Source organism: Rhizobium sp. 32-5/1 (genome assembly GCF_029537235.1).
Taxonomy (GTDB): domain Bacteria; phylum Pseudomonadota; class Alphaproteobacteria; order Rhizobiales; family Rhizobiaceae; genus Pararhizobium.
Genome location: NZ_CP120638.1, coordinates 1,376,290 through 1,432,808 on the forward strand (window position 1 = coordinate 1,376,290; position 56,519 = coordinate 1,432,808).

Annotated in this window: 55 protein-coding genes and 5 pseudogenes (2 of these 60 only partly in view); 10 read left to right on the top strand and 50 right to left on the bottom strand. The window is 58.3% G+C overall.

The annotated features are described in order from the left end of the window. From flbT to P6U16_RS07150, 8 genes are all read right to left on the bottom strand, one after another. Positions 1 to 333: the 5' portion of a flagellar biosynthesis repressor FlbT gene (flbT, locus tag P6U16_RS07115; protein WP_277703170.1), read on the bottom strand. The gene continues 117 nt to the left of window position 1, outside the view; the window shows 333 of its 450 coding nt (coding positions 1-333); it begins with the start codon at positions 331 to 333; the stop codon falls past the left edge of the window. After that, positions 330 to 677: a flagellar biosynthesis regulator FlaF gene (flaF, locus tag P6U16_RS07120; protein WP_071833780.1), complete on the bottom strand. Its 348-nt coding sequence runs from the start codon at positions 675 to 677 to the stop codon at positions 330 to 332. The genes flbT and flaF overlap by 4 nt, the downstream gene beginning before the upstream one ends. Before the next feature lie 37 nt (positions 678 to 714). Beyond that, on the bottom strand, positions 715 to 1,761 hold the full coding sequence (locus tag P6U16_RS07125) for a flagellar hook-associated family protein (RefSeq protein ID WP_277703171.1): 1,047 nt from the start codon (positions 1,759 to 1,761) through the stop codon (positions 715 to 717). Positions 1,762 to 1,763: 2 nt separating this feature from the next. Further along, complete coding sequence (gene flgK, locus P6U16_RS07130; protein WP_277703172.1) at positions 1,764 to 3,182, bottom strand: flagellar hook-associated protein FlgK; 1,419 nt, start codon at positions 3,180 to 3,182, stop codon at positions 1,764 to 1,766. 24 nt (positions 3,183 to 3,206) lie between these two features. Then, entirely contained in the window at positions 3,207 to 4,415 is a 1,209-nt protein-coding gene (locus tag P6U16_RS07135) for a flagellar hook protein FlgE (RefSeq protein WP_277703173.1), read from the bottom strand. 123 nt (positions 4,416 to 4,538) lie between these two features. Beyond that, entirely contained in the window at positions 4,539 to 5,210 is a 672-nt protein-coding gene (locus P6U16_RS07140) for a response regulator transcription factor (protein WP_277703174.1), read from the bottom strand. A 280-nt stretch (positions 5,211 to 5,490) separates the two neighbouring features. Beyond that, a complete protein-coding gene (locus P6U16_RS07145; protein WP_277703175.1) occupies positions 5,491 to 6,045 on the bottom strand; it encodes a lytic transglycosylase domain-containing protein in 555 nt (184 codons plus the stop codon). Further along, positions 5,993 to 7,240 (bottom strand): flagellar hook-length control protein FliK, encoded by a 1,248-nt coding sequence (locus P6U16_RS07150; RefSeq protein WP_277703176.1) that lies wholly within the window; start codon positions 7,238 to 7,240, stop codon positions 5,993 to 5,995. The genes P6U16_RS07145 and P6U16_RS07150 overlap by 53 nt, the downstream gene beginning before the upstream one ends. Before the next feature lie 165 nt (positions 7,241 to 7,405). Between P6U16_RS07150 and P6U16_RS07155 the strand changes: the two genes are divergently transcribed. Beyond that, the gene (locus P6U16_RS07155) at positions 7,406 to 7,639 is read left to right on the top strand and encodes a hypothetical protein (RefSeq protein ID WP_277703177.1); all 234 of its coding nucleotides are present in this window, start codon (positions 7,406 to 7,408) and stop codon (positions 7,637 to 7,639) included. A gap of 41 nt (positions 7,640 to 7,680) precedes the next feature. Here the strand turns inward: P6U16_RS07155 and motC are convergent, their stop codons facing one another. The 21 genes from motC to P6U16_RS07260 form a co-directional block, all read right to left on the bottom strand. Then, positions 7,681 to 8,925, bottom strand: a complete 1,245-nt coding sequence (motC, locus tag P6U16_RS07160) for a chemotaxis protein MotC (RefSeq protein WP_277703178.1) — start codon at positions 8,923 to 8,925, stop codon at positions 7,681 to 7,683. A 58-nt stretch (positions 8,926 to 8,983) separates the two neighbouring features. Continuing rightward, positions 8,984 to 10,171, bottom strand: coding sequence for a flagellar motor protein MotB (locus P6U16_RS07165; RefSeq protein ID WP_277703179.1), 1,188 nt, complete (start codon positions 10,169 to 10,171; stop codon positions 8,984 to 8,986). Next, positions 10,168 to 10,818, bottom strand: a complete 651-nt coding sequence (locus tag P6U16_RS07170) for a hypothetical protein (RefSeq protein WP_277703180.1) — start codon at positions 10,816 to 10,818, stop codon at positions 10,168 to 10,170. The genes P6U16_RS07165 and P6U16_RS07170 overlap by 4 nt, the downstream gene beginning before the upstream one ends. 585 nt (positions 10,819 to 11,403) lie before the next feature. Then, complete coding sequence (locus P6U16_RS07175; RefSeq protein ID WP_277703181.1) at positions 11,404 to 12,378, bottom strand: flagellin; 975 nt, start codon at positions 12,376 to 12,378, stop codon at positions 11,404 to 11,406. Positions 12,379 to 12,716: 338 nt separating this feature from the next. Then, entirely contained in the window at positions 12,717 to 13,691 is a 975-nt protein-coding gene (locus P6U16_RS07180; protein ID WP_277703182.1) for a flagellin, read from the bottom strand. Positions 13,692 to 13,961: 270 nt separating this feature from the next. Beyond that, positions 13,962 to 14,936, bottom strand: a complete 975-nt coding sequence (locus P6U16_RS07185; protein WP_277703183.1) for a flagellin — start codon at positions 14,934 to 14,936, stop codon at positions 13,962 to 13,964. 266 nt (positions 14,937 to 15,202) lie between these two features. Beyond that, the gene (locus P6U16_RS07190; protein WP_277701950.1) at positions 15,203 to 16,177 is read right to left on the bottom strand and encodes a flagellin; all 975 of its coding nucleotides are present in this window, start codon (positions 16,175 to 16,177) and stop codon (positions 15,203 to 15,205) included. Positions 16,178 to 16,503: 326 nt separating this feature from the next. Further along, positions 16,504 to 17,241, bottom strand: coding sequence for a flagellar type III secretion system pore protein FliP (gene fliP, locus P6U16_RS07195; protein ID WP_277703184.1), 738 nt, complete (start codon positions 17,239 to 17,241; stop codon positions 16,504 to 16,506). A gap of 7 nt (positions 17,242 to 17,248) precedes the next feature. Further along, positions 17,249 to 17,758, bottom strand: a complete 510-nt coding sequence (locus P6U16_RS07200; protein WP_277703185.1) for a flagellar basal body-associated FliL family protein — start codon at positions 17,756 to 17,758, stop codon at positions 17,249 to 17,251. Between the two features lie 54 nt (positions 17,759 to 17,812). Next, the gene (flgH, locus tag P6U16_RS07205) at positions 17,813 to 18,523 is read right to left on the bottom strand and encodes a flagellar basal body L-ring protein FlgH (RefSeq protein WP_277703186.1); all 711 of its coding nucleotides are present in this window, start codon (positions 18,521 to 18,523) and stop codon (positions 17,813 to 17,815) included. Continuing rightward, positions 18,520 to 18,999, bottom strand: coding sequence for a MotE family protein (locus P6U16_RS07210; protein ID WP_277703780.1), 480 nt, complete (start codon positions 18,997 to 18,999; stop codon positions 18,520 to 18,522). Before P6U16_RS07210 ends, flgH begins: the two co-directional genes overlap by 4 nt. A gap of 47 nt (positions 19,000 to 19,046) precedes the next feature. Continuing rightward, the gene (locus P6U16_RS07215; protein WP_277703187.1) at positions 19,047 to 20,162 is read right to left on the bottom strand and encodes a flagellar basal body P-ring protein FlgI; all 1,116 of its coding nucleotides are present in this window, start codon (positions 20,160 to 20,162) and stop codon (positions 19,047 to 19,049) included. Further along, positions 20,159 to 20,683: a flagellar basal body P-ring formation chaperone FlgA gene (flgA, locus tag P6U16_RS07220; protein ID WP_277703188.1), complete on the bottom strand. Its 525-nt coding sequence runs from the start codon at positions 20,681 to 20,683 to the stop codon at positions 20,159 to 20,161. Before flgA ends, P6U16_RS07215 begins: the two co-directional genes overlap by 4 nt. Before the next feature lie 8 nt (positions 20,684 to 20,691). Beyond that, positions 20,692 to 21,480: a flagellar basal-body rod protein FlgG gene (flgG, locus tag P6U16_RS07225; protein WP_277703189.1), complete on the bottom strand. Its 789-nt coding sequence runs from the start codon at positions 21,478 to 21,480 to the stop codon at positions 20,692 to 20,694. Between the two features lie 12 nt (positions 21,481 to 21,492). Further along, on the bottom strand, positions 21,493 to 21,837 hold the full coding sequence (locus P6U16_RS07230; protein WP_277703190.1) for a flagellar hook-basal body complex protein FliE: 345 nt from the start codon (positions 21,835 to 21,837) through the stop codon (positions 21,493 to 21,495). Further along, the gene (flgC, locus tag P6U16_RS07235; RefSeq protein WP_277703191.1) at positions 21,837 to 22,256 is read right to left on the bottom strand and encodes a flagellar basal body rod protein FlgC; all 420 of its coding nucleotides are present in this window, start codon (positions 22,254 to 22,256) and stop codon (positions 21,837 to 21,839) included. Before flgC ends, P6U16_RS07230 begins: the two co-directional genes overlap by 1 nt. Before the next feature lie 5 nt (positions 22,257 to 22,261). Continuing rightward, positions 22,262 to 22,642, bottom strand: coding sequence for a flagellar basal body rod protein FlgB (flgB, locus tag P6U16_RS07240; protein ID WP_277703781.1), 381 nt, complete (start codon positions 22,640 to 22,642; stop codon positions 22,262 to 22,264). A gap of 203 nt (positions 22,643 to 22,845) precedes the next feature. Beyond that, positions 22,846 to 23,400 (bottom strand): flagellar protein, encoded by a 555-nt coding sequence (locus P6U16_RS07245; protein ID WP_277703192.1) that lies wholly within the window; start codon positions 23,398 to 23,400, stop codon positions 22,846 to 22,848. After that, a complete protein-coding gene (fliI, locus tag P6U16_RS07250; protein WP_277703193.1) occupies positions 23,397 to 24,800 on the bottom strand; it encodes a flagellar protein export ATPase FliI in 1,404 nt (467 codons plus the stop codon). The genes P6U16_RS07245 and fliI overlap by 4 nt, the downstream gene beginning before the upstream one ends. 24 nt (positions 24,801 to 24,824) lie before the next feature. Then, positions 24,825 to 25,550 (bottom strand): flagellar basal-body rod protein FlgF, encoded by a 726-nt coding sequence (gene flgF / locus P6U16_RS07255; protein ID WP_277703194.1) that lies wholly within the window; start codon positions 25,548 to 25,550, stop codon positions 24,825 to 24,827. 1 nt (position 25,551) lies between these two features. Beyond that, positions 25,552 to 26,331, bottom strand: a complete 780-nt coding sequence (locus tag P6U16_RS07260) for a DUF1217 domain-containing protein (protein WP_277703195.1) — start codon at positions 26,329 to 26,331, stop codon at positions 25,552 to 25,554. Between the two features lie 184 nt (positions 26,332 to 26,515). Between P6U16_RS07260 and motA the strand changes: the two genes are divergently transcribed. From motA to P6U16_RS07290, 6 genes and pseudogenes are all read left to right on the top strand, one after another. Further along, positions 26,516 to 27,394 carry a flagellar motor stator protein MotA gene (motA, locus tag P6U16_RS07265; protein ID WP_277703196.1) on the top strand — a complete coding sequence of 293 codons (879 nt, stop codon included), beginning with the start codon at positions 26,516 to 26,518 and terminating at the stop codon, positions 27,392 to 27,394. 3 nt (positions 27,395 to 27,397) lie between these two features. After that, complete coding sequence (locus P6U16_RS07270; RefSeq protein WP_277703197.1) at positions 27,398 to 28,348, top strand: FliM/FliN family flagellar motor switch protein; 951 nt, start codon at positions 27,398 to 27,400, stop codon at positions 28,346 to 28,348. A gap of 197 nt (positions 28,349 to 28,545) precedes the next feature. Continuing rightward, entirely contained in the window at positions 28,546 to 29,031 is a 486-nt protein-coding gene (gene fliN, locus P6U16_RS07275; RefSeq protein ID WP_277703198.1) for a flagellar motor switch protein FliN, read from the top strand. Between the two features lie 30 nt (positions 29,032 to 29,061). Then, on the top strand, positions 29,062 to 30,093 hold the full coding sequence (gene fliG / locus P6U16_RS07280; protein WP_277703199.1) for a flagellar motor switch protein FliG: 1,032 nt from the start codon (positions 29,062 to 29,064) through the stop codon (positions 30,091 to 30,093). 203 nt (positions 30,094 to 30,296) lie between these two features. Then, positions 30,297 to 31,377, top strand: a pseudogene (gene flhB / locus P6U16_RS07285) (flagellar biosynthesis protein FlhB). A 4-nt stretch (positions 31,378 to 31,381) separates the two neighbouring features. Next, the gene (locus P6U16_RS07290) at positions 31,382 to 31,822 is read left to right on the top strand and encodes a hypothetical protein (protein ID WP_277703200.1); all 441 of its coding nucleotides are present in this window, start codon (positions 31,382 to 31,384) and stop codon (positions 31,820 to 31,822) included. A 63-nt stretch (positions 31,823 to 31,885) separates the two neighbouring features. Here P6U16_RS07290 and P6U16_RS07295 read toward each other — a convergent pair. From P6U16_RS07295 to P6U16_RS07355, 13 genes and pseudogenes are all read right to left on the bottom strand, one after another. Continuing rightward, a pseudogene (locus tag P6U16_RS07295) lies at positions 31,886 to 32,611 on the bottom strand (helix-turn-helix transcriptional regulator); the annotation flags it as partial. Between the two features lie 11 nt (positions 32,612 to 32,622). Further along, positions 32,623 to 33,306, bottom strand: a complete 684-nt coding sequence (locus P6U16_RS07300) for a helix-turn-helix transcriptional regulator (protein ID WP_277703782.1) — start codon at positions 33,304 to 33,306, stop codon at positions 32,623 to 32,625. 927 nt (positions 33,307 to 34,233) lie between these two features. Next, positions 34,234 to 35,926: pseudogene (gene fliF, locus P6U16_RS07305) on the bottom strand (flagellar basal-body MS-ring/collar protein FliF). 304 nt (positions 35,927 to 36,230) lie between these two features. Further along, the gene (locus tag P6U16_RS07310; protein ID WP_277703201.1) at positions 36,231 to 36,623 is read right to left on the bottom strand and encodes a hypothetical protein; all 393 of its coding nucleotides are present in this window, start codon (positions 36,621 to 36,623) and stop codon (positions 36,231 to 36,233) included. A gap of 119 nt (positions 36,624 to 36,742) precedes the next feature. Further along, positions 36,743 to 37,297: a chemoreceptor glutamine deamidase CheD gene (gene cheD, locus P6U16_RS07315; RefSeq protein ID WP_277703202.1), complete on the bottom strand. Its 555-nt coding sequence runs from the start codon at positions 37,295 to 37,297 to the stop codon at positions 36,743 to 36,745. Further along, positions 37,294 to 37,682: pseudogene (locus P6U16_RS07320) on the bottom strand (response regulator). Before P6U16_RS07320 ends, cheD begins: the two are co-directional and overlap by 4 nt. Next, positions 37,683 to 38,741 (bottom strand): chemotaxis response regulator protein-glutamate methylesterase, encoded by a 1,059-nt coding sequence (locus P6U16_RS07325; protein ID WP_277703203.1) that lies wholly within the window; start codon positions 38,739 to 38,741, stop codon positions 37,683 to 37,685. Continuing rightward, positions 38,738 to 39,643, bottom strand: coding sequence for a protein-glutamate O-methyltransferase CheR (gene cheR / locus P6U16_RS07330; RefSeq protein WP_277703204.1), 906 nt, complete (start codon positions 39,641 to 39,643; stop codon positions 38,738 to 38,740). Before cheR ends, P6U16_RS07325 begins: the two co-directional genes overlap by 4 nt. Further along, positions 39,640 to 40,107: a chemotaxis protein CheW gene (locus tag P6U16_RS07335; RefSeq protein ID WP_277703205.1), complete on the bottom strand. Its 468-nt coding sequence runs from the start codon at positions 40,105 to 40,107 to the stop codon at positions 39,640 to 39,642. The genes cheR and P6U16_RS07335 overlap by 4 nt, the downstream gene beginning before the upstream one ends. Before the next feature lie 6 nt (positions 40,108 to 40,113). Beyond that, a complete protein-coding gene (locus P6U16_RS07340; protein WP_277703206.1) occupies positions 40,114 to 42,411 on the bottom strand; it encodes a chemotaxis protein CheA in 2,298 nt (765 codons plus the stop codon). 17 nt (positions 42,412 to 42,428) lie between these two features. Continuing rightward, positions 42,429 to 42,746: a response regulator gene (locus tag P6U16_RS07345; protein ID WP_277703783.1), complete on the bottom strand. Its 318-nt coding sequence runs from the start codon at positions 42,744 to 42,746 to the stop codon at positions 42,429 to 42,431. Positions 42,747 to 42,794: 48 nt separating this feature from the next. Next, entirely contained in the window at positions 42,795 to 43,088 is a 294-nt protein-coding gene (locus tag P6U16_RS07350) for an STAS domain-containing protein (RefSeq protein WP_277703207.1), read from the bottom strand. Positions 43,089 to 43,222: 134 nt separating this feature from the next. Then, positions 43,223 to 44,845 (bottom strand): globin-coupled sensor protein, encoded by a 1,623-nt coding sequence (locus tag P6U16_RS07355; RefSeq protein WP_277703208.1) that lies wholly within the window; start codon positions 44,843 to 44,845, stop codon positions 43,223 to 43,225. A 546-nt stretch (positions 44,846 to 45,391) separates the two neighbouring features. Here P6U16_RS07355 and P6U16_RS07360 point away from each other — a divergent pair. Beyond that, positions 45,392 to 45,571 (top strand): hypothetical protein, encoded by a 180-nt coding sequence (locus tag P6U16_RS07360; protein WP_277703209.1) that lies wholly within the window; start codon positions 45,392 to 45,394, stop codon positions 45,569 to 45,571. A gap of 95 nt (positions 45,572 to 45,666) precedes the next feature. On the opposite strand, the gene P6U16_RS07365 is transcribed toward P6U16_RS07360, so the two are convergent. The 7 genes from P6U16_RS07365 to P6U16_RS07395 form a co-directional block, all read right to left on the bottom strand. After that, entirely contained in the window at positions 45,667 to 47,028 is a 1,362-nt protein-coding gene (locus P6U16_RS07365) for an FGGY-family carbohydrate kinase (protein WP_277703210.1), read from the bottom strand. Between the two features lie 4 nt (positions 47,029 to 47,032). Next, positions 47,033 to 47,347, bottom strand: a complete 315-nt coding sequence (rhaM, locus tag P6U16_RS07370; protein ID WP_277703211.1) for an L-rhamnose mutarotase — start codon at positions 47,345 to 47,347, stop codon at positions 47,033 to 47,035. Positions 47,348 to 47,357: 10 nt separating this feature from the next. Then, positions 47,358 to 48,362, bottom strand: a complete 1,005-nt coding sequence (locus P6U16_RS07375; protein WP_277703212.1) for an ABC transporter permease — start codon at positions 48,360 to 48,362, stop codon at positions 47,358 to 47,360. Next, a complete protein-coding gene (locus P6U16_RS07380; RefSeq protein WP_277703213.1) occupies positions 48,362 to 49,342 on the bottom strand; it encodes an ABC transporter permease in 981 nt (326 codons plus the stop codon). The genes P6U16_RS07375 and P6U16_RS07380 overlap by 1 nt, the downstream gene beginning before the upstream one ends. Then, the gene (locus P6U16_RS07385) at positions 49,339 to 50,835 is read right to left on the bottom strand and encodes a sugar ABC transporter ATP-binding protein (protein ID WP_277703214.1); all 1,497 of its coding nucleotides are present in this window, start codon (positions 50,833 to 50,835) and stop codon (positions 49,339 to 49,341) included. Before P6U16_RS07385 ends, P6U16_RS07380 begins: the two co-directional genes overlap by 4 nt. A 225-nt stretch (positions 50,836 to 51,060) precedes the next feature. Beyond that, on the bottom strand, positions 51,061 to 52,050 hold the full coding sequence (rhaS, locus tag P6U16_RS07390) for a rhamnose ABC transporter substrate-binding protein (protein ID WP_277703215.1): 990 nt from the start codon (positions 52,048 to 52,050) through the stop codon (positions 51,061 to 51,063). Positions 52,051 to 52,186: 136 nt separating this feature from the next. Beyond that, on the bottom strand, positions 52,187 to 52,999 hold the full coding sequence (locus tag P6U16_RS07395; protein ID WP_277703216.1) for a DeoR/GlpR family DNA-binding transcription regulator: 813 nt from the start codon (positions 52,997 to 52,999) through the stop codon (positions 52,187 to 52,189). A 212-nt stretch (positions 53,000 to 53,211) separates the two neighbouring features. On the opposite strand from P6U16_RS07395, the gene P6U16_RS07400 reads away from it, so the two are divergent. After that, complete coding sequence (locus P6U16_RS07400; protein ID WP_277703217.1) at positions 53,212 to 55,311, top strand: bifunctional rhamnulose-1-phosphate aldolase/short-chain dehydrogenase; 2,100 nt, start codon at positions 53,212 to 53,214, stop codon at positions 55,309 to 55,311. A gap of 6 nt (positions 55,312 to 55,317) precedes the next feature. Here the strand turns inward: P6U16_RS07400 and P6U16_RS07405 are convergent, their stop codons facing one another. After that, positions 55,318 to 55,476, bottom strand: coding sequence for a YqaE/Pmp3 family membrane protein (locus tag P6U16_RS07405; protein WP_275788781.1), 159 nt, complete (start codon positions 55,474 to 55,476; stop codon positions 55,318 to 55,320). An 80-nt stretch (positions 55,477 to 55,556) separates the two neighbouring features. On the opposite strand from P6U16_RS07405, the pseudogene rhaI reads away from it, so the two are divergent. Further along, positions 55,557 to 56,519, top strand: a pseudogene (gene rhaI, locus P6U16_RS07410) (L-rhamnose catabolism isomerase); it runs 334 nt beyond the window's last position.

The following is a 56,519-nucleotide window of genomic DNA, read 5'->3' on the forward strand; positions in this document are numbered from 1 at the left end:
GAATGCCCGTCCTTGGGTGACCATACCGTCGACGCGCTTCAGTTCCGACAGAACCTCGTCATTCTTGAAGCAGGTCAGAAGCATGACAATCGACTTGCGGAACATGATGGTCGACTGTTCGGCCCCTTCCGGGTTGATCAGGATCATCTGTGCAATGAAATAAAGCTGCTTCAATGGGGTCGTTGCGTCCTCAGGCTGGAGGACATGATTTTCCAACAGAAATGTCACGTCATTCAAGAATTCGACAGCGACCTTACGGTCCACGCGAAGCACCGCGCCATTGACAAAGATCCGTTCGCCAGACTTCAGCGAAATACGCAGTGTGCTCTTCATTTGAGTCCATCCCTGATGATGGTTGTGATGTCAATGATGCCCTGGAAGTTGGACGAGTCCCGTTTCCTAATCTTCTCGGTCTCGTTCAGTATCCAGATGGCGATGGAAATCAGATTGGCGCGCAATTCGTCGTTGAGCTGATTGTCCGGCGCACGAAGATCCTCGATAAATCGGATCCAGACCCGCCGGGTATAATAGATCGCCTCGATAGCCTCGCGCGAATAGCCTTTCTGCTGCTTTGCGGCCGCCAGTAGCGCAATTGAGCGATCCAGGACTTGACGCTCGCGATCCTTGGAGTCGGCAACACCGTCCTCCATGATCTCGGCATATGAAAACTGATACATTCAGACATCCTTCATGTTTGTCCTGATCCTCATTGCATCAGAGGAAATTGATCAAACTCAACTGCTGAAGCCGCGAGGTCAGCGTGTACGAAGTTTCGATCTGGGTCAGCAAAGTGTTCATGCGGGTCGACGCTTCGTAGACGTCAATACCCTCGATATCGTTGATATGCGTCTTCACCAGCTTCATCTGCGCTTCAAGCGAGGTATTTGCCTTTTTGACCCGCGATTCCGAGATGCCGAGCGAACTGCTCGTTTCGATGAGGCCGGTAATGCTCTGCTGCACGTAGTTCTGAGAAGCCGAGTTAACCGTGTCACGCACCGTACTCGATACGTTGGCGCCCAGCAGCTCGGTGGCGATCACTGCGGCGAGCGCAAATTTCCGCACGCCCGCGGTGTTCGTATTCGACGTGCTCGCGATGACTTCGTTCGCACTGATCCGGCTCATCACGTTCTGGTCGGAAGCATTCGACCAGTCGCTATCCCACTGCGCGCCAGTGTACATCGGCTCCAGGGTGTTTTCAATGAAATCAGTCATCTGCGCCGGCGTGAAGTCGTTCATTGTGGCGATGCCGTTGCCGAGCATGAATGTCGATAGCGCCGCATCGAACGATACCTTGGCCGGCGAACCTGCCTCGTAGTCGGCGAGCGGCTTCACGTCGGTATTGATACCCGACAGCAGAAACTCGCCGTTGAACTGGACATTTGCTGCAGCCACGAAAGAATTCAGCGCACCGTTGATATCGGTCTTTGCGATAGACAATCGTGTCGCATCGTCATTACCGAGTGTCGCGATCAACGTCGTGTTGATCTGCTCGGCCGCCTTGCGCATAGTTTCCAGTGACATCTGCGAAGCGGACAGCCGCTGCGTCACGATCGCATTGGTATCCTTCAGGTTTTCAAGCCTATCCAACTCGTTTTTCAAGTTTACAGCGCGAGACGAAGCCGCACCAAGGGCGAGCCCCGAATCTGCGTATTTCCCTGTCGTTACCTCCTGCTGCAGCTTGATCACTTCAAGCTGTCCTTGCTGGATGGTAACCCGCATGGCATTCTGGACTGCCAGATTTGAAACGAAAGACGTCTTCATGATTATCTCACCGTATTCAGGAGTGTCGTCAGCATCTCATCAACGGTGCTGAGCAGCTTCGCGGAAGCCTTGTAAGACTGTTCGAGGTCGAGCATGAGCGCGAGTTCCTCGTCGAGGCTGACGCCCGTGTCGTTGCTCAAAGCCTGCTGCGTTTGTGACAGCATGGCCATCTTGTTATCGTTCGATGTCGACGCCGCCTTGCGTAATTGCTCCAACCAGCCGATAGACGATGAAGCGTAGGTCATGATCGAAGCGCTTCCGCCGAGATCCGCGTTGACATCGAAGGACTGGGTCGCATTCATGGCGACGATGTAGCTGTCGAGCAGTGTGGTGTAGGCCGCATTTCCCGAGGTATTCGAAACGAGACCGTTGAAGCCGCCGTCGCGTAGGACGGTTGGATCTGCATCGGCGATTGGGTTTACCACGAGACTAGCGGCGATGCCCGGTTCGATGGTGCCGGCTGCAGGGATCGTGCCGCCCGACCAGGTGAAAAGGCCGGGGCCCCCGTTTTCCTGGAACATTGTGACAAGCATGCGCGCGACTTCATCAAGTTGCGACTGCATTTTCGGCGCAACGTCGTCTCGCAGCTGAACAAGGCTGGCAAGCGTACCCTCGCCCGTGGTGTTTCCACCCGTGCCGGCCTTCAGAGGAACGCCATCGACGTAGACTGGATTTCCCGTCACAGTCGCATCGAAGGTCGCGGTCGGCGTGAAGGTTACTTTTCGGGCCAACGTTTCGAACAGGACGGTACCGTCTGCAGAGTAGATGACCGTATCCATGTTGGATCGCGTGACAGTGGAAATCCCTACGATCTCCGCCATCTGCTTCAAGAGGCTGTCACGCTCGTCCAGCGCGTCGCTGGCATCCTTGCCGGTGGCCAGATTGCCGACAATTTCATTGTTGATCTTTTCGAACTTGGTCAAGTAACCGTTGAGCGTGCCGACCTGTTCGAGAATCTCCCGGTCTGCATCCGCCCGGATATCCTGCACGGCAGCAGCACTGGTGCTGACCGAATAAGCAAGATCTTTTGCATCGGCAACAGTCGAAGACGCAATGGTGATATTTCCCGGCGACGCCGCGTAGGTCTGTAGACTTGAGCGGAATTTCGCCAGGTAGTTGGAAGGAGACGAGGCATAGTCGTTGCCTCCGAACACCGACTGCATGTGCGTCAAACCGTCCAGCAGGCGGTTCTGACCCGATGCCGCCGATAGGCTGCTGATCGTCTGCTTGAACAGCGCCTCGTTCTGCGCCCGCTGTATCTTGATGTAGTAGCCGCCCTCCGCATCAACGCCCATCATGGCAAGGCGGCGAACATAGTCCGCATTGCCCGAATTCGCGATGTTCTTCGACACGATGGCGGTCTGTTGCCCCGTGTTGCTGAAAATCTGCTGGGCCGTATTAATTGCGGCGGAGAGCGACATGACGCAGTCCCGTCCCTTTTATGATTAACGCTTCAGGTTCACGAGGACGTCCAGCAGATCTGCACCTGTCTGGAAGACTTTCGAGTTTGCCGTGTAGCTACGCTGGGATTCGATCATCGCCGTCAGTTCTTCGGCGATATCGACGTTCGAGCTTTCAAGTGCACCGGAAATAATGTTGCCGAAATCGCCGGAACCGGCAAAGCCGGTGACGATGACGCCGGAATCGGTGCCCTGGGAATAAACGTTGCCAGACTGGGGAACGAGATTGTCCGGGCTCTGGACGTTGGCAAGCGCGATGCGGTAGCGCGGCTCGAGCTTGTTGTTTTCGTACTTGACGTAGACGATGCCGTCGTCGTCGATCTGGAAGCCGGCCACCTTGCTCGGCGCGTTGCCGTCAATGGTGCCACCGTCCGGATTGAACTTGTAGCCGAGCTGCGTGGTCTTCGAGAGATCGATGTCAATAGCACCGAGCGTGGCGCCCGTTCCGGCAAGCCCGGTCATGACGGTCGTCGTCAGCGTCGCCGGTGACGTTGTCAGCACCCCAGAAGCGTTGAAAGCAAGTGCCATGGTATCAAGTGTCGTCGATGTCGTCCGGTCCACGACCTCGACCGACCAGGCGTTGGCCGCAGTCTTCTCGTAGTTGAAATCCAGAATGCGGGTGTTACCTTGGCTGTCGTAGACGATCAGTGAGGTTGTCGAGATATCGCCGACCGCTGCACCGGAATCCAGATTGGCACCCATCGTGCCCTCGGTAGAACCTTTGGCGACAAGACCGGCCGAAGCCAAATTGACCTTACTCAGACCATCAAAGCCGTTGACGACAACCGTTGGGTCGGCGCCGTTGCCATATTCGTAGCCGAGCAGGCTGTAGCCGGCCGAATTGACGAGGTTGCCGTCACCGTCCTGGGTGAATGCACCGGCGCGGGTGAGGAATTCCTGGCCATTGGCACCTTCGACGATGAAGAAACCGCCGCCGTCGAGCGCGAGGTCCGAGGCCGAGGTCGTATAGACCTTGGCGCCTTCGGCGGAGATGCTGTAGCGGATCTTGGTTTCGACGCCGCCGGAATTGTAGGATCCGTTTGTGGTCGGCAGGATCATCGAGGAAAATTCCGACGATGCGCGCTTGTAACCGGTGGTATTGGCGTTGGCGATGTTTTCAGCCACCGCGCCCAAACGGTTTGCCTGGGCATTCATGCCGGAACCGCCCGTTCTCATCATTCCGTAAAGACTCATGATCGATCCTCGTTTTCGTCGTTATGGCCAGATTAGAAGTTGGGCCTTGCGTGAACCTGTACTTGCCTTTTTCCTGTCACCGATCGGGCCGCCGCCGCACCCCGACCGACAACCACGCGTCAATCAGCTCCAGTCGATGCAGTAGCCAAGGAAGCGCTTGGAATCGATCGGATCGAAGCCGAGCCGCTTGCGCAGTTTCTTGCGCAGTTTGCTGATATGGCTTTCGACAACGTTCTCTTCGACGTCCTCGTCGAAGATGCCGTAGATCGCGTTGAAGATCTGGCTCTTGGATACGCGACGACCGCGGTTGGAGACCAAATATTCCAGAATGCGACGCTCACGGCGCGGCAGAGCAAAAACCTCGCCATGCACTTCCGGATCGCGCCCATCGGAGAACACCCGGATCGGGCCAATGTCGATGAAATTGGTCAGGGTCTTCAGGCGACGGCGAATGGCCGCAGCGCGCGCGAGAATTTCCCGTGGGTGCACAGGTTTGCGAACCACATCATCGACACCACAGTCGAAGAAGGCCAGCGTCGTTTCCAGGGAGGGTGAATCGCTGATCGCAATGACCGGCGCCATGGTGCGATCCCGGATAGCGCGGGGCAGGCTCATCGCCGTATCGCCCTGGCCGATCAGGAAGGCTTCGACAGCATCGATATCGCTATCGGCAGCTGTGGAAACCCACTCGCCAAACTCACGTGGGTCGAACCCCGTGGAGGGCACGCCCTCACGTCCAAACAGAGAAGTATATCCGTCTTTTACAAGCTCACGCTCATCAACCACTACGATCATTCGTCCGCCTCCGAATCAGTATGGTGCCTCGATGTAATAGAGGTACGAATCGAGGGAATCTTGAACAACTATGGAAAGTCAGTGGCGGAAATTAATAGTTGCTTAAGAATTTGGTGGCGATTTGATCTATATCTAGTGGCTTAACGCCAAACCATCACTAAAAATAATGTGGAAAAGTTAATGGTCCACAAGGAATTGCTTTTCATGCCTTTTTTCGCCGCAGCCAGGACACAATGCTGCATGGCAACATGTGCAGCGTGATTTTCCCTTATAAATTGTATTATTGACAGAATTCAGACGCGTTTGGAGTCCACTTACCATAGCCGGTTGCCACCAGATTTGTGATCACTCGGCACACATATCTCTTCTGGGCCGGATCATTGTTCGGTCCGGCATGGTAACGTGCCACGGCCATGGTCCAGGTTTCATGCCTGGCATGGAGATTTTGCAGAAACCGCGCCGCATATTCGACGTTTTTTCGCGGGTCCAGCATCTCTTCCGGCGAGGCAAAATTCTCGCCATGGAAGTGATAGTTGATCTGCATGCAACCCAAATCGATCAGCTTGGCACCATGGGATCGGGCGCTGGCAAACCGGTCGAGGACATCCGCTGCGCTATTGCCAAAATAGGCCTTGCCCTCGATGTTCATTGCAAACGGTTGCAACGACCCTTTCCGACCCGTTTCGGTTAGTCCTACCGAATAAAGAATGCCAGCGGGGACCTGGTACTTTGCAGCTGCAGCGATGATTTCATCTTCGCAAACGCCAGTGCTCGCCTGCGCCTCACATATAGGTGTGATCAGTCCGGCCAGACTCAGAAGCAGCAGAGACCTCATCCGTAGTGCCATGACCCGTCCACCTTTCGCCAGACCGCTGCTGACTGCTATCGTTGTTGCGGCTGCGGCCCTGGGCTGCACCGTCACCGGAGGCGTCCCTGCCCAGTTGTCCCGCCTGCGCCTGGGGCTGCTGCGAACCGGAATTGCCCGAGGAGGTATCCGAAGGCGCGTTGAATGTGATGTTGATCTGATCCACGGCAAAGCCCTGCGCGCGCAATGCCTTGACCATGGCATTCTGGTCGTCGCTCAGCTGTCGGAAGGCCTCACCGCTTTCCACCTTCAGATCGACATGCAGTTCGTCGTCCTTCAGCCGCAGGGTCGCCGTCACCATACCAAGGTCGATCGGGTGCATCTGGATCTTCAGCGTATTTACGACCTTACTGGCCGCGGAAGCTGCCTCAGGACTGGAAAGCCCTGAACTCGGCTGCATGGCCCTGGCCCATTCCGTGCTGCCTGTCACGGCGGCGGCAACGGCCTGAGAATTGGTATTGGCCGCAATGCCGAGATAGCGGCGAGAATCGAGAATGGTGACCGTCTCAGCCTTGGCATTGGATGCCGCGTCCGCTTTCGTTCCGCTCGCATCGATCCTTGCCGATGGCTTGTCACCATCCGTGTTGATGCTCATCGATACGGACTGGCCCTTGCCGTCTGCGCGTGCAAAGCGGAAGGTCCGATCAGCACCACCAGATGCAGTCGCGTTGGCCACGGCATTGGCATCAGCAGCGAGAGTCTCCTTACGCTGCGTATCGGCTCCACTGGCCTGCCTGTTGTCATTCCGTGCCCTCCCCGCCCTGTCTGCCAAAGCCTGGAATTCTGATATCAATTCCGTCGACGTCGTCCGCACTTCCGCAGAGGTGACTGGCAGCTCCTTGGGTGATCCCAGCAATGCCAGCAACTGGCTGACGCCACCGGTTTCGATGTTGTCCGATTCCGTTGCGGATTTATCATCGTCGTCAAGACTCGTCGGCTGCGACTTGGCCTCGACGCTGGCAGCCTTCGCTAGGTCGGCGGGCTTTGCGGGAGACAACCTGCCATCCTTTGCAAGCTCCAGAATTTTCTCCACTGAGGGCGGCGATTTGACGTCGGGTGTATCATTGGCACGCTCGGCGTGAGCCGGCGTTTTCTCGTCGGGAAGGATATCGGCCGAGACGACATCGATATCCAGCTTGACGTTGATGATGGGACGATCGCTCACGGGGAGGCTGCGCTCGGGCAAACTGGTTGGAGTCGCCATTTGAGGCCGTGCCGTTTTGGACGTCTCTTCTTTCAGTGCAAGGTTTTGAATAGGCAATGATGCAAAGACTTTTCCGGTTTTGGCCGCAACGCTCTGCCTGGAAACCTCTACGTCCTTGGTGGGCAATTGTCCGTCATCGGCAGATTCGATCCGGAGCGGCTTGCCGATGTCGATTTTGCCGGTGTCTTTGCGGCCCGGCTCTATGGCCGATCCAAGGCTGGCAAGATCATTCTTCAAGCTCATCGGTACAGCCGGCGGTTTCTTCTTTCCGGCATCTGTGATCGCGTTCTCGAAAGCGGCGTTATTCACGCCCGCACCAAGAGAGGCGAATGCTCCCGATTTGCCTCCGGCCTTCGTTGACCGCGCCGGGCTCGCGCCCATCAGGCTGTCATCCACCAAACTCATTTTACCTCTCCCTTCAGGAGCATATCGATCTCGTCGATCTTCGAACGGCCGGCCGTCAGGAAATTATCGTGTTCCGGATTACCTTGGTTTTCCGGAGCATTTGCTTCCTGCTCCTCCCCGCCACCTTCCGTTGGCTTGTCAGCCATTTGGGCAACAGGTTCGGCAAACGGGCTTTCGCCACTGCCGCTCCGCTCATTGCTCTCTTCAGGTATCACACTAGAAACAGTCGCTTGTGTCAGGCTTTCGCTCTCCGGCGGCCTTAGCACCTCCTGCGCCACGGCCTTCGCTGCCTGGAGCAGAGCGCGGTCACGGGGCGACAAATCCTGCTCTGGAATAACGGACATCTGCTTGATGGCATCGAGGATATCGGCCGAGGGCACATCGACCAAACCGGCATACAGGCTCGCAAGTGCCTTTGGCTTGCTCTCGGCGATGTCCGAAAGGGCGGCGGCGCGCGCTGCTGCCAGTCGTGCCAATGGCTGCAGGCCGGCAATCGCTGCTCTGCGCGCAATACGCAGATAGACCTCGCGCTGGCGCGCCCGATCCATGAATTCGAGTATCTCGGTTATCTTGCCTTCCGTCTGCTCATTGAAATTGGCGACGGCCAATTCAACGAAGATATCGGCGAACTGGCTGGCATAGGGCGACGTCATGAAACGGCGAGCATAGGACAGCGAATATGAAAAGCCCTTCTCCGGCATGCCCCCGCGCATCGAAAGCGAGATCGACCGCCGCAATGCAGCCTCCTCGATAATCGTGCCTGGCGCCATCAATCGTGCCCAATCGAAATAACCGATCGCGGCTTTGGGATCTTGCAGCGACGAAGCGTTGCCGAGGATGAGATAGAGGTAGGGGGCGATCCGCGAATTGCGGTATTCTGGGATAGCCTTGGCCAGATTGCTGACAATCAGCGCACCCTTGCCGTTCAGATATTGGCGCAAGGCATCAGTGATGCGGCTGTCAAAATTGCCTTCGATGTCGCGACTGGTCAGGAAATCGAGCGTTTCCGGGTTGCCGCCGCTCATGGCGTAGATCAGCGCTGCATCAATGTTGCGCGGATCCTCAAACTGGGCGATGCCTGCCGTGCGCAGGCGCTTGTCGATCGCCCCCAACATATAGCGCTGCATCTCGATGGCCGAATGATCACCAAGCACGACGGAATCCTGGATGAACTGCAGCGAACGCAGAATCTTGTATGGCGGAAGATCGTCGAGTTCTTCAGCATGCAGGATCGTTGCCATCGGCGCTCCGAGCGCGGATGCGCAGAGAAAAGAATGCGGAGCGTTTTGATCATGCGGCTCAGCCCTGATCGTTCTGCAGGAGGATTTCGATGCGGCGATTGGCGGCAGCGTAGGGATCTGCCGGAACCTGAAGCCGTTTGTCGGCGAACCCGCTGATCTGGCTGACACGATCCTCCTTCAGCCCTCCGCGCACCAACATGAAATAGGCGCTCTGGGCACGTTCAGCCGAAAGTCGCCAATTGTCGTAGGCGCCGTTCTTGAACGGACGTCCGTCGGTATGGCCACGAATGGCAACCGCTCCCCTTCGCGCTGCAAGCAGCTTTCCGATCTTCTCCATCGCAACGACGAGATCACGTTGCGGGATGGCGGAACCGACACCGAACATCGGCGTGTCAGCCTGCTCGCTGATCGTTACCAGCAGCCCGCCTTCCGTCGGCGTCACCAAAAGACCCTCAGCCAACTTTCCGGCTGCGCCGCCGATCTCTTTTTCAATTTGCGCCTTCAAGGCTTCCGCCTGCTTTTCGGCCTCTGTTTTCCCGGCCTCGTCCTTTGCCGCGGCCACTTCAGCAGCCTGTTTTTCCGCATCAGTTTTGCCGTCCATAGTCTCAGCAGACGCCACGTCCTTCGATGCGTCCATCTCGCTTGCCGCAACCTCCGGCTTTTCGGCGCCCGCTACCTCGACCTGTTTGGTCCAGAAGTCGGGGTCGAAAGGATCACGATAGGCCTCGCCGCCATCCGCGCCGGTGGCCGGGCCGGACAGGGAAGCCCCCTCGCCTTTCACGCTTATATTTGCCTGGCGTCCAACATCTTTCGCGATTTCCGACAGAACAGAGTAGGGATTTTCAAAGAAGTCTGCGTCGGAATATTTGGTTTCTTCGCCCGACGTCGCCGTCTGGTCGTCACCGGATTTGGCCGAACCGCCGGTCTTGGCGCGCTCGCCGTCGGTCTTCGATTTCTGCTGTGTCTGTTCGCCCTCAGCGTCCTTGGCTGGTTCCTTCAATCCCTTTTCCGAGGGTTTTTCGTCGGCGAGCTGAACAGGGTTGAAATAGGAGGCGACGGCGGCCTTCGTCTCTTCATTGGCGGCGTTGATCAGCCACATGACGAGAAAGAATGCCATCATCGCCGTCATGAAGTCGGCATATGCAATTTTCCAGGCGCCGCCATGATGCCCCTCATGATGGGCGGCATGGCGCTTGATGATAATGATTTCATTCTTGCCGTGGTGTTGGCTTTCGGCTTCGCTCATGCAAGCACCTTCCGCACCGTATCGGCCCATGCGGCCATTCGCGTCACCAGAATGGCGTCACCGAACTCGACCGACAGATCGATATCGGCTGTTTCATGGTGGCGGAAAACCAAGGCCTCGTCGTTGAGATGAATTTTGAGTGCCTCGAACAGGGACTGCGGCCCGCACACCGTGATCGTGCAAGCTTCGCCAGCCGTGAGCGTTAAAGCAATCATGCGGGCCATGTCTTCGATCGACTTGCGCTGCAGGGCCTCATCCATGACAGGCGCAAGCACGCGCGCCGTCTGGTCTCCCAGCATCAGTGCCAGTTGTTCAGACATGTCGGAAAACCTGTCGAAGATCATCGCGGCGATCTCGTTATCGCAACGAACGCGCATGGACTCGAGTTCGGCCGCGTGCTGCGCCTTCAATTCGGCGATCTCATTCTTGTGCTCGAACTGCAATTCGGCTTCCGCCTCTTCCCTTCCCTGCTCGAAGGCCTCGCGGCGTTCGGCCTCAACGTCTACGCTGGGCGGTCGCGGTATCGCAAACCCGCTTCGCTCAGGAAATTCCGTATCGATCTGGGGGAAGTATTTGGGCGGCATTAACGACACAGGCGCCTTGGGCGCACTGAAATCCTTCAGATACCGTGACAAAGAGGCGCTCATCGTGTGCTCCCTGCGCGGACAAGCAGGAATGCAGTGCGCGACGGTGTTGCCGCGCCCCTTGCGAAAGATATCTGGTTTCTGGCCCAAAATTCATGAGAGCGTTGCACGTTCAAAGTCCCCTTTGGGACCAGATGCCTCGAAATACCGCATCTAATCTCCCAACATTTTTGATCCGTATCGATGCCGCTGGCAGAACTAGCCGGCGACAGCGGATGCCATCGATACAAGCGACGACGCAATGATCATTTTGCACCGGCAGCAGGAATAGAGAGAGCTGCAAGGGGAGACTAACCGGTCAAACTTGTGCGAAAATGTAGGTGTTGGACCGCGCCAGGGTAATTAGCGCGGTCCAACCGTTTCCACCAAACCGATGACCGGCGGCGTGGCAGAAAGCCGTTTTCCCGTTTTTGCCTCCGTTTACCGCCGAGTGCGGCGCGTTCCTGATCGTCCGGCGAAACAGGCGGTAGGTTGGTGCGGGAGACATCGTGCAGGCCTAAGCGCCGGCACAGGACACATTGTCGGTAACTCCTTCTTGCATCGAGGTCCGGACACTCACCCGGATGCCTCGATGCCGTTCTCAGGCGATTACGGCTGGAACAGGCGGAGAATGTTTTCGGAGTTGGTGTTGGCGATCGAGAGCGCCTGGATACCAAGCTGCTGCTGCGTCTGCAGGGCCTTGAGGCGGGTTGATTCCTCGTTCATGTCGGCATCCACCAGACGGCCGACGCCCTTGTCGATGACGTCCATCAGGTTGGCGACGAAATTCTCCTGCATGTCGATGCGGCTCTGGATGGCGCCGAGCGTCGCCGCCGAGTCCGTCATCCTGCTGAGCATCGCGTCGGCAGCACTGATCATGCCGTCGAGGATATCATCGGATGTCGTTGAGTAGAGGACGATCTCGGTGCCGGCGGCAGCCGTCGTCGAGCCGACATTGATCAAGTAATAGGTTGCGTTCGCTGTGGTGGCCGCAGTGGCGCCGTTCGGCTGGGCGACTTGGATGCCCTTTGTCAGTTGCCCTCTCGCCGCAGCCTTGGTGTCGATGAGGATCGAAGCAGCGGTATCGTAGTCAAGCGTCGAGACCGAAACGCTGCCATTGGTGGCACGGTTGAACGAAGCCACGATCGATTTCGTTGCTGCTGCCGTGGTGCTGGAATTGTACAGCCAGTTCTCGCCGGAGAAGGACGCGGATTCAGCCGAGGAAATCAGCTGGTTCTTCAGTTCGGCGATTTCCTTGTTGATCTTCGTCTTGTCAACGCCCGGTTCGCGCGCGGCGACGAGCTTCGCCTTGATTTCGGAGATAACGTCGATAGCATTGCTCATGCCGGCATAGGAGGTATCCACCTTTGCCGCGCCGAGCCCCAGCGCGTCCTGAACGGTGGAAAGCGCGGCATTGTCGGACCGCATGGTGGTCGCGATTGACCAGTAGGCGGCGTTGTCGGCCGCGGTTTCCACGCGGTAACCGGAGGAGATGCGGCTTTGTACCTCTTCCATGTTGGAATTGATGGATCGCAGTGTCTGCAAGGCGGCCATTGCGGCGCCATTGGTCATAATGCTGGTCATTGGTCATTGCCCCAGTTTGAAATTGTTGGAACATGCCGGAGTTTAAGACCGGTAGCGACGGGACCAGCATCATGCGAACTACCCCTGTTTACCCTGAGAGGCAGCCCATCGCTCTTAACGAACACTTAACGAGGTTATAGTTAACAAAAGGTTAATAGCGTTAGCGGGTTGGTAATCAATGTGAACGGAAATAAACTTTCCTGACGAAAACCTTAACGGCGCTTGCTTTCGCAAGCCTGAAGTCAACGACGAAAAAGCCGCATCCTTTTTGGGATGCGGCTTGCAGATCATTCATTTGTTCAGCAGTCATGCCAGCAGGCGCGACATGTTCACTCCGATTAACGGAAGAGCGAGAGGATGTTTTCGGAGTTGGAGTTGGCGATCGAGAGCGACTGGATGCCGAGCTGCTGCTGTGTCTGCAGGGCCTTGAGGCGGGTCGATTCTTCGTTCATGTCGGCATCCACCAGGCGACCGACACCCTTGTCGATTACGTCCATCAGGTCGGCCATGAAGTCATCCTGCATCGAGATGCGCTTGTTGGTGGCGCCGAGCGTTGCAGCAGCGTCCGTCAGGCTTGACAGCATGGCGTCGACGGCACTGATCATGCCTTCGATGTTGTCGTCGCTCGTCGACGAGGTCAGGTTGATGATCGTAGCGCCGGTTGCAGCCGTACCACCCGAAGCAAGAACGAGGTAGTAGGTGGCGTTTGCGGTCGTGGCAGCAGTTGCGCCGTTCGGCTGAGCAACAGCAACAGCCTTGGTCAGCTGGCCGTTGGCGGCGACCTTGGTGTCGATGAGAACGGACGTCGAAGCATCAAACGACAGAATGCCGACCGAAACGGTGCCTGCGGCGGAACGGGTGAACGAGCCAACCATTTCCTTGGTGCCGATAGCCGTCGTCGAGTCGTTGTAGAGCCAGTTTTCGCCCGAGAAGGAAGCCGACTGAGCGGTCGAAACCAGCTGGTTCTTCAGCTCGGTGATTTCCTTGTTGATCTTCGTCTTGTCGACGCCCGGCTCGCGGGCAGCCACCAGCTTGGCCTTGATTTCCGAGATCACGTCGATGGCGTTGTCGAGACCGGTATAGGCTGTGTCCGTCTTGGCAGCGCCAAGGCCGAGTGCATCCTGAACCGTCGAGAGAGCCTTGTTGTCCGACTTCATGGTCGTGGCGATCGACCAGTAAGCGGCGTTATCAGCCGCGGTCTCGACGCGCAGGCCGGACGAGACGCGACCCTGGGTCGTTTCCATGCCCGAAGCGATCGAACGCAGGGTGGAGAGTGCTGCCATTGCAGCGGAGTTCGTGAGAATGCTTGTCATGATGTGACTGCCCCTTTTGACAGATGAAATGGAAGGGACATTCCGGTACTCACCGGGAAACAGCAGTCAGCATCATGCCTGCTAACACGTTAATCTTCTTGGTTAACCTGCCGTTTCGATGGTCATAGAAAACACCAACATGGTTAAAGAAATCTGAACGTGTTAAAATTTTTAAACGGGAAAATGAAAAAACCGCATCTCTTTCGAGATGCGGTTTTCCTGCATTGCCCGGCCCGGTGTGGGGGATAACCGGCCCGCAGCGTTTTCCGATTAACGGAAGAGCGAGAGGATGTTTTCCGAGTTGGAGTTGGCGATCGAGAGCGACTGGATGCCGAGCTGCTGCTGTGTCTGCAGGGCCTTGAGGCGGGTCGATTCTTCGTTCATGTCGGCATCGACGAGGCGACCGACACCCTTGTCGATTACGTCCATCAGGTCGGCCATGAAGTCGTCCTGCATCGAGATGCGCTTGTTGGTGGCGCCGAGCGTTGCAGCAGCGTCCGTCAGGCTTGTCAACATGGCGTCGACGGCACTGATCATGCCTTCGATGTTGTCGTCGCTCGTCGAGGACGTCAGCGAGATTGCCGTTGCGCCGGTTGCAGCCGTACCACCCGAAGCAAGAACGAGGTAGTAGGTGGCGTTTGCGGTCGTGGCAGCAGTTGCGCCGTTCGGCTGAGCAACAGCAACAGCCTTGGTCAGCTGGCCGTTGGCAGCGACCTTGGTGTCGATGAGAACGGACGTCGAAGCATCAAACGACAGAATGCCGACCGAAACGGTGCCTGCGGCGGAACGGGTGAACGAGCCAACCATTTCCTTGGTGCCGATAGCCGTCGTCGAGTCGTTGTAGAGCCAGTTTTCGCCCGAGAAGGAAGCCGACTGAGCGGTCGAAACCAGCTGGTTCTTCAGCTCGGTGATTTCCTTGTTGATCTTCGTCTTGTCGACGCCCGGTTCGCGCGCGGCGACGAGCTTGGCCTTGATTTCCGAGATCACGTCGATGGCGTTGTCGAGACCGGTATAGGCTGTGTCCGTCTTGGCAGCGCCAAGGCCGAGTGCATCCTGAACCGTCGAGAGAGCCTTGTTGTCCGACTTCATGGTCGTGGCGATCGACCAGTAAGCGGCGTTATCAGCCGCGGTCTCGACGCGCAGGCCGGACGAGACGCGACCCTGGGTCGTTTCCATGCCCGAAGCGATCGAACGCAGGGTGGAAAGTGCTGCCATTGCAGCGGAGTTCGTGAGAATGCTTGTCATGATGTGACTGCCCCTTTTGACAGATGAAATGGAAGGGACATTCCGGTACTCACCGGGAAACAGCAGCCAGCATCATGCCTGCTAACACGTTAATCTTCTTGGTTAACCTGCCGTTTCGATGGTCATAGAAAACACCAACATGGTTAAAGAAATCTGAAGCTCATATTCATTTCAGAAAGAAAAAACCGCACCTCTTTCGAGATGCGGTTTTCTGTAGGTCGCGAACCGGACTTGGGGGAAGGCCGGCGGCGCCGTTTCTGGTCCGATTAACGGAAGAGCGACAGGATGTTCTGCGAGTCCGAGTTGGCGATCGAGAGCGCCTGGATGCCGAGCTGCTGCTGTGTCTGCAGGGCCTTGAGGCGGGTCGATTCTTCGTTCATGTCGGCATCGACGAGGCGACCGACACCCTTGTCGATGACGTCCATCAGGTCAGCCATGAAGTCGTCCTGCATCGAGATGCGCTTGTTGGTGGCGCCGAGCGTTGCAGCCGAATCCGTCAGGCTTGTCAGCATGGCGTCGACGGCACTGATCATGCCTTCGATGTTGTCGTCGCTCGTCGAGGACGTCAGCGAGATTGCCGTTGCGCCGGTTGCAGCCGTACCACCCGAAGCAAGAACGAGGTAGTAGGTGGCGTTTGCGGTCGTGGCAGCCGTTGCGCCGTTCGCCTGGGCAACAGCAACACCCTTGGTCAGCTGGCCGTTGGCGGCGACCTTGGTGTCGATGAGAACGGACGTCGAAGCGTCGAAGGACAGAACGCCGACCGAAACGGTGCCTGCGGCGGAACGGGTGAACGAGCCAACCATTTCCTTGGTGCCGAGTGCCGTCGTCGAGTCGTTGTAGAGCCAGTTTTCACCGGAGAAGGAAGCCGACGTTGCCGTCGAAACCAGCTGGTTCTTCAGCTCGGTGATTTCCTTGTTGATCTTCGTCTTGTCGACGCCCGGCTCGCGGGCAGCAACCAGCTTGGCCTTGATTTCGGAAACAACGTCGATGGCGGCGTTCAGGCCGGTATAGGCTGTGTCCGTCTTGGCAGCGCCAAGGCCGAGTGCATCCTGAACCGTCGAGAGAGCCTTGTTGTCCGAACGCATGGTGGTTGCGATCGACCAGTAGGCGGCGTTGTCCGAAGCGCTGCCAACGCGCAGGCCGGACGAGATGCGGCCCTGGGTCGATTCCATGTCGGAGGAGATCGAACGCAGGGTGGAAAGGGCCGCCATGGCGGAGGAGTTTGTCAGAATGCTTGTCATTTACAGTGTCCCTCTAGGATACAAGATACAAGGATAGGGGACATACCGGACTAAAAAATAACCGGTGATAAAGGATCGGCATCATGCCTCTTGGCGCTGCTTTTTCAGGACGAGGTCGCCAAACCCGTTATGCCAGGACAATGTCGCAGCAACATCTTGCGATTTGCTTAAAAGCCGCCGGTTCATCCAGGTTTCCGAATACGCTCACACTGAATCGAGGCTTATCGCCAACAACGGAAATAATTCAATAAATTCAGATAATTATGCAAAAAATTGAGATGTTTTGACGTCTTAAAAATAGACGCAAAATTAACCATGAAACCGTTTCAGTTGAACGAGCGCACCAGACTGCCGACGAGCAGGTTCCAGCCGTCGATCAGGACGAAAAACAGGATCTTGAACGGCAGCGAGATCGATGTCGGCGGTAGCATCATCATGCCCATCGCCATGGTGATGGTGGCCACCACCAGATCGATCACCAGGAACGGCAGCATGATCAGGAAGCCGATCTCGAATCCGCGGCGGATTTCCGAAATCATGAAGGCGGGAACCAAAGCGCGAAGGTCTACCTTCTCGTCGACGACGACGGTCTGTCCCTTCTCCTCTGCAATATCGATAAAGAGCTGAAGATCTTTTTCCCGGGTGTTGGCTGCCATGAATTCGCGGAACGGTTCCGACACGCGCGCGATGGCTTCGGTTTCGGTGATCTCGTTCTTCAAGAGCGGGTCTATGCCGGATTGCCATGCCCGGTCGAAGGTCGGCGCCATGACGTAGAAGGTCATGAACAGAGCAAGGCTGACCATGATCATATTGGACGGCGTTGTGGCAAGGCCCATGCCGGTGCGCAGGATCGCGAAAGCGATGACAAAGCGCGGAAAGCTGGTGACCATGATCAGAATGCCCGGCGCGACCGAAAGCACCGTCAAAAGACCAAAGGTCCGGATGATCCACGAGGCGACGGAGCCGTCGATCGGCTGCGTCAGGATATCCGCAGGAAAACCCTGCGCACCCGCGATGCCGGACATCGCCATCATGGCGACTATGAATGCGACGGTACGGATCATGGGCGAATCATTGGATGACAAATGTCCTGAAGATCACATTGGTTACGCGCCCTTCGGAACGAAGGTCAACCCGTTCCTGGATGTCATCCTTCAAATACTGGAATCCGCGCGGTCCCTGGATCTGCTGAAGCGAAACCGTCTTCAGGTAACCCGCGATATCCTGATGGATCTGCTCCGACAGCGTGACGTCAGGCGCACCGTTGAACTGCAGGGCAACCTCAAGACGGATCCAGTTTTCCGAGGGGTAGGCGAGGTTCGTGGTAATCGGCTCGAGCTGGACGATGCCGTTGGCCTCCGTCGCGATATGCGGCAGCCCCTCATCCTTCTTCTTCTCGCCGCCCTGGTCCTCGCCTGCCGGTCCGACAGCGGCCGCCGCAGCGTTCTCGGGCGGGGGTGCAATCAGGCCGCCCAGCACCCAGCCGCCGCCGGCGGCAAGCAGGGTCAGCACACCGATCGCCGCTATCGTTATGATCGGCGATGGTTTTTTCGCACTGGGCTTGCCGTCGAGTTCTTCCATGATCAAAGTCCATACCTGTTTCAACCACGCCCAGCCGGGCGGCCGGGCGTCTCGTCAGATCGGCGAGATGATATCCATGACCTGTTGCCCGATGGGCGGCTGCTGGACTTCCGTCAGGCGGCCGCGGCCGCCGTAGGAGATGCGGGCCTCCGCGATCTTGTCGTAGGAAATCATGTTCTTCGCATCCACATCCTGCGGCCGGACGATACCGGCAACATTGAGGATGCGGATTTCATGGTTCACTCGGACTTCCTGCGAACCGCTGATCAGGAGATTGCCGTTTTCAAGCACGCCGGTCACAACCGCGGCAACGAGCAGGACGAGCTTTTCTGCGCGCTCTGTCGTGCCCTCGCCCTTCGTCGATGTGTTCGAACCATAATCGAGGCCGCCCTTCCATCCGAAGTCACTGACCTCGGATTGGCCATTGGCACCGATGCTGAAGCCGCTGTCATTGGTTCGGCTGCGATCCGTCTTGTTGTCGAAGGAGGCTTTGTCATCGATCCGGATGTCTACCGTCAGGATATCGCCGACATTGAGGGCGCGCGCATCCTTGAAAAGGGCGGCCTGTTGGTCGCTCCACAGCGAGTAGCCATGAGCTGTCGGCTGCGCCTGTTTCGGATAGCTCGCCATCTGCGGCGTCTGCGCATATTGCAGGCCGCTGCCAATCGGGCTCATCGACGGTGCACGGCCGATTTCATTGAAGGTCTGGCTCTGGCACCCCGAGAGCAGGCTTGCGACCATCAACACCGGAAGAGGATATTTCATGATGGTTCCTTCGATGTGTTCGGATCGCTGGCGCTTGAAATAATATTGGCCAGAACAGCGGCCTTGTCAGGCGCCATCTCGGCGAGGATAAGGCTCGACTGGCGCTTCGGCAGCTTCATGACGATGGCGGCTGCAATCTCCGGATTGACGAGTTCGAGTTGCCCGGCAGCGGCATCCGCCTTCATGGTCTTGTAGATATCAACAAGGCCAAGTTCCGCCTGTTTCAGGAAGTCGTCGCGCCGCTTCAGCCAGTCCTCGTATTCCGCCCGACGCTTTTCCAGCATGGTGATGCGCTCATTGACGCCGGCCTGGAGCTCGGCCAGTTCCTTCTTTTGCAGAACGTAGCGCTGGTCGCGCGCTGCATCGGCGATGTTCGTGCAGAATTGCTGGATCTCGTCCGAGGTGCCATTGCCGGCGACCGGCGCCGCGACGTCCTGGGCGAAAGCACCCGGGATCGCGAGCATCCCGCAGATCATACCGGCTGCAAGCAAGCGAGGCGCGGACAGTTTAATCGTGATGCTGGTCATTGCAGTACGAGCTCCGCCTGGAGGGCTCCGGCCGATTTGATGCCCTGGAGAATGGAAATGATGCCGTCGGGCTTGACGCCGATGCTGTTGAGGCCGGCGACCAGAGACCGCAGGTTCGGCCCGTTGAGGATCGCGACCGTGCCGCCATCCGCCTGCGCCTCGATCGTCGTGTTGGGCTCGACTGCGGTTTCGCCGCGCGAGAAGGGCTCGGGCTGGACCACAGTCGGTGTCTCCGTCACCTGCACGGTGAGCGTGCCGTAGCTGACGGCGACCTCGGAGATGCGTACGTCCTGGCCGATGACGATCGTGCCTGTCCGTTCGTTGACGACGACGCGGGCCGGAACATCCGTCTCGATGACCAGGTTTTCTATATCTGCCATCAGGCGGGCAAGGTCGGCCATTTTCGGCTTGTCGACGACGACGGACTGGGAATCCCGCGCTTCTGCAATGCGACCGCCGAACTGCTGCGTCGCATAGCGGTTGATCGCCTCGGCCATGCCGACCGCTGTCGAGAAGTCAGGGTTGCGCAATTGCAGCACCAGGTTGAAGCCGTCCTTGAATTTGGACGGCAGCTCCCGCTCAATGATCGCGCCGTTCGGCACACGACCGGACGTCGTGATTCCCTGCGTAATCGACGCGGCATCGCCCTGTGCATTGAACCCCGTCACGACGACGGATCCTTGAGCGACGGCATAAATCTGTCCGTCGGCACCCGACAGTGAGGTCATGACAAGTGTGCCGCCGCGCAGCGATGTCGAATCACCGAGAGAGCCAACCGTTACGTCGATGCGGCTACCGGGGCTGGCGAAGGGTGGCAGATTGGCGGTGACGAGAACGGCCGCAATGTTCTTCGAGCGCGAGTCGTTGCCCTGCGTCGAAATGCCGAGATTCTGCAGCATGGCGCGCAGCGACTGTTCGGTGAACGGCGAGGAGCGCAGGCTGTCGCCCGTTCCCTGCAGGCCGACGACGAGGCCGTAGCCGATCAGCTGGTTGTCACGACCGGACTGGACGGAGGCCACATCCTTGATGCGCGAGGCGGCGGCAACCGGGGTTGTCGCAAGGGACAGGGCGGTTGCCAGCGCCAGGAGCAAGCGGCCGAAAGGAAAGGTCATTTTGCCACCACATGGATTGTGCCGTCGGCCATCACGGTTCCGGAGACAATGATGCCGGAATCGGTATTGCGGACACGGATCAGATCGCCGATCGCCGCACTTTCGAGCGGTGCGCCGGCGGCGGTTATAGTCAGCGGGCCATTGTTGAAAACGATGCGCACGGCCTTGCCGCGTTCGACGGCGTAAGGGTCGCGAAGAGCCGACGTCAGAATGACCCGGCCGGCCAGAAGCGTACGGCTGGTAATCTTTCCAGCGACCTGGCTGACGGCGGAAGCATAATCGCCCGTCAGGTTCGGATTGGTCACTTCGACCGCCTGGACCTGATTGCTCTGGATCACTTCGCCGGGATAGATCGTTCGCGTCGGAATGACAGCCATGGGGGTCTGCGCCTGCGCCGGGCTTTGTACCGTCAAGCTTATGCACAGCAAGGCGGCAACGGCCGATGCCCGCAGAAGAAGACTTCCGCGGGTGCCTTTTGCTTTTGCTACCGATGCAGTCAGGCGAAACGTCATGTTTGCCATTCCTTCTACTATCTGAGGTTCTTGCTCACGGTGGAGGCCATCTCGTCGGCAGCCTGGATGATCTTCGAATTCATCTCATAGGCGCGCTGTGCCGAGATCAGGTCGGTGATTTCCTTGACCGGATCGACATTCGAAGCCTCGAGATATTTCTGCTTGATCTGCGCATAACCCGGATCCGCCGGTGTGCCGATCACGGGATCGCCGGAGGCAGGCGTCTGCTTGAACAGGTTGTCGCCCTGCGGCTCAAGGCCGGCCTCGTTGACGAAGTTGGCAAGCGTCAGCTGGCCGATTTCCTGCGGGATCGTATCGTTGCCGACACGCGCCATGATCTGGCCGGAAGTCGAGACCGTGATCTCGCTGGTGTTCGGCGGAACGGTGACGCCCGGAACGACCGTATAACCGTCGATGGTGACGAGCTGACCTTCGGCATTGGTGTTGAAGGCGCCCGCGCGGGTATAGGCCGTTTCGCCATCCGGCGTCTCGATCTGGAACCAGCCGCGCCCGATCAATGCAAGGTCGAGGTCGTTGCCGGTCGAGACAAGACTGCCCTGCAGATGCAGGTTGCGAACCGCCGAGGTCTGGACACCGAGGCCGATATTTGCGCCTTCCGGAACCACTGCCTGGTTGGCGCGATTGGGAACGCCTGCGGCTCGCTCGGTCTGGTAGAGCAGGTCGGAGAATTCAGCGCGCGCACGCTTGTAACCCGTGGTGTTGATGTTGGCGATGTTGTTCGCGATCACCTCAAGGTTCAGCTGCTGGGCGTTCATGCCGGTTGCGGCAATGGAAAGAGCTTTCATCAATCTGATCCTTTAAATCGGCATGCGTGCGATTTCGAGATAGGCGCTGACCACCTTGTCGCGAACGGCGATGGCGGTTTGCAGCGACTGCTCGGCGTTCATGACGGCGTCGATGACTTCGCGTGTGTTGGCTTCACCGCGGATGCCCTGCAGCGAGGAAACTTCCGCTTTTTTCAGGCTGCCGACCATGTCGGTTGCCATGCTGCCCATGACGTCTGCGAAGCTCTGTGTCTTGCCGGCCGCCGATGTGCCACCAAGCATGGCCTGCGCGGTGGAAGCTGCCGACGAGGTCGACGTCGTGCCGTCGAGACCCTGAATGCTGGAAAGACCGCCGATGTTCTGGATTGCGTTGATCATTACTGCGAAGCCCTCAGGAGGTCGATGGTTGCCGAAATCAGGTCGCGTGCCTGCTTGATGGTCTGGAGATTGGCCTCGTAGGAGCGGTTAGCTTCCCGCATGTCGGCCATTTCGATCAAAACGTTGACATTAGGCAGCTTGACCATGCCCTTGTCGTCCGCTGCCGGATTGCCGGGGTCAAACTCGGTGATGAATTCGCTGTCATCCGTTCCCAGACGCTTGACCTCGACCATCGAGGCGCCGCTGGCGCGATCCACCTCGGCGGCAAAGCTAACCGTCTTACGACGATAAGGGTCCGTTCCGGGGGCATCGCCCGTCGAGCGCGAATTGGCGATGTTTTCGGAAACGATGCGCAGACGAGTCGATTCCGCTTCGAGGCCAGTGGCCGAAACTTTAAGAGCTGAGATCAGAGGATCCATCGGTTCTACTTCCTAACCGCCATGAGCATCATCCGGTGAAAGGCTTTCACCAGGCCGGTATTGAGCTCGTAATCACGCTTGATTGAACCGGTCTTCATCATTTCCTGCTCGAGCGACACGCTGTTGCCCGAAATCTGGACTTCTCCGCCTTCAAGCATGGCGACTTCCGTGACTTGAGCCGCCTCGACCCCCTGCGTGAAATGTCCGGGCTGCGTTGCGGCCATCTGGACACCCGTTGACTGGAGGACACTTTCGAAGGGTTTGATATCTTTTGCCGCATAATGCGGTGTGCTGGCATTGGCGATATTGCCGGCGACAACGTTCTGGCGGACCGATAGCCACTGGGCCTGACGGGACGCGAGATCGAAAAGCTGAATAGGTTGCATCATGCGACTCCATGCTTGTTGATGCCGAACCTAGGGCCGTAATCTTGCGTGGGACTTGTCTTGGATGCAGATGCGAAAAATCATACCCTGGCACGCAGGGGAAACCCGCCGCGCTGGGCAACGGTTACCGGGCCGCAAGGGCGCGCCCGGATATTCGGCCATCATGGCGGATTGTTCGTCGCACGGATGCGACCGTCGCAAAATCAGTTGGTCTGAAAGATGTCGCCGTTGGAGGTGATCATCACCCAACGTCCCTCGCGCTGCTCGAGCGTGGCCAGCCGGCTGTTATCAGGCAAGACGGAACCGACGCGCACGATATACATGCCGCTGGCATCTTCGATCAGAGCCCGGCCGTTGGCGACGTGCATCAGCTTGAAGCCCGACGAACCCGGAAAGGGCTGCTCCGGCCCATCCTTCTGGTTTGCCAGGGTGCCTTCGTCATCCGTCGACGGCACCGTCGCGGTAAACAGCTGGTCCACGGCAGCCTTGACCTCCGGGTCGGTTTCCGGCTCGCCGTCGGGCGAAAGCGAAGCAACGGTTCCGGAACCGATCTTCTCGGGCAGATCGCGCGTTGCGCCGCTCCAGGGTGCCGGCATGGCAAACTTGTCCTGGTGCAGGAAAGCATACCACGGGAAGAAGGTGGCGATTGCGGCAAGCGTGATGCCTGCCGCGCCCAGTGCCTTGTCGATGGTAGGGATGCGTTCGCCGCGTTTGCGCTGCGGCACGATTTCGTCGGCGTCTTGATCGTTCATGTTCATGCTCTCGGTCTCAAACCGGCTGCTGGCTGGTTACCGACTGTCGCCGCCGCCTTCAGCGCATTGGCCAGATCGGTGAAGGCATCGAAGGCCGGCCGCTCGCCGGGTGTCTGTTTCAGAATTTCATAGATCACCGGGACCTGCTTGATGGCCATGTCGAGATCAGGATCACTGCCGGGACGGTAGCCGCCGATCAGGCGCAAGTCTCGGGTTTCCTCGAAACGATGGATGAGTGACTTCAGCCGCGAGACCAGCTTTTCCTGATCGGGCGTCCAGGCTTTGCGCGCAAGACGCGACACCGAAGCCAACGGATTGACGGGCGGGTAGCGCCCCTCTTCGGCCAGGCTGCGGTCCATGACGATATGCCCGTCGAGAATGCCGCGGGTCGAGTCGGCGATCGGATCGTTGTGATTGTCGCCATCGACAAGGATGGAAATGATCGCTGTGATCGTGCCGGTACCTTCGGCACCAGGCCCGGCCCGCTCGAGAAGACGCGGCAGTTCTGTAAAGACGGAGGCCGGATAACCGCGCGCGATCGGCGGCTCGCCCGAAGCAGTTGCCACTTCGCGGATCGCATGGGCAAAACGCGTCACACTATCGACGATCAAAAGCACGTTGTCGCCCTGGTCGCGATAGTGCTCGGCAATCGTCATCGCTGTCAGCGGTGCCATCTTGCGCAGCATCGGGCTTTCATCGCTGGTGGCGACGACGGCAACCGACTTGGACAGGTTTTCTCCCAGCGTATCCTCGATGAACTCGCGCACTTCACGACCACGTTCGCCGACCAGCGCAATCACGACCTTGTCGAAGGCATCGGCGCGCGCCAGCATGGAGAGAAGCGTCGATTTGCCAACGCCGGAGCCGGCGAAAATACCGAGACGCTGGCCAAGGCAAAGCGGCGAGAAGATATCGATGGCGCGCACGCCGGTGCGGAAACCATGCTGCACACGCTGGCGGGTCATGGACGGCGGCGCTGTATTGGATATCGGGCGACGGATATCACCCTGCAAAAGCGGCCCGCGTCCATCGATCGGTTCGCCCAGCGCGTTTATGGTGCGGCCGCACCATCCTTCAGTCGGTGCGACACGGAAGGCGCCCTTACGGATAACAGTATCGTGGATACCGATCGGGTCGCCCGGCTCGATCGGGCAAACGACTACCGTTTCCTGTTCCACTTTGACGACTTCGCCAAGATGTATCCCGGTCGCACTCCGGTGCGCAACAAATTCGCCGAGGCGAACGTGACGCGACAGACCGCTGACGGTGTAGTGACCAGCTGAAATCGTTTTGACGTGGCCGCCCGGCGCAATCGAAAAATCCGGATTGGAATATCGCCCGACGAGACCTGCAAGGGCTGCAAGCGACGTCGATGTGTTGCGGATCTGGATCTTCTCGCCCTGCATGCCGTTTCCTGTCACGATGTGGGTTTACCGGTTGCCGCCAAGCGTCTTGATCGCTTCGTCCAGTGTGCCTTCGCTGTCGCGCATCAGGGCCGTGATATTCTCGAAGGCCCGTGAGACCATGATCAGCTGGGACATTTCCTGGACGGCGTTGACATTGGACTCTTCGACGAACCCCTGAAGAACGCCAACGTCAAAGCGATCAACCACCGGCTCCGGCTGCGTCACGGGAATGACGGCACTGTTTTCATGGCGGATAAAGCCATTGGTGAAATCGGCCTCGTAGAGGCCGAACGAAGCGACTTGTGCACCATTCTGTCGGATCAAGCCGTCGGCACCGACCTCGACGGGGCCGGCGACATTGCCCAGTTGGATCGGCGCGCCACCCGGATCGAGCACCGGATAGCCGCGGATCGTGACCAGATCGCCATTATCGGTGATCGTGAAACGGCCGTCGCGGGTGAGCGCTGGACCCGCTGGCGTCTCGATCTGAAACCAGGCGTCGCCCTTGATCGCAAAATCCAGAGAATTATTCGTTTGCCTGAGGCCGCCATTGTTGGTGTTGATGAATTCCTGTCCTTCTGACACGAAGGCGACCTTAGCGGGCTGTGTATCGGCAACCACCTGATTGAATTTCACCTCCGTTGCGCGGAAGCCGACGGTGCTGGAATTGGCGACGTTGTCCGCAAGCGTATTCAGACGCTTTTCAAGCGCAACCTGAGAGGAAATCGCGACATAAAGGCCGGTCTGCATATCAGAGCCCTCCGAGTTTCAGTCTATTGATGGAGAGAAGCAGATCAGAGGAAATGCCGTAGCCGCTGGAGGATCCGAAGACGGCGAGCGGGTCGTAGGGATCGGAGGAGTTGTTCAGCTCCCAAAGAGCCGTGAACCGCTCCATGAATTTGCTCAGCTTTGCCGGATCCTTGAAATCGTCGATATCGATCGTCTTTTCGATCGTGGCAACCTGCTTGTCGATGTCGGAAGCGGCGAATTCGTCGGGTAGCTGCATCACTGTGCGCACAACCTGCGCCAGGGCATTGTCGGCCAGAAGACCGTAGCCACTGGTGATCGACGGCGCCATGCGTTCGAAGTAAAGCGCGAGCCGTACGCCGGAGTTTTCCTCGCCGGCGTTCTGCTCAAGCGTCTGGCGGGCATACTTATCCGCCACGCCCTTCTGCGCCTTGTCAAAGGATGTTGCCGCCGCGCCATTGCGGGCGAAGTTCAGCGATTCCACCAACTCCGAATAACGACTGTCCGTCAGTTTCTTGGCGAAGGCGTCCTCACTATCAACACCTTCCGTCAGGACCTTGCGCATGAAAGCCTTGGCGTAACCCATGTCTTCCAGGCCGTGTGCCTTGATCGCGTAGTTATAGAGCCGGCTGTCGGCAAAAAACTCGTCGATGGATTTCACATCGCCGATCTTGGAAAGATAATATTCCGTCTCGCGCGCAACGTCTGGCTGTTCTGCCACGCGCTCCAGCGATTTCGACAGGTCGGCGGTGATGAGTTTGTAGCTGGTATAGGTCGTCGTCACGACGGCACCCCCGTTGGCTCATATTCGAAACAGCGCAGCACGCGCCCATTGGGCAGAACCTGCATCCTTTTGCTTGCGCGAACCTGTTCCGGAAGAGGCCGGAAAAAGGCTCCCGGGCCAGCCTCACGCAAGGCAGAAACCGTATCTGTGGCCTTGAAAATTGCGATCTTGGCGGACAAAAAACATGAACATCATCATCGGCCTTCTCCTGACATTCGGCTGTATCATCGGCGGCTACATCGCCATGGGCGGCCACATGGAGGTGTTGAACCAGCCCTTCGAGCTTGTCATCATCGGCGGCGCGGGCATTGGCGGCTTCATCATTGCCAATTCGATGAAGGTGATCAAAGACACCGGCAAAGCCCTGGGAGAGGCCTTTACCAACAAAGTTCCGAAGGAACGCCACTATCTCGATACGCTCGGCGTCCTCTACAGCCTGATGCGCGACCTGCGCACCAAGTCGCGCAACGAGATCGAAAGCCACATCGACAACCCGGACGAATCCTCGATCTTCCAGCAGGCGCCGACCGTGCTGAAGAACAAGGAACTGACGTCCTTCATCTGCGACTATGTCCGCCTTATCATTATCGGCAATGCCCGCAGCCATGAGATCGAAGCACTGATGGACGAGGAAATCAACACCATCACCCATGACAAGATGAAGGGCTACAATGCGCTCGTCACCATGGGCGACGCCTTCCCGGCGATCGGCATCGTCGCCGCCGTTCTCGGCGTCATCAAGGCCATGGGCGCGATCACGGAAGCGCCTGAAGTGCTTGGCGGCAAGATCGCCGCTGCTCTCGTCGGCACCATGCTCGGCATCTTCCTCTCCTACTGCATCGTCAGCCCGATCATCGCCAACATCAAGACGGTGCGCGACAAGCAGGGACGCCTCTACATCATCGTCAAGCAGACGCTCCTTGCCTACATGAACGGCTCGGTCCCCCAGGTTGCGCTGGAATACGGACGCAAGACGATTTCGGCCTATGAGCGTCCGTCCATCGATGCCGTCGAGCAGGAAATGATGAATCCGGGCGGCGGCGGCGAAAGCAAGGCGGCCTGATCCATGACAGCACACACCACCACCGACAACGTTCATCCTTTCGATCGCCGCCTTCTGGCGCGCATGACCGGCGCTCTTGGCGATAGCCAGACCATCGGCAAGATCTGCGGCGATCTCGGCCATATCTTTTCGGAGTTTCTTCCTGACATTCTCAAGGCAGAAACCGGGCTCGACATCGCTATCGCCTATGCCGGTTTCGATGTGGGCATGAAAAGTGAGCTGGTTACCGATCTCGGCACTGCCGTCGCGCTCAGCGATGCCTCGCTGCGTAACTGGGCTGCGGATTTCACGCTGAGCTGCGACAGCCCGCTGATCATCACGCTGATGGAAACGCTGCTCGGTGCGCCACCGTCTGCCATCGAGGAGCCGAAGCCCCGGGCACTGTCTGCCATCGAACTTGATGCCGCGACGATGATCTTCGAGAAATTCGCCGATGTCCTGCGTTCGGCGGTCAACGCGAGCGGTGGCTTCGAACCGCTGGTCGGCAGGCCGTACAATTCGGCCACACGTCCAGCCGACGATCCGGATGTCGAGGATTGTTACGCAGCCTGCGTCAACGTCACTGTTGGCCTCGGCCCAGTCCTTTCGACATTCTCCGTGATCGTGCCGCAGAAAACACTTCTGAAAACGACGATCGTTTTTCCCAAAGGCGTGGGGCACAACAAGAAAGCAAAGTCCGAATGGAACGAGCATCTGGAACAGCAGGTTCGCCGCTCTGCGGTAACGCTTGAGGCTCGCATCAAGCTTGAAAGCCTGACGCTTGACACGATCAGCCGCCTGCAACCGGGCGACGTCATTCCTTTTCACGATGCCCAGGACGTGCGCGTCGAGGTCAATGCCAATGGCAGGGAGCTCTACATCTGCGAGTTCGGGCGCTCCGGCGCAAAATATACCGTTCGGATAAAGGACACACACGGATCCGAGAACGACATTCTTCACCATATCATGGGTTAAAAGAACCGCGCTCCGACCCGCAGTATGGTTGGGGCAAGTTTCAACTGGAATAATTCAAACATGGCTACCAAAAAGCACCCATTGGCGAACAAGCGATTCCCAACGTCGGCGATGACGAACTCGACCAGGCGATCGACGATCTGCGCGGCGTCCTGAAAAGCGACAGCGCAGGAACACTGCCCGGATCCGATTTCGACATGGATTTCGGCGCCGCTGAAACACCTGACCTTTCGTCGGATTTCGGCAGTTCCTTCGGAGACACGGCTGGCGGCCTTGACAGCTTTGGCGGCGATTTTGGCTCGACCGATTTCGGCGACGATGCGGTTTCCGGAACGGCATTCGGAACGAGCGATTTCGACGGCTCCAGCGATTTCGGCGGCGCGCACCTCGATGGCAGCTCGACATCCAGCGAACCCGGCAGCAGTCTGACCGCCAATCTCGATCTGATCATGGACATTCCGATCGAGGTCCAGATCGTTCTCGGATCGAGCCGCATGCAGGTTTCAAGCCTGATGAATCTGACCGAAGGTGCAACGATCGCGCTGGACCGCAGGATCGGCGAAGCCGTCGATATCGTCGTCAACGGTCGGGTCATCGGTCGGGGCGAGATTACGGTTCTGGAAGACGATGAAACACGTTTCGGTGTGAAGCTCATCGAAATCAAGGGTACCAGTAAAGTTTAAAGCCCAGACCTGGGCCACGAGGATCAATCCATGATGGATTTCGACAATTTCGCGGCACAAGCGCCGACCAGCCCTCTCAGCCAAATCGACAAGGCTGCGGCGGTCCTTCTCGCTATGGGTAAGCCCATCGCCGGTAAATTGTTGAAATTCTTTACACAGAGCGAATTGCAGGCGATCATCGCCTCGGCGCAATCGCTCCGATCCATTCCCCCACATGAACTGGAAATCCTCGTCAACGAATTCGAGGACCTGTTTACCGAGGGCGCCGGCCTGATGGATAACGCCAAGGCCATCGAGGGAATCCTGGAAGAAGGCCTTTCACCTGACGAAGTCGATGGCCTGCTTGGACGGCGCACCACTTTCCAGTCCTATGAGGCAAACATCTGGGACCGTTTGCAAGAATCCGACCCCGTTTCCGTGGCCCAGTATCTCGGCAAGGAACATCCGCAGACAATTGCCTATGTGTTGTCCATGATGCCCTCGACTTTTGGCGCCAAGGTGCTGCTGCAGCTTCCCGAGCAGAGCCGTGCCGATATTATCAACCGTGCCGTCAATATGAAAAGCGTCAGCCCGAAAGCCGCAACGATCATCGAAACGCGCGTCTTCGAGATGATGCGCGAACTGGACGCCGACCGGAATTCGACGGGGTCGATCAAGATCGCCGAAGTCATGAACGAACTGGAAAAGAACCAGGTCGACAGCCTTCTTGCCTCGCTCGAAAGCCTCAACACCGATGCGGTCAAGAAGGTTCGCCCGAAAATCTTCCTTTTCGACGACATTCTCGCAATGCCGCAGCGCAGCCGAGTCCAACTGTTCAACGACGTCTCTGGCGATATCATCACCATGGCCCTGCGCGGCTCCAGCATGGCACTGCGCGAATCGGTTCTGGCCTCGCTCGGCGCACGCCAGCGCCGCATGATCGAGTCCGACCTCTCGGCTGGCGATGCGGGCATCAACCCGCGCGATATCGCAATTGCCCGTCGTTCCATCACCCAGGAAGCGATCCGCCTTGCCGCCAGCGGCCAGATCGAACTGAAAGAGAAGACGCAAGCCGCAGCCTGACGTCGGACGTTTTAACAAACCACGCGTCAGGCTATTTGAGCCAGGCGCGTGTTTTTGTTTCTCAACCCGATCAAAAGTAAAAGTTGCGGTTTCTGTGAGGCCAGTCGCTTTAACAGGTGGTGCCTCTTGCATCCGGCTGGTGTCAGGATCACAACTGGCTGTCGCGCAAAGACTGCGGCTCAGCGCGAGGGCTCGTCGATCTGATGTCTGAAGATCAGGACAAAGACAGTAAAACAGAACTGCCATCGGAGAAAAAATTGTCCGATGCGGCCGAGAAAGGCAATGTGCCCTTCTCGCGCGAAGTGACGATGTTCGCTTCGACGATCGGCATCTACATTTTTTTCGTGTTTTTCATGCCGCAGGGCTTCACCACGCTTGCCGAGGCGTTGAAGGACATTTTTGAACAGCCCGAAGCGTGGCGCATCGAGACATCCACTGATGTCGTCGCCTTGGTCACCCACATCTTCTGGTCGACAAGCGCATTGATGATCCCGATTTTCGCGCTGCTTGTCGTCTTTGGCCTTGGCTCATCGGTCCTGCAGAACCTGCCCTCGCCGGTTCTTGACAGGATAGCACCGAAAATGAACCGCATTTCGCCCATCGGTGGCTTGAAGCGAATCTACGGAGCCCAAGGTCTTGTCGAATTTGGCAAGTCGCTCTTCAAGATCATCATCGTCTCCGTTGTGATCGTGATGGTACTCAAGAATGACTATTACGCCTCGCTCGAATCGATGTTCTCCGATCCGCTGACGATCTTTACGACGCTGACCGGTGATCTCAACGAGATCATGATCGTCATCCTCTTCGCGACCGCCACGATCGCCGTTGTCGATTTTTCTGGACACGCTACCACTGGTACACCGAACTGCGCATGACCAAGCAGGAGGTGAAGGAAGAACTGAAGCAATCACAGGGCGACCCAATCATCAAGGCACGACTGCGTTCGATCGCCAGGGACCGCGCGCGTCGGCGGATGATTTCGTCGGTTCCGCGCGCGACGCTTGTCATCGCCAACCCGACCCACTTTGCGGTGGCGCTGCGTTATGTGAAGGAAGAAGGCGATGCGCCAGTCGTGGTTGCCAAGGGACAGGATCTCGTCGCATTGAAGATTCGCGAGCTTGCGGAAAAAACGGTATTCCAGTTTTTGAGGACCCGCCCCTCGCACGCTCAATGTTTGCGCAAGTCTCGGTCGATAGTGTGATTCCACCGGTCTTCTACAAGGCAGTAGCCGAACTGATCCACCGGGTTTACGCAACGCAGCCGAACACGAAACGGATGACGTAAGTCGATGAAAAAATGCCAGTATTCCGAACAGCGCGAGAAAATTGTAGCCGAAGCCATCCGTCCGGTCGCCACAGAATTGCGCCTGATCGACGCAGCCGATTTCATAGCGCTGCTGCGCTTTGAGTCCCATGGTAGCCTAGCCGATCTCGTTTCATCGGCCGCTGAACTTTACTTCCTTCCCGGCACGGTAAACTTCGGCATCGGGGGCAATTATAGCCTCGATTGGGATACCCAGCCTGAAATCGTGCTTGATCTCGAGCTGAAGCCCGACGGCGTCACTGTTTATGCCCAACTAGCGCTGGGCAAGGATACCGCCGGCGTGGAAATCAACCATATCGCTTTCCAGACACCCTCAAACGATCCGGACGAAAACACCGCGTTTCTGGCGAAAAGCCTGAATGCTGCAAAATTCGTCACATCCTATCCGACGGCAATGGCGAGCTGACAGCCCGCCATCCTCCCCCGCACTGTTTCGCAGACTGAATATCAGCTGATGTAGCCGAGGCAGAATCGCCTTGGCGATCGCCTGGATTCGGTTGACGGAATCCAGCTTTGTCGTGGCAACGCCGAGATAGGCATTTACGGTATGAACGGAAAGACCCATTTTCTCGGCAATTTCTTCGCTGATGTAACCATCGCCTGCCATCTGCAGGCAAGCGATTTCCCGATCGCTCAAGGATTCCGACGGCAATGCCCGACGCTCATCGGCGCCAAGAATGTCGGTCATTATCTGGCAACTGCGCCCATGCAGGTCGATGATGACAGCGCTTGAGAGATCAATATAGCTGCCCATGAAAATGACATAGCCATTTCCCTGTGCACCGAGGCGAACGGGAAAGGCAATGCCGGAAAAGGGCAGGAAACGACCCTTCAAACGATGCGTGAAGCGGGAGAAGTCGGAAACCTCGACAGCCTGATGATCGCCGGTACCGTTCCACAATATTGGCAGGAGCGATGCATCGAGATGCTCCAGCAGTTGGTCGCTATAGGCCGAGGTCAGATCATGCGCAGTGACTTCCGATCCCGGCCCCCAATTATCAAGCACGCAGGTAAGTTTGCGAGACGCCGGCAGTCCGCTCCCGTTAAGACGAAAAACTGCAAAATGCTTGGCATTGATCTGCTTCTGCATCGCCTGGAGGCGCGCAACCAGTGTGGACGCTCGCGACACCCTTACCTGGCGTCCCGGCTTGCTATCATCAGCAGTGCGTGTCGTGGGCGGCAGGATGTAGACCATAGTCGTCGCTCCTAGACCAGATTGTTTCGAACAGCGTAGGCAATGGCCTCTGACCGTGTCTTCGTGGCGGTCTTGCGCATGACGCTGGTGATATAGTTGTTAATGGTATTACGCGAGATGCCCAGAATCGTTGCAATTTCGTCGCTCGTCTTACCCTCGGCAATCCAGAAGAGACATTCGAGCTCGCGCTCCGTCAGATCGAAATCACGGTCACTGCGAACGCTGCGCTCATTGGCAAAGCTGGCGAAGTAGGCCGTCAGCAGCCCGACGTCGCGGACGCTTTCCTGCGAAAGTATGACATCGGTGGGGAAGAGCAGCATCAGCGAAAGGCGGACACGGCCGACATTGAAGGTAATCGAGCAATATTCCCGGCTGATACCACGGCTGATATCGACATCATCCGGCAGCGACATGAAGCACGGCTGCAGCACGGACAGGCATTTCTCAAGCTCGTTGGTCTTCGAATGCAGCCCAGACATGACCTTGGCCAGCCTCTTGACGACATCGAACGGCCAATCCGAGCATACGACAAAATCGAGCCCTTCATCCTGCGAGAGGTCGTAGCGCGCCAGAAGGTAATGCGTGGCCCCGACATATTCGGTCAAGGCGGCCAGCCCCTTGCCCAGGTTCCCGCGCTCGGCGAACTCGCCCAGCCTGCGGATCAACTGCTCTCTTGTCGATACTCGGCCAACCATACGCACAGATGTCAACGACCCCGCCCAGGTCGCACTTTCAGCTTGTAGAACATCCATAATTTTGCCCCTCGTTATGGACTCGCCGTCCTGCTCGAAGCGCCTTCGCCGCCGCCGCCGACAGCTTTTCCCGGGCGTTCCGCCACCCGGCACAGACGCAAATCAGTACGCGAATCACTACATAAAATGTACATCGCCCCCTGCGAAAAACTACTGCCATCTTCTCGGGATTTACTTTTGACCACATTCATGAGTCGATTCGGGCGCTATCAGGAGAAAACCGCGCCTCGTCGCTGCAGGCACTCATAAGGGATTTTCAAGCGCCTGATATCATTAACTTTTTGTTAATCTACTCGCTCGGCAATCTGTTATTTTTTGCTTTTGCAGCACAGATTCGGCAGCGTGAACGGAAGATTTTGGAGCGGAAACGAGTCGGGGAACGGGCAAGCCAGACATTCGAAAAGATCATTTTTCTATTTGATTCTCCGCCTGTTGCCAAATTGCATCAACCACGTCGACAGTCGAACCTCGGATGAATCCATTCTCGCCAAGCTTAACTTTGGATTCCTATTTAAGTAATATTCTGGATATATTGAGTCTTAGCGCGGCCGAGCTTTTTCCGACAGAGTCTTGCGATATTTTTCAGAAACAACAGCGAATCAAAAGACCGGTAATTTAACATTTTGTTAAATATAACGAATCGAGCCAAGAGCTTTATCGGGCATGTGGGCGTGACCGATTCTTGTCATAGACTCTGCGAGACTCTGGAATACAGCGCGCATCCGTCCACTAATTTTCCGACGCCTTACCGGAAGGCTGTGGTGAATTGTCGGTCGGCTCCTGTCGCGCCACGAGGATTCAACAAAGATCCCGCACGATGGCGGGATTTTGGAGCGCTGGGTCCTGTCTAAGATCGGACCGGATTTCCTGTCAGGCGGCCCGCTCGGCCGCCCACTTGCGAAGGATCTTCGCGGTGCGCTCTTCGCTGATTTCCACCATGCGTGCCAGGCGCCGCTCTGGGCCTTCCTTGACGCGGCGATTGAAACCACCGTCGCTTTCGCTGTCGTCGCCCAGGCTGAGCAAGTCGTCCGTACTGTCGAAACCAAAATCTGAACCAAATCCTTCCATAAGGGCGCCACCGGCGGCGCCTGGAGATGGGGAGAAGTCCGGCAGTTCGAGGCCAGCGCCATCAGCATCTGCCAGTGCGGTGCTACCGCCACCTAGACCGACCGAACGTGCCAGCGGCCGCAGACCCATCCAAACCACCAGGAAAGCCACTACGACGAAGGCAAGCGCGTTGATGATCCCGCCGACATTGCGGGTGAGCGTTTCCATTATGCCCGGTCCGGCAATCGCCTCGTTGAGCAGTTCGGTGTTGACGAAATCCATGGCTGTCAGGGTGATCACGTCACCGCGCGCCGGGTCGAGACCGACGGCGGACGCCACGATTTTCTGCATTTCGGCAATATAGGCGTCGATTTTTGCCTGGTCTGCATTTTCGCCGACCATGGCTGCGACACGACCCCGATTGACGACGACGGCGACCGAAAGCTTTTCAACCGTATAGCTGCTTTTCACAGTTGCGACAGTTTTCGAATTGATCTCGTAGTTAGTCTGCTCTTCCTTTTTCTCGGTCTGGTCGTTCGACTGAGGACCGCCGGTCCCGCCGGTCGGCGCCGCCTGCGGCACGTTCTGCTGAACGGTCGCGGCATTGTCTGCTTGTTGCTGACTCGATTTCTGCTCTTCCTTTGTCACACGGGTCGAGCGTTCGACACGCGATTCCGGATCGAACACTGTTTCCTGGATCTGCTGCGTGTCGGTGTTCAGCTTTGCCGTGACGCTTGACCGGAAGTTGTCCATGCCGAGGAACGGGGCAAGCGCCTTGTCGATATTGCTTTCGATTTCCTTCTGGACGTTCTGGATAATGCTGAGCGACTGGTTCATCGCGCTGTTGGAAGGGTCGTCGCCGGAGGCCAGAAGCTGGCCGGACGAGATCGAGGATCGTCACGTCGTCGACGCTGAGGCCAGGCACCGAGGAAGCCACCAGATGACGGATCGAGGCAGCGGCGTTGCGGCCGACACTGGCGCTCGCACGGATCATCACGGACGCCGTCGGGGTCTGCTCAGCCTTGCGAAAGCTGCCGCGGTCCGCCATGACGATGTGGACCCGGGCAGCCTGTATGCCGGAAATCTGTTGGATGGTTCGGCCGATTTCGCCTTCAAGCGCCCGAACGCGCGTCACCTCCTGCATGAAGGAGGTCAAACCGAGCGAACCGACATTGTCAAAGAGTTCGTATCCCGCGTTGGCGGAGTTTGGAAGGCCGCGCTCGGCCAGATAAAGTCTGGCCTTGCCGGTCATGCCGACGGGGACCTGCAGGCTGCTGCCATCGGAGCCGACATCAAAATCGATATTGGCCTCCGCCAGCGCCACGCTGATCTGGTTGAGATCGCCGCTTTCAAGGCCGACGTAGAGGGTTTCGTAGGCGGGTTTGTTGACATAGATGCCGGCGCCGAGAACGATGCCGACCGCGATGACCCCGGCAGAAATGAGGGCAATGAGCTTGCCCTGCCCGAGACTGGTCAAATTTTTCATGACCGTCGAAAGTTGATCCAACAGATTCATTCTGTTTCCGCACCCAGTGGCGCATATTTCGACCGAGTAACATCACTCGAGCGAACAATCATGCGCAGATCCAAACATTCGGGCTTGCTGGATGATGATTTGGCGCAGTCGGCCTAATGCAAATCACGCGCAAATCTACCAGCCCCGATTGGGACACTAGAAGACGAAACTTGCGCGAACTTGTCTTGGAAGGCGGTTTTCAACGGCGGTGCAAAACGCAGAGGATTGGCATGTGGAGAACGAGAAGCCGCTCTGCCAAGGCGAGGAAGCAGAAAGCCCGCCCTCACCGAGAATATGATATGTTCTAAAATGCCTCGAAGTCGCCGGCCGCTTCGGTGAGCGGCTGTGAATGACCATGGCGAAGCATGCCATTGCCAAGCGACTTCTGCATGTCTGCTAGCTTCACCAGGTTGAGGGCTGTTGTAACGTCGATCATCCAAGACTGCGGTATCGCCGCGGTCACCGTGTCGATAAATTCAGCCAGGCCACGTGTCTTCTGGACGGCGAGATCAATGCCCTGCAGTAGTTTCATACGATCGGCACTCTCCAGGAGCGCCTCACCATGGACTTCGCTCAGCATCGGCTCGATCCGCTCGATCAGATAGGCCACGTCATAGAGTTCCGAAACGATGCGCATCATCACTTCCGGAAGCGCTTCGTCAACGTGAGGCATGTGGCTCTTAAGTTCGGTCTGCATTACTCTTCCTCACGCTGATAACAAATTCCGTCCGGATCTTTCCGCTTCGGACGACCTGCATTCGAACCTTGCCGATCCTTCCGGCCGATGCGCCGCGCAAGCGCGCAGCACCACCGGACCTAGAAGAATTCGATCGTATTTTCGACGGGTCTCGATACAGGAGCCGGACGCTGCTCGAGGGCAACCGTCTTCTGTGTTTCGACACCGGTCAGCGCATACTGGCGCGCCCGACCGCTGAGCGGCCAGTATTCCAGCTTGCGTCCGTGCTCTCCGCCGGTGCTTTCACCGACGATCTGAATGCCTTCGTCCATCAGGAACTGCCGGGCAAACAGAGCGTTCTGCTCGCCAACATTGGAAAACCGCGCAATCGTTTTGGCACCGCCGAAAATCTTGGCTTCCAACCTTTCACGACGCGCTCCCTTTTTCAGCAGCCCGTTGATCAGCAATTCCATCAGGTGAACGCCGTAGCGCGTTGCATCCCCGCCGGAGGCCATCGCTTCGGCCGAACCCGGCAGAAGAAAGTGGTTCATGCCCCCGACACCCGCGACCGGATCGCGCATGCACGCGGACACGCAGGAGCCCAAGATGGTCGAGAGCACCACATCCGGATCACTGACCACCTTGAATTCACCCTGAATGACGTGCAGGCGTTTGACCGCGGCCTCTTGGATCATTTCAGCGCCCCAAACACAGCCTCGATCGCTGCCTTCATCTTCTCGATGGTGAACGGCTTGGCGAGCACGTTGTTCGCACCGAGTGCCGCTGCCTTGGTCACCAGTGCACGGTCACCTTGCGCTGTCAGCATGATGAATGCGGCTTTCTTGGTGGCAGGGTTTCCGCGAACGGCGGCCAGGAGGCCGAGCCCGTCCATCTTCGGCATGTTGAAATCGGAGATCACCAGGTGATGCGGCTGGGCGGCCATGATCTTGGCCCCTGTTCGCCGTCGCCGGCAACCGTGATCTGCTTGAAACCGAGCTGCTGCAAGGCATCGCCCAAAAGCAGGCGGCTCGTTACCTGATCATCGACGATCAGAACCTTGATTTTTTCCGCTAGGGACATTTATTCGCTTCCTTCTCTTCGGGCGGCGGCGCTTTTCAATACTTCTTCCCCGATTGAGTTGAGGGGTAGTTGTGTTTCGACGGCGCCCAGTTCATGGGCGACCCTCGGCATTCCATACACCACGCAGGTTTTTTCATTCTGACCGAATGTTCGAGCGCCCGCGTGGCGCATTTTCAGAAGACCGGATGCGCCGTCACGGCCCATTCCGGTCAGGATCACACCGATCGCATTGCGACCGGCGAGCTCGGCAACCGAGTCAAACAGGACATCGACCGAAGGCCGGTGCCCGTTGACGGGTTCACGGTCCAGCAGACGGCAGGACGGTGATGTTGGATTGACGACCTGCAGGTGGCGTTCGCCACCGGGCGCCAGATAAACCTTGCCGATCTCCAGCCGCGCGCCATCAGTCGCCTCCTGCACAGTGGGTGCGCAAAGACGATTGAGGCGTTCCGCAAAGCTCTTGGTGAACGTGTGCGGCATGTGCTGCGTGATCACCGTCGGCGGGCAGTTGGCCGGGAATTTCTGCAGGACGGCGATCAGCGCCTCGACGCCCCCGGTGGAGGCTCCAATCGCGATGATCTTGCGGCCGGCACGATAGTCCACCGCAGCATTGGCATTAGCAGGACTAGGCGCTGCCACCTTGTTGCCGGTTATGATAAATTTGCGCTGCGAGCGTGCGGCGGCCTTCACCTTGTCAGCGAGATCGCTGAACGGACGCAGGTCGCCCGGCAGGGGTTTGCCGACGCAGTCGAATGCTCCGATTTCGAGCGCCGAGATCGTCGCCTCGGCGCCTTTGTGCGTCAGGGTCGACACCATGATGACCGGCATCGGCCGAAGCCGCATGATCTTGTCCAGGAATTCCAGACCGTTCATGTTAGGCATCTCGATATCGAGCGTGACGACGTCCGGGTCCAGTTCCTTGATCGCCTGGCGCGCCTGCATGGCGTCGGCAGCCTGGCCGACGACATTGACGTCCGGATCGGCATTCAGGATCGCCGTGATCAGGCCGCGCATGGTGGCCGAGTCATCAACGACGAGAACGCGTGCTGGTATGGTCATGAGCGCCCTCCTTGGGGTTTGCCGTTCAGGCGGTAAGTGGTGATTCCAATATTGTCGAAGACCGACTTCGCATCGCCCGAAACGCGCTCAGAATGGCCGATATAAAGATGCCCCTTGGGATTCAGCATGCCGGCAAAACGCGACCATATTTTCATCTGCGTCGGCTCGTCGAAGTAGATGACGACGTTGCGGCAGAAGATGACGTCGAACTGCCCCTTGAACGGCCATTGCGCCATCAGGTTGAGTTCGTTGAAGGTGATTAGCCGCTTAACCCGGTCATCGACCTGCCATTTCTGACGTCCATTGGCGTCGACCTCTGAGAACCATTGCTTTCGCATGGCAGGACTGACGGTTTCGAGCGCGGTCGCGTCGTAAGCGCCAGCCTTCGCAAGCGCTAGAATCTTTGGGTCGATGTCGGTTGCCAGAATGCGAAAATCGAGATCTGCGACATTCGGCATCATCGACAGAACGGTTAGCGCAATCGAATACGGTTCCTGACCATCCGAGCAGGCGGCAGACCAGATGCGCACGCGTCCACCGCTTTTAGCACGGGCCAGAAGCTCTGGCAGCACATCCGATTTCAGATGCTCGAAGTGGTGATTTTCTCGAAAGAACCGCGTGAAATTGGTTGTCAGATGCGAGAGCATATCCCGGCGTGCCGCAGCGCCTGCCGGCGATGAGACCAGCGAACAATATTCCTTGAAGCCCTTCAGGCCGAGGGTGCGGATATGCTTTGAAAGGCGCGAGTAGACGAGCGAGGCCTTGGACTCATTCAGATAAATGCCTGCGTCCGCATATATCATTGCAGCAACCTCGGCGAGGTCACGACGAGTCAGCGGATATTCGCCGCTCGCCAGACATTCGTCCGGGTTCAGTTTGCTGTCAAAGGCTGGCATGCTCATGCGGCTTCACTTTCGGAATGAGGAAAGACAGCTTCCAGTTCGATCAGGCAGATCATCCGCCCTTCTATCGCCAGGATGCCACGTGCAAAGGTTCTTTCGAATTCCGACGACATGTCCGGTGTCGGCTGAATGTGTTCGTCGTTAATCGTCAATATATCGGACACGGCCTCGACCAGCAGCCCGACGATCCTGTTCTTGACCTGCGCAACAATGATGACATGCCGCACTGTCGGTTCTGCCGGTTTCAAGCCGAGACGAGCCGACATGTCGATGATTGGCAACACCGCGCCACGAAGATTGAGCACGCCCAGCACATAGGACGGTGCGTGCGGCATCGGCGTGACCGGCGTCCAGCCTCGGATTTCACGAACAGACATGACGTTGACGCAGAATTCCTGGTCACCGATGCGGAAAGCAATCAGCTCCCGGCCGCCATGAGTCAGATTTTGTGCGAGATACGTCATCGTCTTTTATCCAGCCGCGGCAAGCGACGCTTCGAGTTGCAGGGACTGGCCGCGAGACGCCGAGACGACGGAATCTACGTCCAGGATGAGAGCGACACGGCCATCACCGAGAATGGTGGCGGCAGCGATGCCGGGCACGTGGGTATAGTTCGCTTCCAGGCTCTTGATGACGACCTGGCGTTGCCCCTGGATGGCATCGACCATCAGGGCGCGCTGGCCGCCGCCTTCGGATTCCACCAGAAGAGCCACACCTTCGACCGGATTTGCCTGTGTCGAGCGGAAGTTGAGGATCCGGCCGACATCAACAAGCGGGCAGAAGGAATTGCGGATCGAGATCAGGCGCTGGGTCGCGCCGAACGAATGGATCGCCGCGGCTTCAGGCTGCAGGGTCTCGACGATCGCGGTCAACGGCACCACCAGTGTCTGACCGGCAACGGTCACGACCATGCCGTCGAGGACAGCCAGCGTCAGCGGCAGGCTCATCGTGAAGGTCGATCCGTGGCCCGGCTTCGACGAAATGTTGATGCGACCGCCGAGTGCCTGGATGGAGCGTTTGACGACATCCATGCCGACACCGCGTCCGGAAAGGTCGGAAACCTTGTCGGCTGTGGAGAAGCCTGCGTGGAAAATCAGGTTGTCGATTTCCTCGTCCGAAAGATTGGCGTCTGCCGTGATCAGGTCGTTGTCGATGGCCTTCTGGCGCACCTTTTCGCGATTGATGCCAGCTCCGTCGTCAGAGAGTTCGATGACGATACGGCCGGACCGGTGCTTTGCGGTGAGCTTGACCGTGCCTTCGGCGCTCTTGCCGGCGGCAAGGCGTTTTTCGGGCGTTTCAAGGCCGTGATCGACCGCGTTGCGGATCATGTGCGTCAGCGGCTCGGCCAGTTTGTCGATGACCGTCTTGTCGACTTCAGTGTTTTCACCCTCGGTAACGAGGCGAACCGATTTGCCGGTGATGTCCGCGATTTCGCGGACGGTACGGGCCATGCGCTGGAACACCGGCTTGACCGGCTGCGCACGGATCGCCATGACCGAATCCTGGATTTCCCGGGTCAGTTGCTGCAGTTCTTCCAGGCCCATATTGATGGACGAGGTACCGTTGGCGTCGTTCTCGATGACGCTCTGCGAGAGCATCGCCTGGTTGATCACAAGCTCGCCGACGAGGTTGATCAGCCGATCGACGCGATCGAGATCGACACGGATCGTCGGTGCGGCAGCCGAAGAGGCTTGCTGGGCATTGTTTTGGGCGGCAGCGGCAGCAGCGCCCTTGTCGCTGGCGGCGGCGCGCGCAGCATTGCCGGCCATCTGAACGACATTGTTGGCCGTTTCGGCAGCAGCAATCGCTTCGTCGCGCTGGGCGACGAGATTTTCTTCCTCTTCCGTCACGCCGAGAGGAGCGTCGGATTCAGCATCGAGAGCCGAAAGATCGAAAGGAACCGGCTGCATGGGCAGATCGCTTTCCGCAACCACGCCTTCGCCACCCACTTTCGATACTTCCAGATCGCAGTCCCACTCCGCAAATTCGAAGACGGAGCGGATCGCGTCCTCGCCCTTGTCGGTTTTCAGCGAAATCTTCCACCAGAAATATGCTGCTTCGGGATCGAGTTGGTCGAGCGACGGCAGGTCACTCATATCGCAATGAATGCTCATTTCGCCGAGACGCGAAAGGTCGCGCAGGAGAAGCGTCGCTTCGTTGCCCTTGGTATAGAGATCCGACTTCGGCTTGAAGATGATGTCGTAGGCTGGCAGTTCGCTGACCTCCGGTTCGTCGCCACCGAAATCATCAAACGAGAACGCCACCGGCGTAAAGCCCTGATCATTCGCAGCCGGCGCGGCAGCTTCAGCAACAGGCGCTGGTGCAGCCGGCTTTGCCTTCGGCGCGACGGCAGGTGCAGGAGCCGCAGAAGCTGTCGGCAGCGGCGTACCGTTTGCCAGCGCTTCCAGTTCACGGATCAGCTGTTTTGAGCGAGCCTGATCAACACTGCCGCCGTCACGGGCGACATTGGTCAGGTCGGCCAAAACGTCCGCCGATTTCAGCATGACCTTCAGGACTTCCTGGTTCGGTTCCAGCTTGTTGGAGCGAACGCAATCAAGTGTGGTCTCAAACACGTGGGCGAAAGAGACAAGATCATCAAGTCCGAATGCCCCGGCACCGCCTTTGATGGAGTGCACCGCACGGAAAACCGCGTTCACCGTTTCCGGGTCACGATCACCGTCGTTGAGCCTCAGGAGACCTGATTCCAGCTCGGCGAGTTGTTCCTCGCACTCCTGGAAGAAAATCTCTTTGATTTCGTTCATATCCATTGGGTGAAATCCTGGCGTTAAGCTGTTACACGCTCGATTGCATCGATCAGTTTCGTCGGATCAAACGGCTTGACGATCCAGCCTGTCGCACCAGCCTGACGGGCGCGGTTCTTCTTTTCAGCATCGCTTTCGGTCGTCAGGACCAGGATCGGGATGGCCCGGAATTTTTCGTTCCGACGCACACCTTCGATAAAGCCGAAGCCGTCGAGACGGGGCATGTTGATGTCGGTCACGATGACATCCGGATTAGCGTCTTCGAGGACTTCGAGCCCCTCGATGCCATCTTCTGCCTGGATGGTTTCAAAACCGGCATTGTTGAGCGTGACGAGGAGCATGTTGCGGATCGTGCGGCTGTCATCGACGGTCAAAACTTTTTCTTCATTTCAAATCTCCTTTGCCATCAGGTGATCGATATTGATCCCGATGAGCTGCGTCGTTTTCGTGAAAGCGTCCGACACCTTGGCAAAAGTGAAAGACTGTTTGTCCTCTTCCCATGTCTTGGCTCCAGCCAGCAGGACCTGCAGGCAGAGCGCGCCCACGCGTTCAACGGCAGAGGCATCGACGACGAGGTTATTGCCGCGCAATGCCGTCAGCTTTCCACGCAAGGAACTTGCCTCGTTCAGATCGAGGACCGGCGCGAGACTTAAACTTTTCTGAGCAGCCTTCTTGGTTGCCATGCCTATCTTCCTTGTCTGCCTGGGAGTAATTTGCACTGTTGGTTCATGACCGTATCGGCTCGAAAGCAGACAGCGGCGCGCGCCGGCAAGAAGTCGGGCAACGTCTGGATGCTATGTTTGCGGCGGCTCTGCATCTAGCGCCCCCATCCGGCTAGGCGGGCCTGCAGCCCAAAACCGTCATCGTCCGAGGCAAACGAAATTTCATCCGCATCGGTCCGCGCCGGGGAAATCGCGACCGGCTGCGTGCGCACCGGCAGGGATGCCGCCGACTGGCGCTGGACGCGGAACTGGCGAATGGTCTGGCCAAGCTCAAGAATGACCGTCTGTAGATCGCCGCAGTTTCCGTGAGCCTCACTGGCCTGCACCGCGCTGGAGCGGATCTCGGCACCGATCCGACCAACGTCGGTCGTGACCGTCTGAAGGCCATTGACCTGTTCCGCAGTTTCTTCGGCGATCCCGGAAATCGCGGCATTGATACCGCGGACCTGCTCGACAATGCTTTCGATCGCATCCTGGGTGCGCCCAACCATTTCCACCCCGGCTTCCACCTGGGATTTGGTCGTGCTCACCAGTTGCTTGATTTCACGTGCTGCGTCGCCGGAACGCTGCGCAAGCGCGCGCACTTCCTGGGCAACCACGGCAAAACCACGACCGCTTTCACCGGCGCGCGCCGCCTCGATGCCGGCGTTGAGCGCGAGAAGATTGGTCTGGAAGGCGATCTCATCGATGACGCCGATGATTTGGCCGATTTTCTCAGCAGACGTTTCGATATCGGCCATGGCGGAGATTGCCTGGCCGGCCACCTCGCCGCTGCGCTCCACCGACTGGCGTGTCGCTGCGGCGGTCTTTTCCGCGTCCCGCGTCTGGACCGCATTGCTGCGGACGCGATCGACGATGGAACCGAGCGTTCGCGCCGTCTCGTCAAGCGCCGCCGACTGCACCTGCGTCGTTTCCGACAGGTGCTGCGTGCGTGCGCCAAGCCCGGCACTGGAGGTTTCAAGCGTTGTCGTCCGTTCCGTGACCGAAATCATGCTGCGCTCCAGACCGTCGAGCGCGCCATCGAGCCGGCGGGCGAGGCCCTGGTAGCTTTCGGGAACATCATCAGGCGCGCGGACGGAGAGATTGCCTTCGGAAAGCCCCTCGACAACAGCATCGAAAACCGCATTGGCTTCGGCCTCACCGGCCTTGCGCTGCTCGATCAACTGGCGCTGGTGTGCATGGCGTTGTTCGTTGAAGCGAAGCGAGACTGCGATCTCCGTATCGACGAAAACCGTGCGGACAAGTGCGGAGACGAGGTCCAGCAGTTCACCCTTGCGCGACTTGCCGAGCGGCAGCATGGACTTCGGCCAGAAATCCTCGATCATGGCGCAGAGCAGCCGCTCCAAAACGACCGCATGGCCGGCGATCTGCCAGCGCGGGTCGAGCCCCATCTTGCTTTCGGCATCGGACAAAACCTTGACGCGCTCGGCATAAAGGCTGTCGAAGCGGGCATCGGTCAGCACGTTCCAGTGGGAAGACTGCAGATCATGAAGACGTTCGATCTGACGGTCGCTGGTAAAATGGCGGGCGGCCTCGGGGAATGTCTGGAGGCGTTGGAAGAGATCACGGAGCGCCAATTCGACCTGCGGGCCGAGTGCCTGGCGATGCCGGCGAATGACGTCGGTCTGGCCGTCGTCGAGACCAGCAAAGCGCAGACGCTCAAGCAGACTGCCTGCCTGGGCCTTTCGCGACTGGTCTGTTGACGTATCCTGTCTCAACGCTGTTCCCCGGTTCAGCGCATGATCCTGAAAAGTAGATGTGCTTTTCAGACGGGATCATGCGAAAATTCCATATCGAGCGCCGATTACTGCATTCCACCCGAATGCGTCCGGCACCGCTGCACTGACGAATTGACAGGAAAGCCGGCCCGTTGACGGGCTTGTGCAAAGGAGAAACCTCAAGTCGTAAGACTCACAGGCATCAGCCCACGCGATATGGTTTCCCAAGTCTATTCGTGAAGTTTGTCATACCGGACCAAACCCGGTTCGACTGCGCGGCATCATGCCTTGTCGGGAACATCGGAACTTTCGCATTCCGAGGTGTACGACCATGTTTATGGTTAATTCCTTGCTTGAAGGTTAACGGTTCATCGTTTGTATATGGTTTCGCTAAAATTAAGCCGATCGGATCGCGCTCGTCGATACCGGAGGCAGATCGCTCAAGTCTTCCCGTCCAAAAACTACAGGTTCTCAAGGGTAAGACTTGGGAATTGAAGTTTCCGCCCTGCAACGCTATTTTTTGTTCTACTCTGCTTGAGGTCAGCCATGCGCAAGCATGCTGAGCCAGTGTACAGCGGCATCATGATGATGACGTTAGAAGGGGAATGGACAATGATTGTTCTTGGATTGTGCGCCATGCTTATCGCCACCCTGACACTGGCTGCTGTTTCGATGCTTCTCAACATCGAGGACGAAAACAAGGCGGCGACACCTCGAATTTTCTGATGATTGCGGGCCGGCTGTACTCGGCCGGGCGAAGTCAATCGCGCGCCTGAAGCTGTCTTTTTCCTTGGGGAATCCCTGATTATTCCTGGCGACGTTTAACCGGCCGATGCGCGCCAAGCTGCCGCATAGGTGCAGTGTTCTTCTGATACATCTCCGCTTAAAGCAACGGTTTGCACCTGTGCACGGCTTGAATCCGCAAGACATGCCGCGCCAAGGCTCGTGCCCGTAGCGCTCTGGCTGCCCGTCAGCACCGGGCGTCCTGTTGCCGCCGCCAGCATCCGCAGATAGCTGGTATTCCCGGCAAATGGTCCTTCCACCACGATATCGCCCCGCGCGCCGATAAGATCGAGGCTTGTTGCCGTCATCAATGCCAAGTGAAAGGACACGACGACATAGCGTTCTGCGGGCGTAAGGCTGGTTTCATCGCAGGTCCAGCGGGCTTTCGCATTCGGAAATGGTCCTGAGCCTTGTGGAACCGACGGCATCAGCATGCACCTGCGCCGGACGATGTCCGCCTCGACCTCCGCCGAACCGCAAACCTCCGCCTCCGGCATCAGCGTCGCGAAGGCGCGCCCGCCCATGAAGCGGGCCGACGGCACGGGGTCGCCAAGTGCGTTGACGTTGATCAACGTATCGCGGACTTCGTCCAGTGCCACCTTTTGCGCGCCCACGGCCATGATCACCACCCAGGTCCCGGTCGAAACCACGGAGAAGGGCGACGGCCGCGACAGGACATGCGGCAGCAGCGAGGCGTTGGAATCGTGAATGCCGCAATAGACCGGGAGCCCGTCCGGCAGACCGGCCTGCTGCGCAACGGCAGGCAGGAGGTCGCCGAGCACATCGCTCGCCTTGCGCACCGGTGCAAACAGACGTCGCCAGCCGCGCGCATCCACAAGCGTTGAGAAATCGCCGCTATAGGGGTTCCAGAGATCTGTATGGCAACCAAGCGAGGTCAGTTCGTTCGCCAGTACGCCGCTCAGCCGGTAGGACCAGTATTGTGCATAGGTGAGAATGGTGGCGACTTTGGCAAATTCCTGCGGGAAGGTCTGTTCCTGCCAATAGATTTGCGCGCCGATGTTGAGGCCCATCGGAAGACGCGCGGCACCTGTCTCTGAAAAGGGTGGCCGGAGCCTCTCGTAATCGGATGCCAGCGTATCAGGACCGGTGAATTCATAGTCGAGCAAGGGAAGCGCCAGATCGCCATTTTCGTCGAGCAGCACCGCCGTCGCGCCGTGCGTGGTGACCGAAATCGCATCGATCGGCACTTCGGCATTCAACTCGCCGAGACTATCGACGATGAAGCGCCAAAGCTTTTCGACGTCGAAATGCGGATAGAGGCCATCCGAAGTCACGCTATTGGCCGTCTTGCGAACCGCGATTTCGGTAAAGCTCTCGAGATCGACAAGCGCGACCTTGGCATTCGTCTTGCCGATATCGATGACGGCGATGGTTTTCATGCGCTCATGCCATATGGAAAACGGTGGCGAGCGGCACTGCGACCGGCTCGTTGTCGGCTTTTGTTTCCATGACGTCGGCCATGTAGGCCCACCATTTCTGCATTACCGGATGCGACGGCAGATCAGACATGGTGTGATCCTCCGTGCGCCAGAGCACGCCGAACAGGAGATGGGTCTCCTCATCCAGATGAATGGAATAGTCGGAAACGCCGGCATCTTTGAGGAGCGCCGACAATTCCGGCCAGATGGCATCGTGCCGTGCCTTGTATTCCCGCGCCATGCCCGGGTTCAGGCGCATGCGGAACGCGTATTTTTCCATGGTCCGCTCCTCAATGCGCCATGCGGCGGCGGGCGCGCGACCACAGGATCGGCAATGCGATCACCGAAATCAACAGCACGCCGATGAAAATCGACATGACGATGCCGGGAACGTTGAGCAGGCCGAAACCGAAGGTGACCATGCCCATGATGAAGGCTGCCAGCACGACGCCCGGAATGGTGCCGGAGCCGCCGAGAATGCTGACGCCGCCGAGCACGACCATGGTGACCACTTCCAGCTCGACGCCGAGCGCAATCGATGGCCGCGTCGAGCCGAGCCGCGAGGTCAGGCATATGGACGCGATGCCGGCCATCAGGCCCGTCAGCAGGAAGAGGATGAACTTGACGCGGCCGACGCGCACGCCGGAGAATAGTGCTGCCGTCTGGTTGTTGCCGATGGCATAGACGCTGCGGCCGAAATTCGTCTTGTGCAGGAGAACGCCGAAGACGATTGCCGTCACAACGAACAACGCGAGTTCGAAGGAAAACACCCACCAGACATAACCCTGGCCGAAGAAAGCGAAGCTTTCGGGATAGCCGGTATAGGCCTTGTCGCCGAGGATGATGAACGACAGCCCGCGGAACAAGCTCATCGTGCCGATGGTAACGACGATCGACGGCAGACCGAGACCGGTGATCAAAAGGCCATTGACCATGCCGCAGAGAAGACCGGTGCCGAGCCCGACAAGGACCAGCACGGGTGTATCGGCACCCATGGTCACGGCAAGGCCCATCGCCGTCGATGTCAGTGCGATGATCGAGGCGACCGAGAGATCGATTTCACCCGATATGATAACGAGCGCCATGGCAAAGGCGATCAGCGCCTTTTCCGTGAAATTGAACGTCGCGTCCGACAGGTTCCACGGATCGAGGAAATAGGGCGATGCAAAGGAGTTGAACGCGAAGATCAGGAGCGCCACGACGAGAAGCAGGCTTTCCCAGCTTTTCAGCGCACGACTGCTGCGGCTGCGCAGCCGATCCGGGATGATCCGGGGTGAAAGATGCGCCTCTGCCATCAGACCGCCTCCGCTTTTTTCAGAATGACACGGCCCTTGCGCTTTTCCGTGCGGGCATTGACGGCCACGGCGATGATGATCACCGTTCCGGAAATCGCGAGCTGCGCGAAGGGCGAGATGTTGATGACCGGCAGCGCGTTCTTGATTACGCCGAGGAACAGGCTGCCGAGCACGGCGCCGGCGACAGAGCCGATGCCACCGGCAATCGAGATGCCACCGATGACGCAGGCCGCGATGATATCGAGCTCGAAGCCGGCGGCGATATCGACATAGGCGACCGCATAACGCGACACCCAGAGATAGCCGGCAAGACCGGCCAGAGCGCCGGACAGGCAATAGGCGAGGAAGCGCGTCCGTCCGACATCGATGCCGGTATAGACCGCCGCATGCGGATTGCCGCCCACCGCGAAGAAGGCGCGGCCGATCGGCGTGCGCGTCATCAGGACATAGATGGCAGCGATCGCGGCAACCGAGAGCCAGGACAGGATTGGGAAACCGGCAAAGGATGCGCGCGGCAGCGCCTTGAAGGCATCGCTCATCTGATGCGCGTTGATCCAGGCGCCGTTGCTGAGGAGAAAGATCGTGCCGCGAAAGATCGTCAGCGTTCCCAGCGTCACGACGATGGGCGGAATATCGAGTTTCCAGACGAGCAGGCCATTGATCGAGCCGAGGGCCGCGCCGAGTGCCACGACAGTGAGGATGACCATCGGGATCGGCACCCCGGGAAAGGCGGCATTGATCATGGCCGCGACCATGCCCGATAGAGCCAGATTGGCGGCCATGGACAGGTCGATGCAGCGCGTCAGGATGACGGCCATCTGGCCGAGCGCCAGGATGATCAGGATCGAGGTGTCATTGTAGACACGGGCGAGATTGGCCGGCTCGATGAAGCCGGGGAAACGCAGCGCGATCGCGAAGACCAGCACGATGATCGCCAGGACAAGCAGGATTTCACGGTTCTTGAGAAGTTTGGCCATCACGCAGCCTCCACAATGCCGGCAGCGGCGCGCACCAGTTTTTCGGCTGTCAGTTCGGAACGCTCGAAACGCCCGGCAATGCGGCCTTCGCGCATGACGATGACGCGATCGGCCATGCCCATGATCTCAGGGATTTCCGAGGAAACCATAATCACGCTCAGCCCCTGTCCCGCCAGTTCGCTCATGAAGGCATGCACGGCGGCTTTGGAGCCGATGTCGATACCCTTGGTTGGTTCATCGAGAATAATCACCTTCGGCTGCGTTGCCAGCCATTTGGCAATCACCACCTTCTGCTGGTTGCCGCCGGATAAAGTGCCGACATCCTGATCGAGCGAGGCGGCACGCAGGTCGAGGCGCTGCGTATATTCGCGTGCCAGCGCAAATTCATTGGCAAGCTTCAGGAAGCCGGAGCGTGATGTGCGGTGCAGAGACGGCAGCGTCACGTTCTGGAAAATCGACAGGCCGATGATGGCGCCTTGGCGGCCGCGCTCTTCCGGCACATAGACGATGCCCGCTTCGATGGCTTCCGCCGGAGAGCGGATGACGAGAACCTTGCCGTCGAGCTTCACGGCACCCGCAGACGGGCGCGTGATGCCGATCAGCGATTGCATGAATTCCGAACGACCGGCACCGATCAGGCCATAGAAACCGAGGATTTCGCCGCGGCGCAGTTCGAAATGGATGTCCTCGAATTCGGTCGGGTGGCGATAGCCCGAGACGGTCAGGACCGGTTCGCCGATATCAACATCGACTTTCGGGAAGACCTGGCCGACGTCGCGGCCGACCATCATCTTGACGAGACGATCCTGATCAACATCGGCAATCAGCCCCTCGCCGACCATGCCGCCATCGCGGAACACCGTGTAGCGGTCGGCAATGCGAAAAATCTCGTCGAACTTGTGGCTGATGAACAGGATCGCCTTGCCGTCCGCCTTCAGCCGGTCGATCAGCTCGTAGAGCTCGTGAATTTCCTTGTGCGACAGGGCGGCGGTCGGCTCGTCCATGATGACGACGCCGGCGTCGATCGACAGCGCGCGGGCGATTGCCACCATATGTTTGTTGGCGATGCCGAGATCACGCAGCCGGATCGTCGGATCGATGTCGGCGCCGACGCGGGCGAGAAGCTCGCGGGCGTTGCCGTTCAGCGTCTTCCAGTCGATCAGGCCGAAGCGGTTGCGTGGCGCGTGACCAAGGAAGATGTTTTCCGCAACGGAAAGCTCATCGAACAGCACGGTTTCCTGGTGGATGGCCGTGACGCCATGGCGGGATGCGGCCATCGCGGTCGGGAATTGGGTCTCGATGCCATTAACGCGGATCGTTCCACCATCGGGCTGGTAGATGCCGGTCAGAATCTTGACGAGGGTCGATTTGCCCGCGCCGTTCTCGCCGATAAGCGCAGTCACGGAGCCGGGATACAGCGACAGCGAGACGTCGGACAGCGCCTTCACGCCCGGGAAGGACTTGGAGATGCCTTCCAGCGTTATGGCGGGTTTCATCCGCAATGGGGTCGTTTCCTGCAGCAAGAGGCAATCCACCGGTGGAGTTGAATTTGAAGTAGCTAGGCGTGTTGCAAACCGCGGGCTCCCTCTTCTCCCCGCGGGGAGAAGTGCCGAGCGCCAGCGAGGCGATGAGGGGTCTTTCCGCAACGCTGTGTTTGCCGAACCGCCCCCTCATCTGCCCTACGGGCATCTTCTCCCCGAGGGAGAAGAGAACCTTTCAAATCAGAAGATCTTCGAGAACTCTTCGACGTTCGAAGCGTCGTAGACGAACGGGTCGGCCATGGCGCCTTCATTGTTGTCGTCGAGCTTGACGGTGCCCATGCGGCCCATCTTGAGTTCGGCGCCCGGCTTTGCTTCCGCGCCGCCGATCAGGTCATAGGCGATCATGGTTGCGGAGTAGCCGAGATCGATCGGGTTCCAGATCGCGAAGGACTTCGACGCGCCGGACTTCACATGGCCCGCCATTTCGGACGGAAGACCGAGACCGGTGACGTTGATCTGCCCTGTCTTTCCGGCATCGGTAACGGCCTGTGCTGCAGCAACGATGCCGACGGAGGTCGGCGCGATGATCGCCTTCAGGTTCGGGTAGGACTGGATGAGGCCTTGCGTTTCGCGATAGGACTTGTCGGCGAGGTCGTCACCGTAAACGGTGGCAACGACGTTGATGCCCTTGTAGTTCGGCAGCACCTTCTTCATTTCCTCGATCCAGACGTTCTGGTTTGTCGAGGTCGCCGTTGCGGAGAGAACAGCAACATCGCCGCCTTCCGGCAACTGGTCAGCGGCCAGCTTGATGATCATGTTGCCGATCAGCGGGCTGGACGACGGGTTCAGGTGCATCGAACGGCCTTCCTTGGCGACGCCCGAATCCCAGGAAATAACCTTGATGCCGCGTTCCATGGCCTTCTTCAGGGCCGGAACCAGTGCATCCGTGTCATTGGCGGAAACGGCGATCGCATCGACCTTCTGGGCGATCAGCGAATTGATGACCTCGATCTGGCCTTCGGCCGTCGTCGTGGTCGGACCGGTGTAGATCACCTCGACATCGCCAAGTTCCTTGGCAGCTTCCTGCGCGCCCTTGTTGGCGGCCTCAAAGAAGCCGATGCCGAGCGCCTTGACGACGAGCGCGATCTTCTTGTCCGCGGCATGTGCGGTGCCGGCCATCAGCGCCAGCGAAACTGCCGTCGTGACCATCAGAGCCTTGAAAATTTTCATGACATTCTCCTCCCGTTAAAACCGCATGCGGTCACAGCGACCGCCTTCATCCGGCTTTGTTCTCTCAAATTTTGCCCCATGCTTCCGGCTAAAAATGCCTTGGCCATTGGCGACGTCTCCCCGCCTCCCGCCGGTCTCATGCCGACGACGAAGCATTCTCCTCAACGATGCCCGACCTGGTATTGGCGATTACCAAACCGACGCCTGCATCTTCGAGCATCTGGACATGACGGTCCTCGATGCCCGAATCCGTGATGACAGTGGTGATGCGCTTCAGCCCGCACAGGATGAGGCTGGAACGCTTGTGAAATTTCGACGAGTCGATCAGCACGACCAGTTCATCGGCCTGATCAATCAGCTTCTGTTCTGCCTGGATCAGCAAAGGATCGCCTTCCATGAGGCCGAGCGGACCCAGTCCTTGAGCCCCCATGAACATGCGGCGCGCATAGAAATTGCGCGTCACGTCATTATCGAAGGGGCTCAGAATGATGTTCTGCTCGCGGTAGATCGTTCCGCCCGACAGCATCACTGTGTTTTTCGAGTGCTTCAGCAGATGCTCGGCGATCGGGAACGAGTTGGTGAACACCTGCATGCGGCGGTTCGTGAGGAAGTGTACCATCTGGAAGGTCGTCGTGCCGCCATTGATGATGATTGGCTCGCCATCCTGACAGAGCGCAACGGCCTCCTTGGCGATTGCTTGCTTCTGCCGGGCATGCAGCCCTTCGTTGACACTGAAGGGACGACCGGCGAGGCCGACGAACTGCGGTGGATTGATCGCTTCAGCCCCGCCGCGCACCCGGCGAAGACGCTTCTGCACATGCAACGCAGCGATATCCCTGCGGATCGTCGCTTCGGAGCTATCCGTCAGATCCACCAGTTCAGGCACGGTGATGACCGGCTTGTCCTGGACCGCTGACAGGATGATCCTGTGTCGCTCTTTCTCGTGCATTTCGTTCCTCCAACGTGCCCTATGCTTCCATCACGACCATGCATTGTCAATCACATTCAGTCATATTTTTTCATTGTGCAGTGCAGTATGATGGTTTTTGATCGTTTCTGATTGACATCGCCGGGAATATTATGTGATCTGACGGCAACGAAAGCGTCTTTGCCCCTGACACGTCAGCAGGCCAGCGCGGAATTGACCGGGAGGAAATGCAGATGCTCGACAAGCAACAAGGCTCGCGCCTTGCCAATCTCTGGGATGACGCCAAGGCAGCGGCGATGAGCGAATCGGAGCGGCTCCTGTACCGCTCGAACCTGCTCGGCTCCGACAAACGCATTACCAACTACGGCGGCGGCAATACCTCCGCCAAGGTCATGGAAAAGGACCCTCTCGGCGGCGGCACGGTCGAGGTTCTCTGGGTCAAGGGCTCCGGCGGCGACGTCGGCACGATCAAGATGGATGGTTTTTCCACACTCTATATGGAGAAGCTTGAAGCCCTGAAGGGTCTCTATCGCGGCCTCGAGCATGAAGACGAGATGGTCGGTTGTCTCCCGCACTGTACCTTCAACCTCAATCCGCGCGCCGCTTCGATCGACACGCCGCTGCATGCCTATGTGCCGAAGAAGCATGTGGATCACATGCACCCGGACGCGATCATCGCCATTGCCGCGTCCAAGAACAGCCGCGAGCTGACGCAGCAAATATTCGGCGACGATATCGGCTGGCTGCCCTGGAAACGCCCCGGCTTCGAACTCGGCCTCTGGCTTTCGAAATTCTGCGCAGAAAACCCCAATGCGCGCGGACTGATCCTGGAAAGCCATGGCCTTTTCACCTGGGGCGATACCGCCAAGGAAGCTTACGAGACCACGGTCGAGATCATCAACAAGGCGATTGCATGGTTCGAAACGACCAACACAGCGCCTGCCTTCGGTGGCGCAGTGAAGCCAGTGCTTCCGGCGGAGCAGCGCCGCGCCATTGCACAGAAACTGATGCCGGTCATTCGCGGTATGATCAGCGCCGACGAGCGCAAGCTCGGCCATTTCGACGACAGCCAGGCCGTTCTGGATTTTGTCACCTCGAAAAACCTTGCGCCGCTGGCGGCACTCGGCACCTCCTGCCCCGACCATTTCCTGCGCACCAAGATCTGCCCGCTGGTGATCGATTTCGATCCGGAAAACCCGGATATCGACAAGACGCTAGCCGGGCTTGAGGCTGCGATCGCCGAATACCGCGCCGGTTATGCCGCCTATTACGATCGCTGCAAGCGCGACAACAGCCCGGCGATGCGCGACCCGAACGCGGTGGTCTACCTCATCCCCGGCGTCGGCATGATCACCTTTGCCAAGGACAAGGCAACCGCCCGCATCTCCGGCGAATTCTACGTCAACGCCATCAACGTGATGCGCGGCGCATCTGGGGTCTCGACCTATGTCGGCCTGCCGGAACAGGAAGCCTTCGACATCGAATACTGGTTGCTGGAAGAGGCCAAGCTGCAGCGCATGCCGAAGCCAAAGATGCTGGCCGGCAAGATTGCACTCGTCACCGGCGGTGCCGGCGGCATCGGCAAGGCAACCGCCAACCGGCTGATGCAGGAAGGCGCCTGCGTCGTGCTCGCCGATATCGACGAGACGGCTCTCGCCTCGGCCTTGAGCGAACTTGGCGGCCGCTACGGCAAGGATTTCGTCCGCGCTGTGACCATGAACGTCACCGATGAAGCTGCCGTCGAGAAGAGCTTTGCCGATACGCTCCTGGAATTCGGTGGTCTCGACATTCTTGTCTCCAATGCCGGCCTCGCCTCATCAGCTGCGATCGAAGACACGACGCTGGCACTGTGGAACAAGAACATGGATATCCTGGCGACAGGATACTTCCTGGTTTCGCGCGAAGCCTTCCGGATCTTCCGCAACCAGAAGGCCGGCGGAAACGTCGTCTTCGTCGCGTCCAAAAACGGCCTTGCCGCATCGCCGGGTGCTTCCGCCTATTGCACGGCCAAGGCGGCCGAAATCCATCTTGCCCGATGCCTGGCACTGGAAGGTGCGGCCGCACAGATCCGGGTCAATGTCGTCAACCCGGATGCCGTGCTGCGCGGGTCGAAGATCTGGTCGGGCGAGTGGAAGGAACAGCGCGCGGCCGTCTACAAGACGGATATGGAAGGGCTGGAGGCGATGTATCGAGACCGCTCCATGCTGAAGCTCAGCGTTTTCCCGGAAGATATTGCCGAGGCAATCTATTTCCTCGCTTCCGACATGTCGGCCAAGTCCACCGGCAACATCATCAATGTCGATGCGGGCAACGCCCAATCGTTTACGCGCTGACGCCGTTTATCGCCTGAGAATGACCCAGATGGCGTGGATGATACCGGGAATGTAGCCGCACAGCGTCAAGAGGATGTTCAGCCAGAACTGCAGGCCGATGCCGACCTGCAGGAACACACCGACCGGCGGCAGAAGAATGGCAAGAAGAATACGGACAACGTCCAAGATGACCTCCAAAGGGGTTCAACAATCGAGACGTGGTAACGCGGATAGCGAGGAAAAGTTCAAATGCTGGGGAGGAAACCATGAGCGACTTCATCATCGAGCCCGACATCATTGTGCGGGACAACGAGGCGCGCATCGCCGACATCAAGGCTGACTATGACCACCTCGGCGCGCAACTCGCCCGCAGCGGAATCGATATCGAAAACGTCAAAGCGAAAGTCTCCGCTTACGGTGTAGCGGTTCCTTCTTGGGGCGTCGGCACGGGCGGAACCCGGTTTGCCCGTTTCCCCGGCACCGGCGAACCCCGCAACATCTTCGACAAGATCGAGGACTGCTCCGTCATCCAGCAATTGACCAAGGCGACGCCGACCGTTTCGCTGCACATCCCATGGGACAAGGTCGATGACCTGAAGGGGCTGAAGGAAAAGGGCAACGCGCTCGGCCTTGGCTTCGATGCGATGAACTCCAACACCTTCTCGGATGCGCCGGACCAGGCGCATTCCTATAAATTCGGATCGCTCAGCCACGCGGATGCAGCGACGCGGCAGCAAGCCGTCGATCACAATCTCGAATGTATCGAGATCGGCAAAGCGCTTGGCTCGAAGGCGCTTACCGTCTGGATCGGCGACGGCTCGAACTTTCCGGGCCAGAGCAATTTCACGAAGAGCTTCGAGCGTTATCTCGAAGCGATGAAGGCGATCTACAAGGGCCTGCCGGACGACTGGAAGATCTTCTCCGAGCACAAGATGTTCGAGCCGGCCTTCTACTCGACCGTGGTCCAGGACTGGGGCACCAATTATCTGATCGCCCAGGAGCTTGGTCCCAAGGCACACTGCCTCGTCGATCTCGGCCATCATGCGCCCAACGTCAATATCGAGATGATCGTTGCCCGGCTCATCCAGTTCAAGAAACTCGGTGGCTTCCATTTCAACGATCTCGAAATATGGCGATGACGATCTCGATACGGGCTCGATCGATCCCTATCGCCTGTTCCTCGTCTTCAACGAACTGGTGGATGCGGAAACACGAGCCGCGGAAGGCTT

Excerpts from the sequence above, each read along its gene's own strand:
- P6U16_RS07165 (WP_277703179.1), bottom strand. The coding sequence starts at position 10,171 with ATGAGCGAAGCCGAAAGCCAACACCACGGCAAGAATGAAATCATTATC.
- cheD (WP_277703202.1), bottom strand. The coding sequence starts at position 37,297 with ATGATCCAAGAGGCCGCGGTCAAACGCCTGCACGTCATTCAGGGTGAA.
- P6U16_RS07325 (WP_277703203.1), bottom strand. The coding sequence starts at position 38,741 with ATGACCATACCAGCACGCGTTCTCGTCGTTGATGACTCGGCCACCATG.
- P6U16_RS07190 (WP_277701950.1), bottom strand. The coding sequence starts at position 16,177 with ATGACAAGCATTCTGACAAACTCCTCCGCCATGGCGGCCCTTTCCACC.
- P6U16_RS07210 (WP_277703780.1), bottom strand. The coding sequence starts at position 18,999 with ATGATCTGCGGGATGCTCGCGATCCCGGGTGCTTTCGCCCAGGACGTC.
- P6U16_RS07395 (WP_277703216.1), bottom strand. The coding sequence starts at position 52,999 with ATGCACGAGAAAGAGCGACACAGGATCATCCTGTCAGCGGTCCAGGAC.
- flgG (WP_277703189.1), bottom strand. The coding sequence starts at position 21,480 with ATGAAAGCTCTTTCCATTGCCGCAACCGGCATGAACGCCCAGCAGCTG.
- flgF (WP_277703194.1), bottom strand. The coding sequence starts at position 25,550 with ATGCAGACCGGCCTTTATGTCGCGATTTCCTCTCAGGTTGCGCTTGAA.
- P6U16_RS07200 (WP_277703185.1), bottom strand. The coding sequence starts at position 17,758 with ATGGAAGAACTCGACGGCAAGCCCAGTGCGAAAAAACCATCGCCGATC.
- P6U16_RS07145 (WP_277703175.1), bottom strand. The coding sequence starts at position 6,045 with ATGAGGTCTCTGCTGCTTCTGAGTCTGGCCGGACTGATCACACCTATA.
- P6U16_RS07385 (WP_277703214.1), bottom strand. The coding sequence starts at position 50,835 with ATGAAACCCGCCATAACGCTGGAAGGCATCTCCAAGTCCTTCCCGGGC.
- P6U16_RS07175 (WP_277703181.1), bottom strand. The coding sequence starts at position 12,378 with ATGACCAGCATTATGACCAATGGCGCCGCAATGGCCGCCTTGCAGACA.
- P6U16_RS07365 (WP_277703210.1), bottom strand. The coding sequence starts at position 47,028 with ATGAAAACCATCGCCGTCATCGATATCGGCAAGACGAATGCCAAGGTC.
- P6U16_RS07290 (WP_277703200.1), top strand. The coding sequence starts at position 31,382 with ATGAAAAAATGCCAGTATTCCGAACAGCGCGAGAAAATTGTAGCCGAA.
- P6U16_RS07345 (WP_277703783.1), bottom strand. The coding sequence starts at position 42,746 with ATGCTCCTCGTCACGCTCAACAATGCCGGTTTTGAAACCATCCAGGCA.
- P6U16_RS07340 (WP_277703206.1), bottom strand. The coding sequence starts at position 42,411 with ATGGATATGAACGAAATCAAAGAGATTTTCTTCCAGGAGTGCGAGGAA.
- flgB (WP_277703781.1), bottom strand. The coding sequence starts at position 22,642 with ATGCAACCTATTCAGCTTTTCGATCTCGCGTCCCGTCAGGCCCAGTGG.
- P6U16_RS07245 (WP_277703192.1), bottom strand. The coding sequence starts at position 23,400 with ATGAACATGAACGATCAAGACGCCGACGAAATCGTGCCGCAGCGCAAA.
- flgH (WP_277703186.1), bottom strand. The coding sequence starts at position 18,523 with ATGAAATATCCTCTTCCGGTGTTGATGGTCGCAAGCCTGCTCTCGGGG.
- P6U16_RS07310 (WP_277703201.1), bottom strand. The coding sequence starts at position 36,623 with ATGCAGACCGAACTTAAGAGCCACATGCCTCACGTTGACGAAGCGCTT.
- flaF (WP_071833780.1), bottom strand. The coding sequence starts at position 677 with ATGTATCAGTTTTCATATGCCGAGATCATGGAGGACGGTGTTGCCGAC.
- P6U16_RS07335 (WP_277703205.1), bottom strand. The coding sequence starts at position 40,107 with ATGACGTATCTCGCACAAAATCTGACTCATGGCGGCCGGGAGCTGATT.
- P6U16_RS07185 (WP_277703183.1), bottom strand. The coding sequence starts at position 14,936 with ATGACAAGCATTCTCACGAACTCCGCTGCAATGGCAGCACTTTCCACC.
- P6U16_RS07180 (WP_277703182.1), bottom strand. The coding sequence starts at position 13,691 with ATGACAAGCATTCTCACGAACTCCGCTGCAATGGCAGCACTCTCCACC.
- P6U16_RS07270 (WP_277703197.1), top strand. The coding sequence starts at position 27,398 with ATGACAGCACACACCACCACCGACAACGTTCATCCTTTCGATCGCCGC.
- motC (WP_277703178.1), bottom strand. The coding sequence starts at position 8,925 with ATGGCAACGATCCTGCATGCTGAAGAACTCGACGATCTTCCGCCATAC.
- P6U16_RS07350 (WP_277703207.1), bottom strand. The coding sequence starts at position 43,088 with ATGGCAACCAAGAAGGCTGCTCAGAAAAGTTTAAGTCTCGCGCCGGTC.
- P6U16_RS07375 (WP_277703212.1), bottom strand. The coding sequence starts at position 48,362 with ATGGCAGAGGCGCATCTTTCACCCCGGATCATCCCGGATCGGCTGCGC.
- motA (WP_277703196.1), top strand. The coding sequence starts at position 26,516 with ATGAACATCATCATCGGCCTTCTCCTGACATTCGGCTGTATCATCGGC.
- P6U16_RS07135 (WP_277703173.1), bottom strand. The coding sequence starts at position 4,415 with ATGAGTCTTTACGGAATGATGAGAACGGGCGGTTCCGGCATGAATGCC.
- flgC (WP_277703191.1), bottom strand. The coding sequence starts at position 22,256 with ATGGATCCTCTGATCTCAGCTCTTAAAGTTTCGGCCACTGGCCTCGAA.
- cheR (WP_277703204.1), bottom strand. The coding sequence starts at position 39,643 with ATGAGCATGCCAGCCTTTGACAGCAAACTGAACCCGGACGAATGTCTG.
- rhaS (WP_277703215.1), bottom strand. The coding sequence starts at position 52,050 with ATGAAAATTTTCAAGGCTCTGATGGTCACGACGGCAGTTTCGCTGGCG.
- P6U16_RS07360 (WP_277703209.1), top strand. The coding sequence starts at position 45,392 with ATGCGCAAGCATGCTGAGCCAGTGTACAGCGGCATCATGATGATGACG.
- fliN (WP_277703198.1), top strand. The coding sequence starts at position 28,546 with ATGGATTTCGGCGCCGCTGAAACACCTGACCTTTCGTCGGATTTCGGC.
- rhaM (WP_277703211.1), bottom strand. The coding sequence starts at position 47,347 with ATGGAAAAATACGCGTTCCGCATGCGCCTGAACCCGGGCATGGCGCGG.
- flgA (WP_277703188.1), bottom strand. The coding sequence starts at position 20,683 with ATGGCAAACATGACGTTTCGCCTGACTGCATCGGTAGCAAAAGCAAAA.
- P6U16_RS07170 (WP_277703180.1), bottom strand. The coding sequence starts at position 10,818 with ATGAGCGCCTCTTTGTCACGGTATCTGAAGGATTTCAGTGCGCCCAAG.
- fliP (WP_277703184.1), bottom strand. The coding sequence starts at position 17,241 with ATGATCCGTACCGTCGCATTCATAGTCGCCATGATGGCGATGTCCGGC.
- P6U16_RS07400 (WP_277703217.1), top strand. The coding sequence starts at position 53,212 with ATGCTCGACAAGCAACAAGGCTCGCGCCTTGCCAATCTCTGGGATGAC.
- P6U16_RS07125 (WP_277703171.1), bottom strand. The coding sequence starts at position 1,761 with ATGAAGACGTCTTTCGTTTCAAATCTGGCAGTCCAGAATGCCATGCGG.
- fliI (WP_277703193.1), bottom strand. The coding sequence starts at position 24,800 with ATGCAGGGCGAGAAGATCCAGATCCGCAACACATCGACGTCGCTTGCA.
- P6U16_RS07215 (WP_277703187.1), bottom strand. The coding sequence starts at position 20,162 with ATGACCTTTCCTTTCGGCCGCTTGCTCCTGGCGCTGGCAACCGCCCTG.
- flgK (WP_277703172.1), bottom strand. The coding sequence starts at position 3,182 with ATGTCGCTCTCCGCCGCAATTAATACGGCCCAGCAGATTTTCAGCAAC.
- P6U16_RS07230 (WP_277703190.1), bottom strand. The coding sequence starts at position 21,837 with ATGATCAACGCAATCCAGAACATCGGCGGTCTTTCCAGCATTCAGGGT.
- fliG (WP_277703199.1), top strand. The coding sequence starts at position 29,062 with ATGATGGATTTCGACAATTTCGCGGCACAAGCGCCGACCAGCCCTCTC.
- P6U16_RS07140 (WP_277703174.1), bottom strand. The coding sequence starts at position 5,210 with ATGATCGTAGTGGTTGATGAGCGTGAGCTTGTAAAAGACGGATATACT.
- P6U16_RS07300 (WP_277703782.1), bottom strand. The coding sequence starts at position 33,306 with ATGGTTGGCCGAGTATCGACAAGAGAGCAGTTGATCCGCAGGCTGGGC.